General features: G+C 68.9%; 46 protein-coding genes and 1 riboswitch (1 of these 47 cut by a window edge). Of the genes, 21 read left to right on the top strand and 25 right to left on the bottom strand.

Going from position 1 to position 54,003, the window contains the following annotated elements; translation table 11 throughout:
* Positions 1-384: 384 nt before the first annotated feature.
* On the bottom strand, positions 385-1,095 hold the full coding sequence (locus tag ACFUEJ_RS14295; protein WP_078114053.1) for a CPBP family intramembrane glutamic endopeptidase: 711 nt from the start codon (positions 1,093-1,095) through the stop codon (positions 385-387).
* A 70-nt stretch (positions 1,096-1,165) separates the two neighbouring features.
* Here ACFUEJ_RS14295 and ACFUEJ_RS14290 point away from each other — a divergent pair, with 70 nt between their 5' ends.
* Positions 1,166-2,134, top strand: coding sequence for an arsenic resistance protein (locus ACFUEJ_RS14290; RefSeq protein WP_226513419.1), 969 nt, complete (start codon positions 1,166-1,168; stop codon positions 2,132-2,134).
* Here the strand turns inward: ACFUEJ_RS14290 and ACFUEJ_RS14285 are convergent.
* The gene (locus tag ACFUEJ_RS14285; protein WP_055475422.1) at positions 2,109-2,843 is read right to left on the bottom strand and encodes a glucose 1-dehydrogenase; all 735 of its coding nucleotides are present in this window, start codon (positions 2,841-2,843) and stop codon (positions 2,109-2,111) included. The two genes, ACFUEJ_RS14290 and ACFUEJ_RS14285, sit on opposite strands and share 26 nt — an antisense overlap.
* Positions 2,844-2,978: 135 nt before the next feature.
* Between ACFUEJ_RS14285 and ACFUEJ_RS14280 the strand changes: the two genes are divergently transcribed.
* Positions 2,979-4,064 (top strand): diacylglycerol kinase, encoded by a 1,086-nt coding sequence (locus ACFUEJ_RS14280; protein WP_388030091.1) that lies wholly within the window; start codon positions 2,979-2,981, stop codon positions 4,062-4,064.
* Between the two features lie 100 nt (positions 4,065-4,164).
* On the opposite strand, the gene ACFUEJ_RS14275 is transcribed toward ACFUEJ_RS14280, so the two are convergent.
* Together ACFUEJ_RS14275 and ACFUEJ_RS14270 are read right to left on the bottom strand one after the other, a co-directional pair.
* Positions 4,165-4,815, bottom strand: a complete 651-nt coding sequence (locus ACFUEJ_RS14275; RefSeq protein ID WP_388030088.1) for a response regulator — start codon at positions 4,813-4,815, stop codon at positions 4,165-4,167.
* Positions 4,812-5,945, bottom strand: coding sequence for a sensor histidine kinase (locus ACFUEJ_RS14270; protein WP_388030085.1), 1,134 nt, complete (start codon positions 5,943-5,945; stop codon positions 4,812-4,814). Before ACFUEJ_RS14270 ends, ACFUEJ_RS14275 begins: the two co-directional genes overlap by 4 nt.
* Positions 5,946-6,105: 160 nt before the next feature.
* Here ACFUEJ_RS14270 and ACFUEJ_RS14265 point away from each other — a divergent pair, with 160 nt between their 5' ends.
* The 5 genes from ACFUEJ_RS14265 to ACFUEJ_RS14245 all read left to right on the top strand — a co-directional run bounded on the left by ACFUEJ_RS14265 (position 6,106) and on the right by ACFUEJ_RS14245 (position 11,246).
* The gene (locus ACFUEJ_RS14265; protein WP_388030082.1) at positions 6,106-7,020 is read left to right on the top strand and encodes an ABC transporter ATP-binding protein; all 915 of its coding nucleotides are present in this window, start codon (positions 6,106-6,108) and stop codon (positions 7,018-7,020) included.
* The gene (locus tag ACFUEJ_RS14260; protein WP_055475417.1) at positions 7,017-7,829 is read left to right on the top strand and encodes an ABC transporter permease; all 813 of its coding nucleotides are present in this window, start codon (positions 7,017-7,019) and stop codon (positions 7,827-7,829) included. The genes ACFUEJ_RS14265 and ACFUEJ_RS14260 overlap by 4 nt, the downstream gene beginning before the upstream one ends.
* Before the next feature lie 103 nt (positions 7,830-7,932).
* Positions 7,933-9,684, top strand: a complete 1,752-nt coding sequence (locus tag ACFUEJ_RS14255; RefSeq protein ID WP_388030078.1) for an alpha/beta hydrolase — start codon at positions 7,933-7,935, stop codon at positions 9,682-9,684.
* Positions 9,685-9,753: 69 nt separating this feature from the next.
* Entirely contained in the window at positions 9,754-10,692 is a 939-nt protein-coding gene (locus tag ACFUEJ_RS14250) for an AraC family transcriptional regulator (protein ID WP_226513424.1), read from the top strand.
* Entirely contained in the window at positions 10,692-11,246 is a 555-nt protein-coding gene (locus ACFUEJ_RS14245) for a dihydrofolate reductase family protein (RefSeq protein ID WP_388030075.1), read from the top strand. The genes ACFUEJ_RS14250 and ACFUEJ_RS14245 overlap by 1 nt, the downstream gene beginning before the upstream one ends.
* A gap of 33 nt (positions 11,247-11,279) precedes the next feature.
* Here the strand turns inward: ACFUEJ_RS14245 and ACFUEJ_RS14240 are convergent, their stop codons facing one another.
* Complete coding sequence (locus tag ACFUEJ_RS14240; RefSeq protein ID WP_055475413.1) at positions 11,280-11,939, bottom strand: PaaI family thioesterase; 660 nt, start codon at positions 11,937-11,939, stop codon at positions 11,280-11,282.
* Positions 11,940-12,049: 110 nt separating this feature from the next.
* Between ACFUEJ_RS14240 and ACFUEJ_RS14235 the strand changes: the two genes are divergently transcribed.
* Positions 12,050-12,892: a crotonase/enoyl-CoA hydratase family protein gene (locus tag ACFUEJ_RS14235; protein ID WP_065629864.1), complete on the top strand. Its 843-nt coding sequence runs from the start codon at positions 12,050-12,052 to the stop codon at positions 12,890-12,892.
* Positions 12,893-13,194: 302 nt separating this feature from the next.
* On the opposite strand, the gene ACFUEJ_RS14230 is transcribed toward ACFUEJ_RS14235, so the two are convergent.
* The gene (locus ACFUEJ_RS14230) at positions 13,195-14,190 is read right to left on the bottom strand and encodes an N-acetylglucosamine kinase (RefSeq protein WP_065629863.1); all 996 of its coding nucleotides are present in this window, start codon (positions 14,188-14,190) and stop codon (positions 13,195-13,197) included.
* Between the two features lie 100 nt (positions 14,191-14,290).
* On the opposite strand from ACFUEJ_RS14230, the gene ACFUEJ_RS14225 reads away from it, so the two are divergent.
* Positions 14,291-14,758, top strand: coding sequence for a nitroreductase family deazaflavin-dependent oxidoreductase (locus ACFUEJ_RS14225; RefSeq protein ID WP_065629862.1), 468 nt, complete (start codon positions 14,291-14,293; stop codon positions 14,756-14,758).
* Between the two features lie 25 nt (positions 14,759-14,783).
* On the opposite strand, the gene ACFUEJ_RS14220 is transcribed toward ACFUEJ_RS14225, so the two are convergent.
* The gene (locus tag ACFUEJ_RS14220; RefSeq protein WP_388030070.1) at positions 14,784-15,776 is read right to left on the bottom strand and encodes a hypothetical protein; all 993 of its coding nucleotides are present in this window, start codon (positions 15,774-15,776) and stop codon (positions 14,784-14,786) included.
* A 31-nt stretch (positions 15,777-15,807) separates the two neighbouring features.
* A complete protein-coding gene (gene htpG, locus ACFUEJ_RS14215; protein WP_065629860.1) occupies positions 15,808-17,820 on the bottom strand; it encodes a molecular chaperone HtpG in 2,013 nt (670 codons plus the stop codon).
* A gap of 173 nt (positions 17,821-17,993) precedes the next feature.
* Here htpG and ACFUEJ_RS14210 point away from each other — a divergent pair, with 173 nt between their 5' ends.
* A complete protein-coding gene (locus tag ACFUEJ_RS14210; RefSeq protein ID WP_058253209.1) occupies positions 17,994-18,749 on the top strand; it encodes a PIG-L family deacetylase in 756 nt (251 codons plus the stop codon).
* Here ACFUEJ_RS14210 and recD read toward each other — a convergent pair.
* Genes recD through ACFUEJ_RS14190 form a run of 4 tightly spaced genes read right to left on the bottom strand, consistent with a single transcriptional unit; the run spans position 18,746 to position 27,990 of the window.
* Positions 18,746-20,608: an exodeoxyribonuclease V subunit alpha gene (gene recD, locus ACFUEJ_RS14205; RefSeq protein WP_247449354.1), complete on the bottom strand. Its 1,863-nt coding sequence runs from the start codon at positions 20,606-20,608 to the stop codon at positions 18,746-18,748. The genes ACFUEJ_RS14210 and recD overlap by 4 nt on opposite strands.
* Complete coding sequence (locus ACFUEJ_RS14200) at positions 20,605-23,988, bottom strand: UvrD-helicase domain-containing protein (RefSeq protein ID WP_226513428.1); 3,384 nt, start codon at positions 23,986-23,988, stop codon at positions 20,605-20,607. The genes recD and ACFUEJ_RS14200 overlap by 4 nt, the downstream gene beginning before the upstream one ends.
* A complete protein-coding gene (recC, locus tag ACFUEJ_RS14195) occupies positions 23,985-27,443 on the bottom strand; it encodes an exodeoxyribonuclease V subunit gamma (RefSeq protein ID WP_388030066.1) in 3,459 nt (1,152 codons plus the stop codon). Before recC ends, ACFUEJ_RS14200 begins: the two co-directional genes overlap by 4 nt.
* 31 nt (positions 27,444-27,474) lie before the next feature.
* The gene (locus ACFUEJ_RS14190; RefSeq protein ID WP_159370924.1) at positions 27,475-27,990 is read right to left on the bottom strand and encodes a thioesterase family protein; all 516 of its coding nucleotides are present in this window, start codon (positions 27,988-27,990) and stop codon (positions 27,475-27,477) included.
* Between the two features lie 133 nt (positions 27,991-28,123).
* On the opposite strand from ACFUEJ_RS14190, the gene ACFUEJ_RS14185 reads away from it, so the two are divergent.
* Together ACFUEJ_RS14185 and ACFUEJ_RS14180 are read left to right on the top strand one after the other, a co-directional pair.
* Positions 28,124-28,729 (top strand): GNAT family N-acetyltransferase, encoded by a 606-nt coding sequence (locus ACFUEJ_RS14185; protein WP_159370925.1) that lies wholly within the window; start codon positions 28,124-28,126, stop codon positions 28,727-28,729.
* A 169-nt stretch (positions 28,730-28,898) separates the two neighbouring features.
* Positions 28,899-30,416 (top strand): NAD(P)/FAD-dependent oxidoreductase, encoded by a 1,518-nt coding sequence (locus tag ACFUEJ_RS14180; protein WP_159370926.1) that lies wholly within the window; start codon positions 28,899-28,901, stop codon positions 30,414-30,416.
* A 33-nt stretch (positions 30,417-30,449) separates the two neighbouring features.
* On the opposite strand, the gene ACFUEJ_RS14175 is transcribed toward ACFUEJ_RS14180, so the two are convergent.
* The 7 genes from ACFUEJ_RS14175 to ACFUEJ_RS14145 all read right to left on the bottom strand — a co-directional run bounded on the left by ACFUEJ_RS14175 (position 30,450) and on the right by ACFUEJ_RS14145 (position 35,634).
* The gene (locus tag ACFUEJ_RS14175) at positions 30,450-31,178 is read right to left on the bottom strand and encodes an urease accessory protein UreD (protein WP_388030063.1); all 729 of its coding nucleotides are present in this window, start codon (positions 31,176-31,178) and stop codon (positions 30,450-30,452) included.
* Between the two features lie 2 nt (positions 31,179-31,180).
* Positions 31,181-31,867 (bottom strand): urease accessory protein UreG, encoded by a 687-nt coding sequence (ureG, locus tag ACFUEJ_RS14170; protein ID WP_068972432.1) that lies wholly within the window; start codon positions 31,865-31,867, stop codon positions 31,181-31,183.
* 61 nt (positions 31,868-31,928) lie between these two features.
* Positions 31,929-32,594: an urease accessory protein UreF gene (locus ACFUEJ_RS14165; protein WP_068972433.1), complete on the bottom strand. Its 666-nt coding sequence runs from the start codon at positions 32,592-32,594 to the stop codon at positions 31,929-31,931.
* Positions 32,594-34,312: an urease subunit alpha gene (locus tag ACFUEJ_RS14160; protein WP_065629850.1), complete on the bottom strand. Its 1,719-nt coding sequence runs from the start codon at positions 34,310-34,312 to the stop codon at positions 32,594-32,596. The genes ACFUEJ_RS14165 and ACFUEJ_RS14160 overlap by 1 nt, the downstream gene beginning before the upstream one ends.
* Before the next feature lie 3 nt (positions 34,313-34,315).
* Positions 34,316-34,690 carry an urease subunit beta gene (locus ACFUEJ_RS14155; protein WP_058253198.1) on the bottom strand — a complete coding sequence of 125 codons (375 nt, stop codon included), beginning with the start codon at positions 34,688-34,690 and terminating at the stop codon, positions 34,316-34,318.
* 85 nt (positions 34,691-34,775) lie between these two features.
* Complete coding sequence (locus tag ACFUEJ_RS14150) at positions 34,776-35,078, bottom strand: urease subunit gamma (protein ID WP_058253197.1); 303 nt, start codon at positions 35,076-35,078, stop codon at positions 34,776-34,778.
* Between the two features lie 133 nt (positions 35,079-35,211).
* Complete coding sequence (locus tag ACFUEJ_RS14145) at positions 35,212-35,634, bottom strand: PaaI family thioesterase (protein WP_058253196.1); 423 nt, start codon at positions 35,632-35,634, stop codon at positions 35,212-35,214.
* A gap of 342 nt (positions 35,635-35,976) precedes the next feature.
* Between ACFUEJ_RS14145 and ACFUEJ_RS14140 the strand changes: the two genes are divergently transcribed.
* The 9 genes from ACFUEJ_RS14140 (at position 35,977) to ACFUEJ_RS14100 (ending at position 47,487) form a co-directional block, all read left to right on the top strand.
* The gene (locus ACFUEJ_RS14140; protein WP_058253195.1) at positions 35,977-36,375 is read left to right on the top strand and encodes a BlaI/MecI/CopY family transcriptional regulator; all 399 of its coding nucleotides are present in this window, start codon (positions 35,977-35,979) and stop codon (positions 36,373-36,375) included.
* A 44-nt stretch (positions 36,376-36,419) separates the two neighbouring features.
* Positions 36,420-37,373 (top strand): M56 family metallopeptidase, encoded by a 954-nt coding sequence (locus ACFUEJ_RS14135; RefSeq protein WP_058253194.1) that lies wholly within the window; start codon positions 36,420-36,422, stop codon positions 37,371-37,373.
* A gap of 86 nt (positions 37,374-37,459) precedes the next feature.
* Positions 37,460-38,917: an NADP-dependent phosphogluconate dehydrogenase gene (gndA, locus tag ACFUEJ_RS14130; protein ID WP_068972437.1), complete on the top strand. Its 1,458-nt coding sequence runs from the start codon at positions 37,460-37,462 to the stop codon at positions 38,915-38,917.
* 16 nt (positions 38,918-38,933) lie between these two features.
* Positions 38,934-40,367, top strand: a complete 1,434-nt coding sequence (locus tag ACFUEJ_RS14125; protein WP_165630000.1) for a GuaB1 family IMP dehydrogenase-related protein — start codon at positions 38,934-38,936, stop codon at positions 40,365-40,367.
* Position 40,368: 1 nt separating this feature from the next.
* Positions 40,369-41,838, top strand: a complete 1,470-nt coding sequence (locus ACFUEJ_RS14120; protein ID WP_247449365.1) for a hemolysin family protein — start codon at positions 40,369-40,371, stop codon at positions 41,836-41,838.
* Positions 41,828-42,904 carry a hemolysin family protein gene (locus ACFUEJ_RS14115; RefSeq protein WP_058253190.1) on the top strand — a complete coding sequence of 359 codons (1,077 nt, stop codon included), beginning with the start codon at positions 41,828-41,830 and terminating at the stop codon, positions 42,902-42,904. Before ACFUEJ_RS14120 ends, ACFUEJ_RS14115 begins: the two co-directional genes overlap by 11 nt.
* Positions 42,901-43,845 (top strand): 3-methyladenine DNA glycosylase, encoded by a 945-nt coding sequence (locus ACFUEJ_RS14110; RefSeq protein ID WP_388030051.1) that lies wholly within the window; start codon positions 42,901-42,903, stop codon positions 43,843-43,845. The genes ACFUEJ_RS14115 and ACFUEJ_RS14110 overlap by 4 nt, the downstream gene beginning before the upstream one ends.
* A gap of 36 nt (positions 43,846-43,881) precedes the next feature.
* Entirely contained in the window at positions 43,882-46,113 is a 2,232-nt protein-coding gene (locus ACFUEJ_RS14105) for a malate synthase G (RefSeq protein ID WP_165629998.1), read from the top strand.
* Positions 46,114-46,251: 138 nt separating this feature from the next.
* On the top strand, positions 46,252-47,487 hold the full coding sequence (locus ACFUEJ_RS14100; RefSeq protein ID WP_065629842.1) for a substrate-binding domain-containing protein: 1,236 nt from the start codon (positions 46,252-46,254) through the stop codon (positions 47,485-47,487).
* Between the two features lie 134 nt (positions 47,488-47,621).
* On the opposite strand, the gene gcvP is transcribed toward ACFUEJ_RS14100, so the two are convergent.
* From gcvP to gcvH, 6 genes are all read right to left on the bottom strand, one after another.
* Positions 47,622-50,573, bottom strand: coding sequence for an aminomethyl-transferring glycine dehydrogenase (gcvP, locus tag ACFUEJ_RS14095; RefSeq protein WP_388030047.1), 2,952 nt, complete (start codon positions 50,571-50,573; stop codon positions 47,622-47,624).
* 173 nt (positions 50,574-50,746) lie between these two features.
* Positions 50,747-50,850: riboswitch (glycine riboswitch) on the bottom strand.
* 29 nt (positions 50,851-50,879) lie between these two features.
* The gene (locus tag ACFUEJ_RS14090) at positions 50,880-51,524 is read right to left on the bottom strand and encodes a MerR family transcriptional regulator (protein ID WP_055475395.1); all 645 of its coding nucleotides are present in this window, start codon (positions 51,522-51,524) and stop codon (positions 50,880-50,882) included.
* Between the two features lie 295 nt (positions 51,525-51,819).
* Positions 51,820-52,332 carry a bifunctional nuclease family protein gene (locus ACFUEJ_RS14085; RefSeq protein WP_055475394.1) on the bottom strand — a complete coding sequence of 171 codons (513 nt, stop codon included), beginning with the start codon at positions 52,330-52,332 and terminating at the stop codon, positions 51,820-51,822.
* 174 nt (positions 52,333-52,506) lie between these two features.
* The gene (locus ACFUEJ_RS14080) at positions 52,507-53,193 is read right to left on the bottom strand and encodes a MerR family transcriptional regulator (protein WP_055475436.1); all 687 of its coding nucleotides are present in this window, start codon (positions 53,191-53,193) and stop codon (positions 52,507-52,509) included.
* 41 nt (positions 53,194-53,234) lie between these two features.
* Positions 53,235-53,687, bottom strand: coding sequence for a glycogen accumulation regulator GarA (gene garA, locus ACFUEJ_RS14075; RefSeq protein WP_055475393.1), 453 nt, complete (start codon positions 53,685-53,687; stop codon positions 53,235-53,237).
* A 315-nt stretch (positions 53,688-54,002) separates the two neighbouring features.
* Position 54,003 carries a 1-nt sliver of a glycine cleavage system protein GcvH gene (gcvH, locus tag ACFUEJ_RS14070; RefSeq protein WP_055475392.1) on the bottom strand. 404 nt of this gene lie beyond the right edge of the window, so a 1-nt sliver of its 405-nt coding sequence is all that appears in the window; the start codon falls outside the window, past its right edge; only part of the stop codon is in view: it crosses the right edge, with 1 base visible at position 54,003.

The following is a 54,003-nucleotide window of genomic DNA, read 5'->3' as shown; positions in this document are numbered from 1 at the left end:
CACCTACCCCGACACTGGCCCACCCAACACGCCTTCACCACCCTGTGGGCCGCGGCCAACACCACCTGACCTGACGTCGCCACCCGCCCACCCACGACCAAGGAACCCCAGTGAAAAGGCTGACACAGGTCAGCGAATACCACACGCCCACAACACAATCAGGCGATCACGCGCCCCAACCCCACCCCACCTGAACTCCTTCCACGGATCCAGGCTTAGGTGCGAGCGAAGCGAGCCACGAAGGGTGTAGCAACACGTCTCACCAGGCCCTTCGAGGCTCGTCGCTTGCGCTCCTCACACCTCAGGGAGCAGGGGTTATGAGCTTCTTTCGGATTAGGGAGCATGGTTCGTGGTGCTGCTGCGCGCATACCAGCGGTGTTCGATCTACGACACCTGCCAGGCCACCGCGGCACCGATCGCCCCGGTGGCGTTCAGTGCCCAGTGCAAGGCGATCGGTGCGAGGAGGCTCGTGGTGCGTTGCCGTAACCACCCGAGCACGAAACCCGCGGCCCCGGTTGCCACGACCGCGCCTGCGATGCCGGCGATCTGTGCAACCGTCCCGGCACCCAGTACGCCGCTCAGGCCTTCGTTGCCCGCGGTGAGACCGGTCGAGGACAGGATGTGCCACAAACCGAAGGCGATCGCACCGACGACCAGCGTCGTCAACGGGGCGAACAACCGGCCCAGAACCCCTTGCAGCACACCGCGGAACAAGACCTCCTCCGGGAGAACGGTCTGCAGCGGGATGATCACGAACGCCGCCAGGAGGGCCTCGGAGGTGTCGTCGTAGCGGTCGGACAGGAAGAACTCACGCGTCGCCGGGATCGCGACCGCTGTCGAGACCACCGCCGCGACCACGAGGACCGCGGCCACGGCGACCGGGATGCCGGCGCGCAGTTCCGCACGGCTCAGGCCGAGGTCCCGCCAGCCGAGGCCGGCGAGGCGGGCGATGCCCACGGCCACGACGGCGGCAACCGGGACGATCGCCACCGACAGCGGGCCGTCCGCGAGATGCGCACCGATGTTCACCGCGACGAGGAACACGATCACCACGACCAGTAGCGCGACGTCGGTGCGACGGGACGGGGTGATCACCCGGTCGAGTCTGCCGTACCGCGCCATGGCGGTGTCGGTGAACGCGGCCGCGGTGTCGCAGAATGATTCGGTGCCAAGACCCGCGACCGTCGTCGACCGCCTCGAACGTCACCAGGTCGCCCTCTACCTCGGCGCGATACTCGCCGGACTGTGTGCGGGACTGGCCGCACCCGGTCCCGCCGAGGGCCTCGAGTCGGCGATCACGCCGCTGCTCGCCGCGCTGCTCTATGTCACCTTTCTGCAGATCCGCCGGTCCGATCTCCTGGAATCGCTGCGTGACCGACGGTTCCTGGTCGCGGTGCTGTTCCTGAACTTCGTCGTGGCGCCTCTTGTGGTGGCCGTGTTGTCCTCAGCGCTGCCCGCCGACGACGCGATCCGTCTCGGCGCGCTACTGGTGCTGCTGTGTCCGTGCGTCGACTACGTCGTCGTGTTCGCCGGGCTCGGCGGCGGGGACGCCCGACGACTCCTTGCCGCGACGCCGCTGCTGCTCCTCGCCCAGATGCTGCTGACACCGCTGTATCTGGTGCTGCTGCTCGGTGACGGACGGTCGGTGATCGAGCCGGAGCCGTTCCTCTGGGCGTTCGCTGTCCTCATCCTCTGCCCGCTGGCACTGGCGTGGCTCACCCAGGCGTGGGCGGAACGATCCGAGGCGGGTCGTCGAGCCTTGGTCGGCGCCACGATGACGATGGTCCCGCTCATGGTGGCCGTACTCTTCGTCGCCGTGAGTTCCCAGGTACCTCTCGTCGGTTCGCGTTTTGCCGACATCGTCGGGGTGATCCCGGTCTACGCCGCGTTCCTCGCGATCATGGTGGCGGCCGGTGTCGCGGTGGCACACATGTTCCGCCTGGCCCCGGAGCCGTCGACGGCGGTCGTCTTCTCCGGAGCCACCCGCAACTCGCTCGTCGTCCTGCCACTCGCGCTGGCGCTGCCGGTCGGGGCGGAACTGGCCGCGGCGACGGTGATCACGCAGACACTCGTCGAACTGATCGGGATGGTCGTCCTGGTGTGGGCGTTCACTTGTGTGGCACGTCGGCGCTGAGGCCGCCGTCCATCACGAACTCGGCACCGGTCGCGTACGAGGACTCGTCGCTGGCCAGGAACACCACGAAGGTCGACACCTCGCGTGACTCCGCGGCCCGACCCATCGGCACGGTCACCATGTCGTCGGGGATCCCCTCGGTCATCGGCGTCCGGATGAGACCCGGGTGGATGGAGTTCACCCGCACGTTGTGCGGAGCCAGTTCGAGCGCAACCGATTTCGCCAGACCACGCACGCCCCACTTGCTCGCGACATAGCCGTGCGCCCAGGGACTTCCGCGCAGGCCCTCCACCGACGAGACGTTGATGATCGAGCCACCGCCGGCGTCGATCATCAGGTCCGCGACCGCCTGGATTCCGAGGAACGTGCCCGTCAGGTTCACGTCCAGGATCTGCTTCCACTTGTCCAGCCGGAACTTCTGGATCGTCGAACCGTTCACGATGCCGGCATTGTTCACCAGGACGTTGACCTTGCCGAACTCGTCTACCGCGGTGGACACCGTCGTCTGCCAGTCCTCGGGCGAGGTGACATCGAGGTGGACGTAGCGCGCCGCGTCCCCCAGTTCGGCGGCCAGCGCCTTGCCCTCATCGTCGAGGATGTCGCCGATCACCACCTTCGCCCCCTCGGCCACGAGGGCCCGGGCGTGCTCGGCGCCCATGCCCCGCGAACCACCGGTGATCACTGCAACCTTGTCGTCTACGCGTCCCATGGGCGGCAACGCTACCGCGACGAGCGCGAAAATAGAACAGGTTCCACCGAAAAATGGTCTACTGAACAGACAAACGTCCGGACAGGTGTACACCACGCCCCACCGGCGCCGATCGAACACAAGGAGTTCCACGCCATGTCCTTCCGGGTAGCTCTCGTCGGAACCGGCAACGTCGGCCGGTTGTGCCTCACCCAGCTGATCGAGGACCCGCGGTTCGAACTCGTGGCCGTCTGCGTGTCCACCCCTGAAAAAGTCGGTGTCGACGCCGCGACGCTCGCCGGGCTGGAGACACCCACCGGAGTCCTGGCGGTGGGCGACCTCGACGAGGTGATCGCGACGAAGCCGGATTGTGTCGTGTACTGCGCCATGGGTGACACACGTCCCGTCGAGGCCTTCGACGATGTGGTGCGCATCCTCGCCGCCGGGATCGACGTCGTCGGGTCCTCCCCGAACACGCTCCAGTACCCCTGGGACGTGATGCCCGCGAAGGCGATCGCCAAGATCGACGAGACCACCGCGGGCAGCGGCGCCAGCCTGTTCGTGACCGGGGTCGATCCCGGTTTCGCCAACGACCTCATCCCGTTCGTCTTCGCAGGCACCTGCCAGCACATCGAGCAGGTGCGCTGCATGGAGATCGCCGACTACGCGACCTATGACGGGGCGACCGTCATGTTCGACGTCATGGGCTTCGGCAAACCGCTCGACGAGACCCCCATGCTGTTCCTGCCGGGGGTACTGGGGTTGGCATGGGGAACGACGATCCGGCAACTGGCCGCCGGTCTCGGCGTCACCGTCGACGACATCGAGGAGATCTCCGAAAGCGAGCCTGCGCCGGAGGATTTCGACATCGCGGCCGGTCACATCGCTGCGGGCACCCGCGCGGCCGTGCGTTTCGAGATCATCGGCAAGGTGGCCGGCGAACCCGTGATCGTCATCGAGCACGTGACGCGGCTTCGAGGTGACCTGCGGCCGGACTGGGCGCAGCCGGCTCAGCCCGGCGGGTGCTACCGCGTCGAGATCACCGGCGAACCGTCGTACACCGTCGACATCATGCCGACGAGCCGCAAGGGTGACCACAACCACGCCGCCATCGTCGCCGCGGCCGGCCGGATCGTGAACGCCATCCCCGCGGTGGTCGACGGGCCCGCGGGACTTCGCACCACACTCGACCTTCCGCTGGTGACGGGCCCGGGGGTTTCGACAAGCTCAACCGGCAGGTAGGCGGCTCCGCGCCCACGGAATTCGCAAACCCACCCCTTTTCCGTAAACGCACCACGCTCGGACCGGGTGGGTTCACGGAACAAGGGTGGGTATGCCGACGTCACACCATCCCGGCGTCGTGCATGAGGATCGCGACCTGGACCCGGTTGCCCGCGTCGAGTTTGGTGAAGATGTGCGAAATGTGCGCCTTGACCGTCGCAAGACTCATGTAGAGCCGTTCGGCGATCTCGGCGTTCGACGCCCCGCGGGCGAGCTCTACGGCCACATCACGCTCGCGTGCGGTGAGTCGGTCGACACGTTCGACCGCGGATGACGTCCGGTGACCGCCGCTGGTGACGACCTGCTTGATCAATGCGGCGGTCACCGAGGGACTCAGGGCCGGTCGACCGTCGAGCACCTGGTGGATGGCCGCGACGATCTCGTCGGGTGGCGTGTCCTTGAGCAGGAATCCGTCGGCACCCATCGCGAGCGCGCGGACGACGTAGTCGTCGGCGTCGAAGGTCGTGAGCACGATGATCGCGGGTGGCGAGGCCAGTGCCTTGAAGCGGCCGGTGGCCGCGATCCCGTCGAGCCCCGGCATCCGCAGATCCATGAGGACGAGATCCACGGGCGCCGTGGCATGGGTGTCGAGGGCCTCCTGCCCGTTGCCCGCCTCCGCGACGATGTCGAGGCCGGCATCACCGCCGAGGAGGAGCCGGAGTCCGGAACGGACGAGGGGGTCGTCATCGACGATCATGATGCGGGCGGTCATGACTGCCACGGTAACCAGACGTGCAACAGGAACCGTTTGTCGTCGCTCACGGTCACCGACTGCCTGCCGCCGTGCAACCCGACCCGCTCGGCCAGGCCGACGAGGCCGAATCCTGATGTGGGAACACCTGAACCCGCCGTCAGCGGTAGCGGATTCTCGACGAGCAGATCCACACCGTGCTCGGGTCCGCCCCGGATGTGCATGGTCACCGGCGCGCTCGGCGCATGACGCCGCGCATTGGTCAAGGCTTCCTGCACACACCGATACAGCGTGCGTGAGATCGCCGGGCCCAGCGAATTCACATCGATGTCGCATCGGCTGTCCACACGCATCCCCAGCCGGAGCGCCTCCTCGATCAGCGCGGCCAGGTCCGGAACCCCTTGCGGTTCCTCGGGCGCGGCGTCGCCGGGCCCCTCCCGCAGAACCCCGAGCACCTCCCGCAGCTCGGTCAACGCCAGGTGCGAGGTCTCCTGGATGGTCTGCGCCGTCTCGCGGATCTGCTCTCCGGACAGGTCCGAACGGTAGGCCAATGCGCCCGCGTACATGCTCATCGCCGAGATCCGATGCGCGAGGATGTCGTGCATCTCGCGTGCGATCCGCGCCCGTTCGAGCGAACGCGCCTGCATCACCTTCGCCTGCTGTTCGGCCTCGGAGGCCAGCGCGCGCGCCTGCCAGCTGGCGAGAAGCTCACGCCGCGACCCGATGTAGAGACCCCACGCGACCATCGCCGCCGTCGCGACCACCGTGACCGAGTAACTGACGATGACGGGATCGTTCGCCTCGGTCGGAGTGGCGAAGAAGGCGAGGGCGATGATCCCCGCGACAACGGACAACACCGCCTGCGGGATGATCTCGCGCCACCGACGCCGGGTCGACAGGGACACCATGGCGAGAATGCCCGGTCCGAGAGACGACGACGACACGATGGTCACGATGTTCGTGAACGTCGTGACCGGTACGGGATGGCTTCGGCGCCACCAGATGACGATGTAGGAGAGCACCCCGAGTGCGAGGTCGGCGACGAACCACCACCGGGCCTCGTCCCACAGGTACGACGCACGGGTGGCGAAGGTGCCGGCCGAGACGCAGAGCATCACCGCGAGCCGCCACAATCGGCCGGCCCACGTCATCGGTGGTTGGTACTGCTCAGGACGCACAACCGTCACCGTAGTCGGGCGCCGGTGGTGCCCGCGCCCTCCCGATGGGTGTCGACCCCTACGACTTTCGGTCGATACGACGCTGTCCGGAGGTCCGATGTGCGCGCCATCCGGGAACGACACGATGGACGACATGATCACAGTGAAGAATCTGACGAAGCGCTACGGCGACTACGTCGCAGTCGACGACGTGTCCTTCACCTGCCGCCCCGGGCAGGTGACCGGATTCCTGGGCCCCAACGGCGCCGGGAAGTCGACGACGATGCGGATCATCGCCGGGCTGACGCCGCCGACGTCGGGGGTGGCGCAACTCTACGGCGTCGACTACCGGTCCATCCCGAATCCCGGCACGCAGGTCGGCATCCTCCTGGACGCCTCGGCTCAGCACGCCGGCCGGACGGGCGCGGAGGTCCTGCGACTGTCGGCGATGACCATGGGCATCGGCCACGACCGCGTCGACGAGATGCTCGAGCTGGTCAGCCTCACCCCGGAGGAGGCAGGGCGACGAGTGCGCAACTACTCCCTCGGCATGCGCCAGCGTCTCGGTATCGCCGCAGCCCTGCTCGGGGACCCGAAGATCCTGATCCTCGACGAACCGGCCAACGGACTGGACCCGGCGGGCATCCACTGGATGCGAACCCTGCTGCGCGGGTACGCCGATCGCGGTGGCACGGTGCTGCTGTCGTCGCACCTGTTGCACGAGATCGAGATCGTCGCCGACGACATCGTCGTGATCGGCAACGGCCGGATCGTGGCCCAGGGCACCAAAGACGAACTGCTCGCCGGCGCCGGGACACGCGTCCGATCACTCGACGACGCGACCCTCGGCGAGGCGCTGAACGCAGCCGGGATCACCGTGGGCCGCAACGCCTCCGGCGGACTCGATGTCGACGCCGACCCCGTCGACGTGGGCCGCGCCGCGGCCGCCGTCGGCGTCGTCCTCACCGAGCTGCGGCCCGCGGACGGCGCCCAGCTCGAGGCGATGTTCCTGCAGCTGACCGCGGACACCCAGCGTGAACACACCACACTCGAAGGAGCAGCTCGATGACCCTCGCCGACTTCGGCACCCCCGTGCCGCACACCGACGTGATCGACGTCGAGCGCCCCGGAATCCCGTTCTCCCGACTCGTCCGCGTCGAACTGCGCAAGCTCGTCGACACGCGTGCGGGTTTCTGGCTGACCGCCTCGATCGGAGTCATCGCGGCGATCGTCGTGATCGCGATGCTCATCGCGAACCGCAACAGCCCCGAGAACCTCAACCTCGGACAGTTCTTCGGGATGATGAACATCCCGACCGCCATCATCCTGCCCATCCTCGCGATCCTGCTCGTGACCGGGGAATGGAGCCAACGCACCGCGCTGACGACATTCACCCTCGAACCCCGACGGCAGCGCGTCGTCGGAGCGAAGCTGGTGGCGGCGCTCCTCACCGCCGTCGCGGCGGTCGCGGTCGCGCTCATCCTCGGCGTCATCGGCAACGGGATCGCCGGTCTGGCGTTCCCCGATCCCGCCGGCTCCTGGGACCTCACGCTCGCCGGGTTCGTGAATTCGTTTGTCTCGCAGACCTTCGGCTTGCTGCTCGGTTTCGGCTTCGCCGCCCTGATCCTGAACACCCCGGGCGCGATTGTCGCCTACTTCGCGCTGCCCACCGCTCTGACCGTGGTCAGCCAGCTGGTCCCGTGGTTCAAGGACAATCTCGGCCAGTGGGTGGACACCGGCCTGACGAACGTGCCCTTTCAAGAGGGCGACTGGGCGACCGGGGGCGAATGGGCGAGGATGCTCGTCTCGGCAGTGATCTGGATCGGACTGCCCCTGGCGTTCGGGGTGCTACGGATTCTGCGGTCCGAGGTCAAGTAACGGATGCCGCTGGATGGCACCACGGTCACGGTCGCCGTAAGCGCCGCTGCCACACCGCGATCGGTGTTACGGTTTTCGGGTTCTCGAGAAAAGAGGAACCCACGTGTCGTCGACCACGCCCACCTCGCAACCACCTGCCGCTCCGGAACCGGACGAAGCACCGGTTCCGGAGCAGTCCGGCGCCACCAGCCCGGCAGAAGGACAGAAGCCGTCGTGGTGGCGGCGGCGGCTCCACCGGTATTCCTGCGTCGGGTTGACGGTCGCGCTCGTCTTCCTGTGGCTGTCGGTGACGCCGTCGCTCCTGCCGCGCGGGCCGCTGTTCCAAGGCATCGTGAGCGGGGCCTCGGCCGCGGTCGGGTACGGCCTCGGTGTGCTGGTGTCCTGGCTGATCCGTTACATGATCTCCCGGGAGGAACCCTGGCCCGCGCCGATGCGCCGACTCTGGGCGGCGCTGGGCCTGGCCGCGATCGCGGGCACCGTCGTCATGCTGGTCGCGTTCCAGCGGTGGCAGGACCAGGTCCGGACGATGATGGGCGTCGACCTCCTGTCTTGGACGGCCTACCCGCAGATCCTGCTCATCGCCGTGGTGGTCTTCGCCCTGCTGATGACCATCGGGCAGGCGTGGGGCGACGGGGTGAAGTGGCTCGTCCGGAAACTCAATCGCGTGGCGCCGCCGCGTATCTCGGCCTTCGCCGCGGCGACCATCGCGATCATCATCACGGTGCTGGTCCTCAACGGCGTCGTCGCCAACTACGGTATGCAGGCGCTGAACTCGTCGTTCGCCGCGGTCAACGACGAGACGACCGCGGACTCCAGTCCGCCGACCACCCCGCAGCGCTCGGGCGGTCCGGGCTCGCTGGTGACCTGGGATTCGCTCGGGCGTCAAGGCCGGATCTTCATCTCGGTGTCGCCCACCGTGGAAGAGCTGAGCGCGTTCAACGGGTCCCCCGCCATGGAACCGATCCGCGCCTACGTCGGGCTCGGCTCGGGTACAGATCTGCGTGCCAATGCCGAACTCGCCGCAGAGGAACTCGTCCGCGCCGGCGGGTTGCAGCGCAAACTCATCGCGGTCGCCTCCACCACCGGCACCGGGTGGATCAACCAGGCGACGGTGGACTCGCTCGAGTACATGTACAACGGCGACACGGCGACGGTGAGCATGCAGTACTCGTACCTGCCGAGTTGGTTGTCGTTCCTCGTCGACAAGGAACGCGCGCGGCAGGCCGGGCAGGCGCTCTTCGAGGCGGTCTCGGAACGGGTGCGCGAGGTACCTGAGGCCCAACGCCCCAAGCTCGTCGTCTTCGGCGAGAGCCTCGGCTCGTTCGCGGCCGAGTCGGCGTTCGGGACCATCCCGGCGCTGAGCGCGCGCACCGACGGTGCGTTGTTCAGCGGACCGACCTTCAACAACAAACTGTGGGTGGACACGACCGGGTCACGCGACGACGGGACGCCGGAAGTGTTGCCCACCTACGACGACGGACGACAGGTCCGATTCATCGCCGACGCACCCGACCTCGACAAGCCGACCACCGAGTGGACGTCGCCGTCGGGTCGCGCGGTGTATCTGCAGCACGCCTCCGATCCGATCTCGTGGTGGAACCCGCGACTGATCCTCCGCGAGCCGGACTGGCTCGAGGAGGAACCCGGACGCGACGTGCTGTCGGCGATGCGGTGGATCCCGTTCGTGACCTTCTTGCAGGTCAGCGCCGACATGGCGGTGTCAGTCGGAGTCCCCGACGGCCACGGACACAACTACATGTCCGCGATCCCGGCAGCCTGGGCCAAGATCCTGCAGCCGCCGGGCTGGACCGAGGCCGAGACCGAACGTCTGATCCCTCTGCTGACGAGGGACTGATCGGCACCGCCGCCCGGTGGAGCAATTTCGGTCGGGCGGGAACGGCTTTCGCGGTTCCATACTCAGAGGGTGACCTCTACCGACCGTGACCGTCTCCGGCAGCTTCTCGACGCGGTGCTGTCCGAGGACAACACCTCGCTCGACGACATGGCCTCGGGCGCCTACGCGTCGCCGTTCCACTTCACCCGGCAGGTCCGGCGCGGTGCCGGCGAGGCACCGGTGGCCCTGCGGCGCCGCGTCCTCCTCGAACGTGCGGCGTGGCTCCTCCAGCGGGGACAGTCGGTGACCGACGTGGCCTTCGAGTCCGGGTACTCGTCCGTCGACGGCTTCTCGCGTGCCTTCAGCCGCGCCTTCGGACACAGTCCCGGCCGCATGGGTGCGGTGGGAGAGCACAGCCACTGGCTGCCGGCGCCGAACGGCATCCACTTCCACTCGCCCACTGCGCTGTACGTCGACAGCGGCTCACCCACGACCGAGGATGCGGGCAACGTGGTGATGCTCATGATTCGCCACGACCTCGACGACATCGAGGCGCTCCTCGACGCCGCGAAGGGGCTCGACGCCGCGTCGTGGACCGCGCCGCGTCTCGCGGGTAACCAGCTGCTGTCCTGGAGTGGACCGGAAGAGTCTCTCGCAGAGGTCATTTCCCATCTCGTCGGCGACAAACTCCCCTGGTTGTCGACGATCGAGGGAGCCGACCTGCCGCCGGCCGCACCGACCCAACTGACCGACCTCATCGAGTTGCATCGCGACATTGCACCGCGCTGGCTCGCCCTGATCCGTGACATCGACCGACGCGGCGCGTGGCAGGACCGCGTGATCGACGCCTTGTGCGACCCACCCGAATCGTTCCTGCTCTCCCAGATCGTCGCGCACGTGTTGACGTTCTCCGCACATCGTCGGCTCGTCGCCCGCTGGATGCTGCGGGACTCCGGCGTCGACGTCACCGCCCCGACTCTCGATCCCGACCCGATCATGTGGCACCGCAGACACTCCGGAGGATTCTGATGGCATTCCGCTACTACACGGCAACGACCCTCGACGGCTTCCTCGCCGACGACCGGGACAACCTCGACTGGCTGCTCAGCCAACCGCTCGAGGAGGGCGGGCCGATGAACTACGACGACTTCTTCCGGCAGGTCGGTGTCGCCGTGATGGGCGCGACGACCTACCGGTGGATCCTCGACCACGAGGTCTCCGACGGGAAGCCGTGGCCATACGACATACCGACGTTCGTCTTCACCCATCAGTCACTGACGCCGGTGTCGGACACCATCTCGGTGGTCGCCGGGAGCCCCGCAGACCTCCGTGACCGTCTGGTCGACGCAGCGGGCGACCGCCACGTCTGGGTCGTGGGCGGCGGCGACCTCGCCGCGCAGTTCGCCGAAGCCGGAATGCTCGACGACGTCATCGTGTCGATCGCGCCCGTCACCTTGGGGTCGGGCCGACCACTCTTCCCGCGCGCCTACGACTTCGAGTTGCAGGACTTCGCACGCAACGGCGCGTTCCTGTGTGCGCGCTACTCACCCGTAGGGCCGCGATCGACTCCCGCGAGGGTCTGACCGGTCGTCGGGCGACGGGCCGGCCCGCGGCGTTCAGCCCTCGCCGACCGAGTTCCGCATGGCGTCGGGCACCTCACCGCGAGCCCACCGCGGCAGGATGAAGATGCCCTCGGACTCGGCCGTGAGCTGGCCGTCGACCGAGATCGTCCCTGTGACGAACGTCTTCACACCCTCGACCCGATCGACGCGCGCCTCGCCGCGGATCACCCCGAGCGGCGTACCGCGCCGATACCGGACGGTGAGGGTGCCGGTCATCCCGGGCACACCCTGGAACTCCGCGGTCGAACCCAGCAGCTGGTCGAAGACGAGCGCGAGCACGCCGCCGTGGACGAGTCCGGCCGGACCCTCGTACTGGGGACCGAGTGCGACCTCGAGCCAGCTGTACTCGGATTCGTGATGGAGCTCGACCGGCGGTGCGATCGGGTTCCGCCGCCCCAGAACGGCATTGCCCCAGGACCGTTTGGTGCCGTCGGAGTTGAATCGGATGCCGAACGGGCCCGGCAGCTGGTCCTTCCGGAGGATCTCGGTGGCGGCGGCGATGAGCCGCCTCGCCTCCGCGATGTCTGTCTCACCGACCTCGGTGCGCACCGTCGCATCGATCAAGTCCCGGACGCTGCCCGCGATCGCGGACGCGAGTTCGGTCCGGTGCGCGAGTTCCTCCGGGTCGATGTCCTCCTGGATGTATCCGCTCATGTGCCCATCTAACAGGGTCGACGCACCGCTCTCGGCCCGACCGGTCGCCGTCGGTTGCCGTCGGCGGATCCGGACACCGCCGGTTCTGACCGCCGAGTAGGCTCCCTCGCATGACAGACCACGCCTGGAACGACCGCGCCTGGACCGCGTTCGACATCACCGTCTCCGACCACATCGCCGAGGTCACCCTCATCGGCCCGGGCAAGGGCAATGCCATGGGACCGGACTTCTGGCAGGAACTCCCAGAGCTGTTCGGGCACCTCGACACCGATCCGGAAGTGCGCGCGGTGGTGCTGACGGGGTCGGGCAAGAACTTCTCCTACGGCCTCGACCTCGTCGCGATGGGCGGGACGCTGTCGGCCGTCCTCGCCGGGGACGCCAAAGCCGCGCCGCGCACCGAATTCCTCGACTCGCTGCGCACACTCCAGGCCGGCATCACCGCGGTCGCCGACTGTCGCAAGCCGGTCGTCGCGGCCGTGTCCGGCTGGTGCATCGGTGGCGGCGTGGACCTGATCTGCGCGGCCGATGTGCGCTACGCCAGCGCCGACGCCAAGTTCAGCGTGCGTGAGGTGAAGGTCGGGATGGTCGCCGACGTGGGCACACTCGCGCGCCTGCCGTTCATCATCGGCGACGGTCACATGCGGGAGCTGGCGCTGACCGGCAAGGACATCGACGCCGCCCGCGCCGAGAAGATCGGTCTGGTCAACGACGTCGCCGACGATCAGACCGCCGTGCTCGAGCTCGCCCGCTCGACCGCCCGCGAGATCGCCGACAACCCGCCGCTCGTGGTCCACGGCATCAAGTCCGTTCTCGACCATTCGCGCAGCGCCGCCGTCCACGACAGCCTCCGCTACGTCGCCGCGTGGAACTCCGCGTTCCTGCCCAGCGAGGACCTCACCGAGGCCATCACCGCCGTCTTCGAGAAGCGCAAACCCGAGTTCAAGGGCCGCTGAGTCGCCCTGAGCTTCGAGGCTCGTCGACCTCAACGCGCTCCGTGGTCGCTTGCTCCGCCCGGCGGCTTGCGCTCCTCGCACCTCAGTACCTGCGGCCTGGCGGCCGTCGTGGACTACGAAAGAACACGCGTGGGCTTCCACATCTCTGCTCCCTGAGGTGCGAGCGAAGCGAGCCACGAAGGGCTCCGCAACCTGCCTCACCAGGCCCTTCGTGGCTCGTCGCTGGCGCTCCTCGCACCTCAGGGAGCAATGGTCATGTCGTTCCTTTGGATTAGGGAGCAATGGGGGCCGCTTCTTTCGGCTCAGGGAGCAGAGGTCCCACGGTAGACGTGCTCGGCCAGCGGGTGTGCGGCGTCGAGATCGGTGAGGAGTCGGACGCCGTCGAAGGGCGGGCCGTGCGGCGGTTCCACGGACACCTCCGGGGCTCGGCGAGAGATGGTGTCGACGAACCGGTTTCGGAGTCGATCACTGGCCGACATCACACCGCCGACCCAGCTCACGCGTGCTGGCTCGCCGGGCCCGCGGCCGCTGCGGTCGAGCGCGGTCATCGCCGACGTCGCCAGTTCGTCGGCGGCGTCGTCGATGACCTGTTGGGCCGCCGCATCCCCGGCCTCCGATGCGGCGTCGACCGCCCGGGCGAACGCGGCGATGCGTGCGACGCGGTCGGGGTCGGCCTGCACCGACATGTACAACTCGGCCAGCGGACCGAATTCCTCCTCGGTGGCCACGCGGAGTGCCGTCTCGGGCCCCCGGCCGTCGAAGGCGCGCAGTGCCGCGGTGATGCCCGACCGCCCGATCCAGTAGGCACTACCGGCGTCGCCGAAGAGGTATCCCCAGCCGTCGACCCGGCGGACACCGCCCCGGCCGACCCCGAGGGTGACCACGCCCGTCCCGACCGCGGTGACCGCGCCGAACTCGTGACGATTCGCGGCCAGATACGCGGTCACCGAATCATGGGCGAGGGCAACGGAGTCGACGCCTGCGTCGGCGAGCGCGGCGAGGAGATCGATTGGGCGGGAGGCGCCGGGGGTCAGTCCGGACACGCCGGCCGCGACCACCGACGGGCCGGGCGACCCGTCGGGACCCGACCTCACCATCGCCGTTCGAAGGATGTCCCGCACGGTTGCGGCGATCTGCTCCACGACCGGTCGGTCGGTACGGATCGGGGGCGCGTCGTGGTCGGAACCACCGTCGGGCGTCTCGATCCGCACGCGGGTGCCGGTCTGGCCGCCGTCGATCAAGATGTGCGTCACGCTGTCACCGGTCGTCACGGACCGCAACGCTACCTCGGTGCCCATCCGCCCGGAGGGCATCGAACCGTCACGGCGTCGGCGGAGACTCGACACGGGTCCGGGGAGTCGACGTCGATTCGCCGAATCCCCGTGACACACTGGGCGCATGACGGTGCGGCGCGGACTCGCGGTGAAGATCGGGTCGATCTCCTGGATGCCTCGCTTCCTCCCGCAGATCGTCAGGTGCGACAGCGTTCTTCAATCTGTGTCGGGACAGCGGCTGAGCCTGCTCGACATCGGTGATCTGCCGAACATCACGATCCGGGTCCCGGGCCGCAAGAGTGGTGCGATCCGGACGACGCAACTCCTGGCCGTCCCGGACGGGTCGGACTGGTTGATCGCAGGCTCCTACTTCGGCGGTCCCAAGATGCCGGCGTGGGTCTTCAACCTCCGCGCTGCCGACGAGATCGAGATCATCGTCCACGGTGAGGTGTCGGAGGCGGTGCCCACCGAACTGGTCGACGCCGAGCGGGACGCGGCCTGGCAGACGCTGCGGGCGGTGTGGCCGAACTTCGATCTGTACGAGAAGCGCACCGACCGCCGCATCCCGGTGTTCCGGCTGCGACCGCGCTGACCCGACCTGGTCGGAACTCGGTGGGTCAGCCGTCGGTGACGAACTCGGGACTGCTCTCGGTGAGGTCGACATGGCCCACGAGGTACTGCTCGTCGACGGTCTCCACCCGGGGGCCGTCCGCGTCGTACTCGGGGGTGTAGGACACCCGCCAGCGCACCGGGCCGACGACGTCGACGACACCCAGACCCGACCCGTCCCGGCTGCTGTCCCCACTCGCATCCGAAACCGGAACACGGAGCAGATAGCGCAGCCCGGACAGGTCTTTCGGAGCCGTCCACCGCACACTGCCGTCCACCGCGGAGCGGTACAACCGTTGGGTACAGCCCGCGACCTGGCGCCCCGCATCGGCCTGGGTCGACGCCGCACACGCGGTCAGGTGCGCCGACACCGAATCGCTGACGGCTCCGGCGCCGGTGGCGCTCAGTTCGCCGACGACGCGGACGGACATGGGTCCTCTCGGCGTGGTCGGAGGATCGTCGTCTGCGACGCGCGCGACGAAGTCGGTGTCGCGGGAGCCCCAGCGGTGCGGTCCGGGGAACACGTGCACCGTGTCCCCTTCCTCGACCTCGCCGCCGAAGAACGTCGGTTGCACAACCCGTAGCGACTCGATCCGGACCGCGATCGCGCCGTCGACGACGGCCCAGCCGTCGGCGACCCGTACGGTCCGGATCTCGGTGTCGATGACCCGGGCACCCATCCGGTATCTCGCCCGGACGTTCTCCTCCGGCGCACCGTCGGCAGCAGACCGGACCTCGATGTCGCCCAGCGGCGCCGCGGAGCGTTGAGCCCGCAGGACGTTGTCGGACAGAAACCGGGTGTCGGGGCGCGGATCGATGACACCCAGAGCCGCGTCGGCGTCGGCATCGGCGAGCGCGTCGAGATAGGTCTGCACCGCCTCGGACGGGGTGGCCGCCCGCTCGTCCTCGCGGGCCAGCCCGACGACGAGCGCGGCGACCAGCACCACCGCCAGGACAACCGCCACGCCGCCGAAGACGACGATCCGTCTTCGGCGGCTCACGTGCGGCGTACCCGTGGTCTGGACAGACCGATCAGGACTCCGAACCGGCCGACGGTCCGCTCGCCGCGAACGATTCGGTCAGCCGACCGGCCAACAGCTTCGCGAACTCGGCCGGGTCGTCGAGCTCACCGCCCTCGGCGATCACGGCCATGCCGTACAGCAGCTTCGCCGTCGGCACCAGTTGTTCGTGATCCCCGGCTCCGTAGGCCTTGTTCAGCGCGGCGACGAGCGGGTGATCAGGGTTGAGCTCCAGTGCCCGCTTGGACTTGGGGAATTCCTGACCGGACGCCCGGTAGAGCTTCTCCAGCTGCGGAGACATCGAGAACGTGTCACCGACCAGGCACGCCGGCGACTCGGTGAGGCGCGACGAGAGTCGCGTCTCACTCACGTCGTCGGAGAGGGTGCTCGTGAGCCACCCCAGCAGGTCGGCGTAGGTCTTGTTCTGCTCCTCCTTGGCGGAATCGTCGGCGTCCTCGTCGTCACCGTCGAGGTCGACGGCGCCCTTGGCGATCGACTGGAACGACTTGCCGTCGAACTCCGCACCCGCCGAGACCCACATCTCGTCGACGGGATCGGACAGGACGAGAACCTCGATTCCCTTGGCGCGGAACGCTTCCATGTGCGGCGAGTTCACGATCTGCTGACGCGATTCGCCGGTCATGTAGTAGATCGTGTCCTGACCGCTCTTCATCCGGCCGATGTAGTCGGCGAGTGTGGTCAGTTCGTCCTCGGAGTGGGTGGTCGCGAACGACGAGGCCTTGAGGAGCGCCTCGCGGTTGTCCGGATCGTTGACCAGACCTTCCTTGAACACCCGGCCGAAGGCATCCCAGAACGTGCGGTAGTCGTCGGGCCGGCCGGCGCGCATCTCGGTGACCGTCGAGATCACCTTCTTGGTGAGCCGGCGACGGATCGCGCGGATCTGGCGGTCCTGTTGCAGGATCTCGCGGGACACGTTCAGCGACAGGTCGGCCGCGTCGACGACACCCTTGACGAAGCGCAGGTACTCCGGCATCAGTTCGGCGCAGTCGTCCATGATGAAGACGCGCTTGACGTACAGGTGGATGCCGACCTTGCTGTCGCGCATGAACAGGTCGAACGGTGGCTGCGTCGGGATGAACAGCAGCGCCTGGTACTCGAAGGTGCCCTCGGCCTGCAGCGTGATGGTCTCCAGCGGCGCATCCCAGGCGTGGGAGACGTGCCGGTAGAACTCCTGGTACTCCTCGTCGGTCACCTCCGAGCGCGACTTGGCCCAGAGCGCCTTCATCGAGTTGATCGTCTCGGCCTCGACGACCGTCTTCGTCTCCGGCGCTTTCTTCTCGTCCGCGTCGTCGGCGTCGGAGGCCTCGGTGTCGGGGGTCTCCACCGGAACGGTCTTCTCGACGTCCATCCGGATCGGCCACGCGATGAAGTCCGAGTACCGCTTCACGAGCTGGCGAAGCTTGGTCGGATCCGAATAGTCGTAGAGGTGATCCTCGGTGTCGACGGGCTTGAGCGCCAACGTGACCGAGGTGCCCTGCGGGGCGTCGGGGACGTCGTCGATCGTGTAGGTTCCGTCGCCGGTCGACTCCCAGCGGGTGCCGGTGCTCTCCCCCGCCTTACGGGTCACCAACGTGACCTTGTCGGCGACCATGAACGTCGAGTAGAAGCCGATGCCGAACTGACCGATCAGTTCCTCGGCCGCAGCGTCGGACACCCCGTTCGCGCGAGCCTCCGCGAGCGACCGGCGCAACTCGGCCGTGCCCGAACGGGCCAGCGTGCCGATCAGGCCGACGACCTCGTCGCGGGTCATGCCGATGCCGTTGTCGGCCACGACGAGGGTCCGGGCCTCGGCATCGGGGTCGAGCGTGATGTGGAGGTCGGAGGTGTCGACGTCGAGGTCTTTGTCGAGCAGGGACTCCAGCCGCAGCTTGTCCAGTGCGTCGGACGCGTTGGAGATCAGCTCGCGCAGGAAGCTGTCCTTGTTGGAGTAGATCGAGTGGACCATGAGATCCAGCAGCTGCCGGGTCTCGGCCTGGAACTCGTGGACTTCGGGCTGAGCGCTCATCGCAGACCTCCATGTTCTGTTCTCGTGCACCGGACGGACGAACATCTCCGCGCCGGTGCGACACGTGTGACGGACACCGACTTTACCGAGCGGTGGTGTGGCTACCCTGGGTCGGGGACCGACTACCCCGCACGACATCCGTGCCGTGCGGGAACGATCAGGAAGCCAGGTGGATGGGCACACCCCGACTGCTGTTGGTGCACGCGCACCCCGACGACGAATCACTGTGGACCGGTGGACTCATCGCGCGTCACACCGACGCCGGCGGCGAGGTCGACCTCGTGATGTGCACCTGGACCGACGGCACCGTCCGGCACCGCGAACTCGCCGACGCGGTCGACATCCTCGGCATGCCGCGACCACCGATCATGCTCGGCTATGCCGACGACCGGCGACCAGAATCCGCACCCGATGCGCAGCGGCTGTGCGAGGCGTCGTTCGACGAACAGGTCCGTGCGCTCACCCACCACATCCGGGCACTGCAACCCGACATCGTCATCACCTACGACCCGCTGGGTATCTACGGTCACCCCGACCACGTCCACGCGCACCGGCTCGCGTGCGCGGCGGCCGACGCGGCGGCGTCGACGAAGCTCTATCACCGCGCCGGGCCGGCGTGGCGCGTGCGTTCGCTGTACTTCGCCACCATCCCGGAGTGGATGATGGACATCCTCGCGGAGAGCCTGTTCGCGGACATCCCCCGGGAGCAGCTACCCGGCACCCCGGAGTCCGAGATCGACGTGGTCGTCGATGTGTCGGATCTCGCGGCCCGCAAGAGGGCGGCCGTCACCGCCCACCGTTCCGAGATCGATCGCAGCCGGGCCATCTCCGGCTTCATGTCGCTGCCCGACGACATCCAGGAGAAGCTGCTCGGCGTCGAGTGCTATCAGCGCCGCGACCTCGTCCCCGGTGGTTGCGACCTGATCTAGGAGCGGTCGAACGGCGTCACCGCCGATCGCAGACCGCTGGCGCGCTGCACGCGGCGGTCGACCGCCGCGGCCAGCACCTCGGGTGTCCCGACGATCCGCACGTGGTCGCGGGCGCGGGTGATGGCGGTGTACAGCAACTCCCGGGTGAGCAATTCTGAGCCCGTGGGCGGGAGGATCACCGTGACCTGCCGGAACTGGCTGCCCTGGCTGCGGTGGATGGTCATCGCGTGGACCGACACGACGTCGGCGAGCTGCGTCGGGTGCAGGAGTCGCACCGATCCGCCGCGACGGAAGGCGACCCGGACGCCGTCGGCCCCCTGCGTCCGGCCCTCGGGATCGGCGATCACCACGCCCGTGTCGCCGTTGAACGTCGCCGTCTGGCGGTCGTTGGCGGTGACCAGGATGGGCTGTCCCGCATACCATCCGGCTAGCTCGGCGCCGGCGGTGCCCAGCCACTCGGTGATCCTGGCCGACCAGCCACGGACACCCCATGACCCCTCCCGGTGCGCGCACAGCACCCGGTGGGCGTCGAGCGCGTCGAGCGCCCCGTCGGCATCGGCACGACGGGCCGCTGCCCGCAGCGCCCGGCCCCATTCGATGAGATCGGCACGGACGGCATCGAGGTCGTCGGGCGCCACGAGTTCGACGTTCGGGACGTCGTCCGCGGCGACCAGTCTCAGGACTTCGTCTGCGTCACCGGCGTTCACGGCCGCCGCGACCCGCGAGATGCCGCCGCCGAAACGGAATTGGCGCCGCAGGGTGATGACGCCACCGGCGAGATGATCGGTGTCCTCGGGTTCCAGTTCATGATCGGCATCCCCGCCCACCGCCTCGAGCGCGGCCTGTGATACCGCCGTCATGGTTCCCGACTCTCCTTGCACTCCAGCGACATCCGCCCGTTCGACGAGATCCGCGAGCACCGCTCCGGCCTCGACCGACGCGAGCTGATGCGGGTCACCGACGAAGATCACCCGTGCATCCGGCCGGACTGCGTCGAGCAGACGGCTCATCGCGGTCATCGACAGCATCGAGGTCTCGTCGACGACGATGACGTCGTGCGGCAGTGTCCGCCCGCGGCCGTACCTCGGGTTGGCACCCGGGCGCCAGCCGAGCAACGAGTGGAGCGTGACGGCGTGCGCCGTGACGGGAACCGTCGACTCCGCTTCCACCGAGGCCTGCAGCTGAGCCGCCGCCCGGCCCGTCGGCGCGCACAGTCCGATACGGAGGCCGGGTCCCTGCAGGGCGTCCAGCACCGCGAGAATGCGTGCGACCGTGTAGGTCTTGCCGGTGCCGGGACCGCCCGCCAGGACGGTGGTCCAGCGGGTCGCGGCGACCGCTGCCGCCAGCTTCTGCAGGTGCCCGTCCTCGGGCGAGGTGTAGACGGCGGCTATCGCAGCGCGCAGCGCATCGGCTTCGACCACGGGTGTCGTCTGTGCGCGGCGGGCCAGCGTCTCGCGGATCGTCTGTTCCTGCCGAAAGTACTTCTGGAGGTACACCAGCGGCCCATCGATGGACCGTCTCACCACCAACGGACGCAACGGACCCGCCTCGCTGCCCGCGACGAGCGGGCTCTCGAGCAGTGCGTCGAGCACCGCATCGGACGACGGGATGGTGAGGTCGGCGGTGTCGTCGCCGGCCAGCTCGCCCAAACGGTCCAGCGCGAGGCACGTCGAACCGAGCCGCACCGCACGGACCGCCAGCGCGGCGCCGAGACGCGCGGTCTCGGACACCGGCTCGGCGCACATCGTCACGAGACGGTCGGTGATGTGCACGTCCGCGGCGGCGAGGACTCCGGCCTCGTTCCATTCGGCGAGCACACCGGTGGCCCACTCCACCACCTGGACGTCGGACACGGTCATCGGGACGCTCCCGCCAGTGCATCGGACAATGCGAGGATCAGGTCTGCGGGCAGATCCCACTCGAACACGCCGCAACCGGGCGGCGTGCCCGGCCCGGCCATCCCGCGCACGAAGTGGTACTGCACCGGGCCGAGATGCCGGACCGGATCGTAGCCGACGACGCGCCAGCGCAGATACCTGTGCAGCGCAACCGAATACAGCATCGCCTGCAGCGGATAGTGGGCGGCGATCATCTCGCCTGCCATGGCCTCGGTGTCGAAGTCCTCGACGACCAGGTCCCCCGCCCGGATGCGGTTGGTCTTGTAGTCGACGACCACGTAGCGGCCGTCCGGGGTGCGCAGCACCGAGTCGATGCTGCCCGTCAGGAAGCCGCGCAGTTCACGATCGGGGAGCTCGCGGAGGTGATCGACGTAGTCACGCAACGGATCGTCGTCGGGCAGATACCGGTCCAGCAGTTCGGCGAACACCCCCGGCGTCGCCCCACGGGCGCCGGGGGCGCGATCCGGCGGCCCCAGTGGGAGCTCGAAGTCGAGCTCGGCGAGGCGATCTCCCGGCTCGACGCCCCAGAGATCGCCGAAACCGAGTGGCGTGGTGAGGACGCCGACGAGCGCGGCGACCAGTACGTCGGCGTCGATGTCGGCCGGCAGGACCCCGAGTGCGCGCGAACACAATTCGCGCACGTGGGTTTCGATGTCGGGCTCCGAGGTGTCGACGTATTCGAGGACCTCGTGCACCAGGGTGCCGAACGCCGCCCCGTAGGGCAGCCCGTTCATAAGCGACGGCGTTCCCGCTCGGCGCCCCTCGGCGGGCGGCTCGTCGAGCTCGATCGGGTCGGCGACCGGCTCGTCACCGAGGATGTCGTCGGCCGGTTCGCTGCCGGTGGTGACGACAGAACCGGCGGGCCCCCCGGGTGCGCCGTGCGCGACGTCGGCGACGATGGCCGAGTACGACGTGCGACGCCATTCCTGATCGATGGCGCGCCGGAACCGCGCGACCCCGAGGGTCGCCGTCTCGACATCGGCGTGCGGCGGGGCCGCCACCGCACCGGCCTCGATCCGGCCGGCGGGCTCGACCGAGATCGCGGCATCGCGCCCGGTCAGGGTGCGCAGGACGCCGACGCACGTGGCGTCGTCGTCGGGTATGGGGACGTCGGGGGCGACCGACCACACCGATTCGCCGGTCTCGGAAGGGATTCGGGTCGCGGTGTCGCGCCCGAAGATCAGCCGGTGCAGCGGCCCGCTCGTGGTGTTCATCGACGGCGCCCACCACGCCACGACCTGCGATTGCGCCCGCGTCAGCGCGACGTAGAGCAGCCGGAGGTCTTCGCCGGCCGTCTCCTCGGCGTACCGCTTGCGCCGCGCCGCGCGGCCGGGCGCCTGCCCGCCACCGACATCGAGACGCCGGGTACCCGACTCGTCGTGGTAGGTGATGTTGCCGCGGTCGCCGATCCACGTCCCGTCCCAGCCGTAGGGCACGTAGACGATCGGGAACTGCAGGCCCTTGCTGGCATGCACGGTCATGATCTGGACGGCCTGGGTGTCGCGGTCGAGTCGTCGACTCTGGTCTTCGTATCGCTGGCGCGCGGACGTGTCGGCGATCCGCTCGGCCAGCCACTCGACGAGGCCGCTGACTCCCGCCGAGGTCTCGACCACGTGCTTGTTGCAGAGCGCGGACACCTGCAGGAGATCGGTGAGGATGCGTTCACCGTTCTCGGTGGCCAGGACGCGCGCGGCGACACCGTGCGAGTCGAGCAGGCGCTGCGCCATCGCGGCGAACCCGCCCTGCACGAACACCCGTCCCAGCGATGCCAATTCGGCCCCGAGCTCGGCGACCTCGGGTTCGCCTGCGGTGGCCACCTTCTCGATCGACCAGCCGAGCAGGGTCGTGAGCGCCGCCAACCGCACGCGGTCCGCGCGGGAGGGTTGTTCGACGGCACGCATCACCCACAGCCAGTGCTGGGCCGCGGTCGTGGAGAACACGTTGACCCCCGACCCGATCACCGAGTTGATGCCGCGCTCGGCGAGCTCCCGCTGGAGCGGCTCGATGGTGCTGTTGAGTCGCACCAGGATCGCGATGTCGCCGGGATTCACCGGGCGGGAGGTTCCGTCGACCTCGAGCCGAGCGCCCTGGGCGAGGGTCTGCGCGATGTCGTCGGCGACATCGACCGCGATCCGGTCGCGGACGTCCTTCACCGCGGGCAGGTTGTAGGCGTTACGGGACGTGAAGTCGGTGCGCAGGAACGCGCGGATGCGTAGCGGCGGACGACCGTCGAGCCGGCTGCCCGGGTGTGCCGCCGAGACCGGATGCACCACGATGCCCGGATGTCCCAGCGCCGCTTCGCCGTACAGATGTCCGAGGGCGTCGACGAGCGCGCCGTCGGATCGCCGGTTCACGTCGAGCGCCTGCAAGGTGTCGGCCGAGGACACCGCGGCGAGGTAGCTCAGGACCTCGGCACCGCGGAACCCGTAGATCGACTGTTTGGGGTCGCCGACGAGGATGAGTCGGCGATGGCCGTGGAAACACCGGCGCAGGATGTCCCACTGCAACGGGTCCGTGTCCTGGAACTCGTCGACCAGGACCACGGTGAAGGTGTTGCGGATACGTTCGCACGCGCGCTCGCCGACCACCGGGTCGGTCACGATGCGTTGCAGGATGGCCTGCAGGTCGTCGTAGGTCCGTACGCGCGCATCACGTTTGCGCGCCTCGACGATGCGGCGGACCGCGGACGCGAAACTTACCCGACGGGCGGCCACCGCATCGCCACCCGGCCCGTCGGTCGACTCGGAGGTGTCCGGCGCCAGTGCGACCGACGCCTGGCGTACCGCGTCGCGGGCGATCGACCGCGCCTCGGTGAAGTCGAATTCCGGTGTGTCGCTTGCCCAGAAGCCGCGCAGGTAGAGGTCCAGCGCCACCTCTTCGGTGAGTTCGTCGACCTCTTCGACGATCGAGTAGACCAGTTCACGCTCACCCAGGAACCCCAGCGCCTCCAGCATGCGGTTGCAGAACGTGTGGGTGGTCGCGATCGTCGACGCGTCGAAGTCGCTCAGAGCGCGGGCGAGATTGCGACGACGGGTGGCGACCTCGTCCGGTGCTCCCTGCGCCAGCATCTGCAGCAGCGCGTCGTGGCCGGGGGCGGCACCGGGACGGTCGAGCCCGTCGAGCAACTCGCGCACACGGTCTCGCATGCGTTCGCGCAGCTCGGCGGTCGCGGCCCGGCTGAAGGTCACCAGCAGCATCTCCGAAATCGGGACACCCTCGGCGATGTGCCGTGCCGCGAGTCCGACGATGGCGTAGGTCTTCCCGGTTCCGGCGCTCGCCTCCAGGACCGTGGTGTGATCCGGCAGGTCGGCGGTGACGTCGAAGGTGGCCGGCCGTCTCACGTGCCCTCCCGGTGCTGATCGAGTGGCACCCACACGGTTCGGGCCAGCCCGGCGAACAACGGTTCGTCGTCGGCCATGCGCAGTTCGACACCGCCGACGGTGCGGTGGTCGGGTGTCGCGCCGTCGAGGAGGTCGTCGAAATCGATCTCGGCCAGCACGTCCCCGCCGAATGCGAGCTTCACATATGGGTCGTGCGCGGCACCGAATCTGTCGTCGAAGTTCCGGCGGGCGTTGGCGAGCGAGAACGTGCTGCGCCGGCCGGGCCCGTCGTTCTCGACGAACGTGTACGCGGGTTCCAGCGGCAGCGGCAGCGGACGACGAAGACCCTCGTCACGTAGCCGGACGAGGTCGTGGAGCAACGGAACCGGATCCTCGGGGCGCCGGAGTGTGATGGTGGTGGTCCCGCCGCCTCGCGGGGCCCGCCCGATCAGGACCGCCGAGTCCACCGACCGCGCCGCGGCATTGCCCTGGGTCGCGGCGGCGGCCACCGCGAGAAGCGTGATCCAGCCGCTGAGTTGCTGTTTGGCCTTGAGCTTGGAGTACGTCGGCCGCACCAACGCGGCCGGCCCGGTGTCGCCGAACACGTCACCGACCGTTCCGTGCACCCGGCGGCCGTCGGGTAGTCGGACCAGGACGTCGAGGGTCGTGGGAGTCCCTGTGCGCAACGGCTCGACGACGCCGTACAGCCGCGTGACCGTCCGCGAGATCGCGCGGAGCTCGCGGGTGCCGAAGGCGAACGGCGGCAGCGTGCCGCGCCGGAGCTCGGCCGCCTCGCACTCCCCGATGGACACCCCGGTCAGCATCCGGGAGAGGAATCGGTCGCCGATCCCCCACTTGTCCAGTGGTTCCAGTTCGACATCGAGCTGGTCGTCGTGTGGCCGGTCGTCGTCGGGGATGCGGGCACCGAGGCGCTGGCGGACGAACGCCACGATCGGGTCCACGTGGAAGTCGATGAGGGTCGCGAGGTCGATGTCCTCGGTGTCGGGGTTCCGTTCCGGCGCGGGCAGCACCTCGGCAGCGGCGACCACCACGCGCCGCGTCGGCTCGCGTAAGGCCTCGGCTCCGCGAAGCATCGACGCGTCGTGGCTGAACGGCCCCGCGATTCCCGGCACGCCACCGGGGGTGAAGTTCCGCGCGTCGAACCCGTGCAGCGAATGCCGGCGAACGGGACTCACGCCGGTCAGACCGGTGAGCGTGTCGACCAGTTCGCTCACGACCACAGCGGGCGGGATCCGCCGGCCGGAGACGGGGTCGGCGCCACTGTAGAAGACGAGGAGGGCATCTTGCGCGGCGCAGATCGCGTCGAGGAAACACTGCCGGTCCTCGTCCCGCGGATTGCGTTCGCCCACCAGCGGATCGACGCCGAGTACGTCATCCCCGTCGATACGCTGGACACGCGGGAACACCTCGGCGTCGATCCCGAGCAGCACGATCACCCGGTGCGGCACCGAGCGCATCGGCACCATCGTGCACACCGTCAGTTCTCCGGTGCGGAAGTTCGAGCGCGTCGGCCGGCCGGCGACCAGCGCCGACAGGAGGTCCCGCACGTCCGCCAGACGCAGCACCTCCTCCGGCTCGACCGGTCGGGTGTCCCCGAAGGCCTCGCTGAGCATTCGGATGGCCTGTGCGCGTTGCCAATCCTCGGCGGGCTCGGTCGCCGTCAGCGACGAGACGGCGTCGATGAGCGTCTCCGCCCATCGGTGCGCGGGAGCGGCTTCCCGCAGTTCGGCCAGCACCCGACCGAGTCGGTCGAGGAACTCGTCGAACCTACCGACGAGATCGATGCCGGTGCTCTCCACTCCGGCGAGCGGCAGTGCGGTACCGAGCCATTCGTCGTCGGCCTCCTCGGCGACGACGCCGAGGGCGATGCGGTCCAGGCCGGCGTCGAAGGTGCCCTGGCGGAACCGTTCGAGACCGTAGCGGGCGCGTTCGGCGACGCCTATCCCCCACCGGACGTTGCTGTGCGCCAGCCATTCCCGGATCAGATCCAGGTCGTCGTCGGTCATCGCGAACCGGGTTCGTACCGGCGGGGCGCCGAGGAGGTCGACGACGTCACCGGCGGTCACCCGGCCCGCGGCCAGCTCCACGACTCCGACGATCACGTCGAGGATCGGGTTCACATGGCGAATTCCACGGTCGGCGAGCCGAACTCGCAGGTCGAACGCCGGATGCGGCAGTCCCGCTTGTCCGAATGCGCCACGGATCAGGGGTGCGAAGGTCTCGACGTCCGGGCACATGATGAGGACATCGCGCGGCTGCAGCTCGGGATCGGCGGCGAACAGATGCAGCAACCGATCCCGCAGGACCTCGATCTGCCGCTCGGGCCCGTGACACGCGTGCACCTCTACGGACGGGTCCGCGGAGACGGTCGGGTCCGACGTGTCGGTCTGGTCCGACGTGTCGGTGAGGCCGGGCGCGGGAGCCAGGTCGTCGCGGATCCCCGACTGGACGACGTGCAGCGCGGTGTCGCCCAGCACCGACTCCCGCGGCACATGGTGCAGGTCCCGATCGACGATCGGAGCGAGCCGCAACTGGAGTTCCTGCAGATCACGGGAGAGACCGGCGAGCAGGGGGTTTCGCAGTTCGGGGAGCTCGCACTCCCCGCGTCGAGGTGGGACCCTATTGCCGGAGTCGGGGTCGACGAGGGCACCGAGTTCCGCCCACAGCCGTGGACTCGGGTGGGGCACGAACAGGTGGACGTCGTGGTGGACGGCCGCGGCCGCGGCGATCTGACGGAACGACTCGGTGATCCGCGTCGGCCCGAAGACCGACAGTCGTTCCGGCAATCCCCCCGCCGCGGGGTCGGTGCGCAGCCGATCGCAGACCGCGGCGAGATCCTCCGCGGGATGCGGCCGGCCGATCTCGGCGCGGACCGCGCGCCAGAACCCGGGCTGCCACGCCAGGTCGTCCCGCAGGGGGCGGCCGGCACCGTCGAGATCGTGGCCGGCGGCCCAGTCGGCGATCAGCGACGGACGCGACCGCCCGTACCGGTCGAACAACTCGGCCAGATGGCGTGCGGTGGCGTAGCGGCGCCCGACCCGGGGCGAGGAGGTGTCGCCCGCGCCGATGTGCCGCGCGATCACGTCGAGCGCGGGGTCGTCGACGCGGTCGTCGAGGACACGCAGCACCGGCCACGTCAGCTCGGCCGCGCGCCACGGATCGTCCGGCGCCGTCAGCGAACCCGAGGTGTTCAGACGCGTATCACCGAGCACCGCCGCGACGATGGCGTCAGCCAGACGGGACGGCCCGGTGAAGTCGATGTTGGCCGCGATTCCGTCGTCGCCCGCCCCCGCCCCCAGGCGCCGGGCCAGATGCTGGGCGAGCCACCGCTCGACTCCCGCGGCGGGAACCGACACGATCTCCGGGCGCATCGGGTCGCCCAGCGGGTGCGCGAGGACCTCGGCCAGCGCATCGGCCAGCGTGTCGGTGCGTTCGGCGCGGTGCAGGATGAGCATCGGACGGCTGTGACTCCGGGGCCCGGCCCGGTCAGCCCGCGGCGTTCGACCGGGGCGTGTGGAAACGCACCGGCTCGCCGAGGCGCGCGGTCAGCAGCGGCCGGGCGTCGTCGGGAATCGGGGTGGGCCGGCCGGTGTCCGGGTCGACGACGACCATCGTGGTCTCGGCCGTGGCGCACAGCGTCCCGGACTGGTCGATCAGGCGCAGCGCCATGACGAACGACGACCGGCCCACGCGTCCGATGCAGGTGCGCACGTGCACCGGGTCGAGCGAGTAGTGCACGGGAGCGGAGAACTCGATGTCCTGACGCGCGACGAGGAACGAGAACTTCCTCGGCCGGTCGGGCATCCATTCATAGAACGAACGCACCCGGCTCTCCTCGAAGATCCGGGAGATCTGCACGTTGTTGATGTGGTTGTTGATGTCCATGTCGCCCCAGCGCAGCGCGACCGGGATGTCGAGGACGTAGTCCGGTCCGGCGGAACCGGCTGCGGTTGCCTCGGGATCGAGGGCATCTGGATCGGGGGCATCTCGGTGGGGGGCCACGGCGCGATCTTAGTGCGGGACACGCGTACGACGAACTGCAGGAGTCACAGCCGACCAGACCGTAGACTCACTCGCCGGGGCAGGACGTCAGGCGAATCGGTGCGCGCACCCCCGCGCGCGGTGAGGGGCTCGGGTGAACATCGACACGGCACGGGCTCGGCTGCGCCCGGTGTCCGCCGTCGATGTCGACGAGCTCGTCCACCTCGACAGCGATCCCGAGGTCATGCGGTACGTGAGCGGCGGTGCCGCGACACCGCGCGCCGTGATCGAGGACTGGGTGGTCCCCCGCGCCGAGACCGCACACCGCAGACACGGCACCGGCACCTGGATCCTGTGCGACCCCGCCACCGCCGCCTTCCTCGGCTGGATCTCGCTGCGCACACCACGGCACAGCAACCGTGCCGAACTCGAACTGAGCTATCGCCTCCGGCGCACGGTGTGGGGCCGCGGCCTGGCGACCGAGGCGGCGTTCGCCCTCGTCGCGTTCGCGTTCGACCACCTCGGCACCGAGCGCGTGTTCGCGAGCACGGTCGCCCGCAACGCGTCGTCGCGCCGCGTGATGGAGAAGCTCGGGATGACGCTCTGCGCCATCCACCTCTGCGACGACGCCGCGGACTCGGCCGAGCTGCTGACCATCCACCCGGACCGCGACCGGTCCGAGGTCGAATACGAGCTCCTACGGGCCGACTGGCAGGAGCGCTCGCAACGATGGTCATCGGCCGGGGGTCTCAGCGCGTGAGCGCAACACCCCTCTGGCCGCGCCCAACGGATCATCATTGACTACCGTTGAGAACATGCACGGTCGTACTCCGGCCCCGGCGCTACACGGCCCCCTCGGGTAGCACCCCATTCGGTCCGCCGAAGTCCGCACGACCGTCGCCCAACGACCTGGAAGGAGATGTCTGGAGATGAGCAGCCCCGCCGTCCAGGCCCCCGCTGGAGCAGCCACGACCCGTCGGAAAGTGGTCATCATCGGTTCGGGCTTCGGCGGATTGTTCGCCGCCCAGCGACTGGCCAAGGCCGATGTCGATGTCACGCTGATCGCCAAGACCACCCACCACCTGTTCCAACCGATGCTCTACCAGGTGGCGACCGGCATCGTCGCCGAGGGCGAGATCGCACCGGCCACCCGCGTGGTCCTGCGCAAGCAGAAGAACACCGCGGTGCTCATGGGTGATGTGTACGACATCGACCTCGAGGCCAAGACCGTCACCTCCCGCCTGCTCGAGCGCATCACGGTCACCCCGTACGACGACCTCATCGTCGCCGCCGGCGCCGATCAGTCCTACTTCGGCAACGACCACTTCGCCGAGTACGCACCCGGTATGAAGACCATCGACCACGCACTCGAACTGCGCGGCCGCATCCTCGGCGCCTTCGAACAGGCCGAGCTGTCCCACGACCCCGCCGAACGCGCCAAGCTGCTGACCTTCGTGGTCGTCGGCGCCGGCCCGACCGGTGTCGAGCTCGCCGGTCAGATCGCCGAGATGAGCGACAAGACCCTCAAGGGCGCGTTCCGCAACATCGACCCGACCGAGGCCCGGGTGATCCTGCTCGACGCCGCGCCGGCCGTCCTGCCGCCGTTCGGGCCCAAGCTCGGCGGCAAGGCCGCGGCCCGGCTCGAGCGCATGGGCGTCGAGATCCAGCTGAACGCCATGGTCGTCGACGTCGACTACGACGGCCTGGTCGTCAAGGAGAAGGACGGCACCACGCGCCGCATCGAGTCGCAGTGCAAGGTGTGGTCGGCGGGCGTGCAGGCCAGCCCGCTCGGGCAGCAGCTCGCCGAGCAGTCCGGCGTCGAACTCGACCGCGCCGGCCGGGTGAAGGTCCTGCCCGACCTCACCATCCCCGGCCATCCCGAGGTCTTCGTCGTCGGCGACATGATGGCCGTCGACGGTGTCCCGGGCGTCGCGCAGGGCGCGATCCAGGGCGGCCGCTACGCCGCCGACGCGATCAAGGCGGAGATGAAGGGCCAGACGTCCGACCAGCGCAAGCCGTTCAGCTACTACGACAAGGGTTCGATGGCGACCATCTCGCGGTACTCCGCGGTGATGCAGGTCCCGATCCCGGGCATCAAGAAGACCTTCGAGACCGAGGGCTACTTCGCCTGGCTGGGCTGGCTCGCCCTTCACCTGGTGTACCTGGTCGGGTTCCGCAACCGGTTGAACACCCTGATCAACTGGTTCTTCGCCTTCACCACGCGCGGCCGTTCGCAGCTCGCGGTGACCGAGCAGCAGGTCTACGCGCGCACCGCGATCGGCCAGTTGTCGGCGCTCGAGAAGGCCGGCGAGACCTCCGATGCCGAACCGGCGAAGACCGATGCCGGAACAGTCGACTCCGCGTCGACCGCTCCCGGGGCGACGGGCTCGGTCCCCACCGAGGGCAAGGACGCCGACGGCAAGGAATCCGAGGCCGAGGCCAGCTGACCCGCGGACGGCGGCCGGCCCGCCGGCGGTCGTCTACGGCACGACGGCCAGTGAGTCCATCTCCAGGCCGTCGGCCAGCCGCCGCGCGGTGCTGACCGAGGTCCCGAGCGCGGTGGTCAGACTGGCGCCGCCGGCCAGCTGCAGACGCGCGGCGAAATCGGTCCCGTGCACGTCGCCGGGCCGGTTGTCGGGGTACCGGAACACGCTGCTCGCCGCCCGGTGGCCCGCGGCCCCCGCGGGTGTGCCCCGACCGAGCGAGAGCCGATGGGCCAGCACCACTTGATCGTCGACCTCGACGCGCAGACCCCCGGTCCAGGCACCCATCCGGTCGCGGTCTACCAGCGTGGCGTCCGTCATGCTCGCCGCCCGGCCGATCTGGACGTGCTCGTGTAGATCGAGGGTCGCGCCGGCGGCGAGTCGTGCCGTGATGTCCGAGCGGTGGACCGCGCCACCGGCGACGACCGTCGGCTGCGGGTCGATGCGCAGGCGACCACCGTCGCCGACGGCGATCTCCCACCGAGCCGACGAGTCCGGACGGTCGCGGGCCGGCAGCGCGATCGTCGCCGCGACGCTGCCGAGGCGCAACTGCGCACCCCGTTCGACCTCGATGCGCACCACGATCTCGTCACCACCGAGCGGCGTGGCGGCGGTGCCGATCAGCTGAACGTGGCCCGGCGCGGTCACCCGCACGCCCAGTCCCCCGACCGCCCGATGACGCACGCCACGCTCGACGGTGGCGACGATGTCGACCTCGGTGCGCATCGTCACCCGGCGGCGACCGGGGCCGCCAGTTGGGCCCGGACCCAGGCCAGCACGTCCGTCGCGGCCGGGTCCTCGGTCAGCGAGATCATGGCGGTCTGCCGGCCCTCGCGGACCTTCGCCGCGTCGCGCCGCATGACGTCGAGGTCGGCGTTGACGCGCTCGGCCAGATCGATCTTGTTGATCACCAACAGGTCCGAGAACGTGACGCCGGGTCCGCCCTTGCGGGGCACCTTGTCCCCGCCCGCGACGTCGATGACGAAGATCTGCACGTCGATCAGACCTGTCGAGAATGTCGCGGTGAGATTGTCGCCGCCCGATTCCACGAGGATCAGATCCAGCGGTGGGTTCGCCTCGACGAGATCGTCGATGGCGTCGAGGTTGGCGGTGATGTCGTCCCGGATGGCGGTGTGCGGACATCCGCCGGTCTGGACGGCGGTGATCCGTTCGTCGGGCAGAACAGCGTTGCGGCGCAGGAAGTCGGCGTCCTCGGTCGTGTAGATGTCGTTTGTCAACACGGCGACCGACAACTCGTCCCGGAGCTGTCGGCACAGTGCGGCCACCAGCGCGGTCTTGCCCGATCCGACCGGGCCACCGACACCGATGCGCAGCGCCTCGCCGGGCTCGCGCTTGCGGCGCGGCCGGTTGTGGTCGTGGGTGTGCGGCTGCCCGTCGATGAGATGCGGGGGCATGGGAACTCCTCTCGGTTCGCGACGGCGACTTCGCCGGGTCACGGGATGGGTGGCGCGATGGTCAGGACATGAACAGCGGCATCGGTTGCCGCTCATGGCGTTCGGCGAAGATGTCGAGCACCGGATCGGACAGGTCCGCCAGGCCGACCGCGGCCTCGGCGGCGACGCGTTCGCACTCGGGACCGAGTTCGGCGATCATGATCGACACGTCGGCCGGGTCGAGTGCGAGCAGGCGCTGGCCGGCAGTCGCCGACCCGCTCATCGTGGTGTACACGAGGATCAGGGCCGTGTGGAAACCCGACAGCGAGGACACCGCGCCGATCGACCCGCTGATGACGGGGAGATGCGTCGACGGCCGGTGGGCCGACCAATCGACGTCCGGCCACATCCGCCGCGCCAGCCGCACCATCCCGCGGCCCTGCGCCAGCGATGCCTTCCGTGCGGCCGCCGACGGCGTGCGCGCATCCGTTTCGCGTTGCGCGCGGGGCACGTCGAGTGCGCCGTCGGCCACGGCCGCCGCCACCGATGCCGCGACGAGACCGCTCGTGGTCACCCGGCGGTACAGGAAGGAAGCGAGATCGCCTGCGGTGCGAATGAATCCGTCGGTGATCGCCTGCTCGACGCCACCGGAGTGGACGTGCCCGCCCACCGGTAGACGCGAATCCGCCAGGGCCAGCATCATCGCCAGCGGCGCGGAGGCGCCCGGGTTCGTGTCGTCGGGTCGCATCAGAACAGGAAATACCGTTGCGCCATCGGGAGTTCGGCGACGGGCTCGGACTCCCACACCTCACCGTCGACCCGCACCGTGAACGTGTCGGGGTCGACCTCGATCGTCGGGCAGGCGTCGTTGTTGACCATGTCGGCCTTCCCGACGCCGCGGGTGTTCTTGACCGGGACGAACCTGCGGTCGACCCCGATGCGCCCGGCGAGATCGGCGTCGGCACCCGGGGCGACGAAGCTGACCGACGTCGCGGCCGCGAGTTTCGGTGCGGCACCGAACATCGGGCGCGGGAAGACCGGTTGCGGCGTGGGGATCGAGGCGTTGGCGTCGCCCATCGCCGCCCACGCGATGGCGCCGCCCTTGATGACCAGATCGGGGCGGATCCCGAAGAACGCCGGGTCCCACAGCACGAGGTCGGCGAGCTTACCGACCTCGACGGATCCGATCTCGTCGTCGAAGCCATGCGCACGCGCCGGACAGATCGTGTACTTCGCGATGTAGCGACGTGCGCGATTGTTGTCCGCCCGACCGTCGCCGGGGAGCGAACCGCGTTTGCGCTTCATCACGTGCGCCGTCTGCCACGTCCGGAGCACGACTTCGCCGATCCGGCCCATCGCCTGCGAGTCCGAGCCGATCATCGAGATGGCGCCCAGGTCGTGCAGGAGGTCTTCGGCCGCGATCGTGGACGGCCGGATCCGGCTCTCGGCGAAGGCGAGGTCCTCCGGCACGGTGGGGTTGAGATGGTGGCAGACCATCAACATGTCGAGATGCTCGTCGAGTGTGTTGACCGTGTGCGGGCGCGTCGGATTCGTCGACGACGGAAGCACATTCGGGTAGGCCGCGACCGTGATGATGTCCGGCGCGTGACCACCGCCCGCGCCCTCGGTGTGGTAGGCGTGGATGCCGCGGCCGGCGATCGCGCCGAGGGTCGTCTCCACGAACCCGGCCTCGTTCAGGGTGTCGGAGTGCAGGGCGACCTGCACGCCGGTCTCATCGGCCACCCGCAGGCAGGCGTCGATGGCCGCGGGCGTACTGCCCCAGTCCTCGTGCAGCTTGAAACCCGAAGCGCCCGCGCGGATCTGCTCGTGCATCGACTCGGCGCTGACGGTGTTGCCCTTGCCGAGGAGCGCGATGTTCATCGGCCAGTGATCGGTTGCGGCGAGGATCGAGGCCAGATGCCACGCGCCGGGTGTCACGGTGGTGGCCTTGCTGCCCTCGGCCGGACCCGTACCGCCGCCGATCACGGTGGTGATCCCGTTGCCCAACGCCTCGTCCATGATCTGCGGACAGATGAAGTGCACATGGCAGTCGATCGCGCCGGCGGTGACGATCTTGCCGTTGCCGGCGATGATCTCGGTCGACGGCCCGATGACCAGGTCCGGATGCACCCCGTCCATGGTGTCGGGATTACCCGCCTTGCCCATCGCGACGATGCGACCGTCCCGAATTCCCAGGTCGGCCTTGATGATTCCCCAGTGATCGAGGACCACGACACCGGTGATGACGGTGTCGGGGGCGCCGTCGGCGCGGGTCGCCCGACTCTGTCCCATCGACTCGCGGATCACCTTGCCACCGCCGAAGACGGCCTCGTCTCCGGCGCGACCCGGTCCGCCCGACAGGTCCTCGGTGACCTCGATGAGCAGATCGGTGTCGGCGAGGCGGATCAGATCGCCCGTGGTCGGGCCGAACAGCTGTGCGTACCGGTCACGTCCCAGGATGGCCATGCGTCACTCACTCTCGTCGGTACGGACGGCGTCGACCGGTCCGCAGGCACCGGGGGGCTCCAAGGAGATCCCGTACACCTCGCGGGTTCCGCCGAGCGGGACCAGACCGACGGTCATCTCGATGCCGGGCTCGAAACGCACCGCGGTCCCGGCCGGGATATCGAGGCGGCGGCCGTGTGCGCGAGCGCGGTCGAAGACGAGTGCGGCGTTCGACTGCGGGAAGTGGACGTGACTGCCGACCTGCACCGGACGATCGCCGGAGTTGACGACCCGGAGTTCGACGGCGTCGGCACCCGCGTTGAGCTCGATGGTCCCGTCAGCGGCGATGACCTCACCCGGCACGAGTGTCGATCGCGGGCCGGGATGCGTACCCGACATTTCGGTCTCCTCTGGACTGCTGCTGTTCGATGGACGGGCGCGGGGCGCCACGATCCACCTCGGACGGTGCCCCGATCGCGGGGCGTCAGGCGATGGGGTCGTGCACGGTCACCAGCTTGGTGCCGTCGGGGAACGTCGCCTCCACCTGGACGTCGTGCAGCATCTCCGGCACCCCGTCCATGACGTCGTCGCGCCGGAGCACCTCGCGGCCGGATGTCATCAGCTCGGCCACCGACCGGCCGTCGCGGGCGCCCTCCAGGACGTGATCGGTGATCAGCGCGACCGACTCCGGGTGGTTGAGCTTGAGGCCGCGCCCCTGCCGCCGCCGGGCCAGCTCGGCCGCGTAGGAGATCAACAGCCGTTCTTGTTCATGCGGCGACAGTCGCACCGGGAGCGCTCCTCGAGAGTGTTCGGCCGGACGGTCTGTTCGGTGGGTCCGGCCGGGCAGTAGGAGTCATCCTGCCATGCCGACACGGGGTCGGCGCGCCGAGTGGCGATGGGGTGACGCGGGCCTCAACGGCCTATGTGACCTCGATGTTCTGCAGCCGCACCTGCGACTTGGCCAGCATCTTTCCGTCCTGGTCGACCATGTCGACAGCCCACAGCTGCTGGCGACGGCCCCGGTGGATCGGGGTCGACGTCGCGGTGACCGTGCCGGCGCGGACGGACCGGAGGAAGTCGGTGTTGTTGTTCACCCCGACGGCGGTGCCGCCGATCCCGGAATCCTGCAGCCAGAGGAAACCGCTCATGCTGGCGACACTCTCACCGACCGCGCAATAGACGCCGCCGTGCACGATGCCGAACGGCTGATGATGACGCTCGGTGATCTCCATCGTGGCCACGATCCGGTCCGGCCCGGCCTCGACGACCTCGAGTCCCAGGACCCCGTCGAGCCCTTTGCCGAATGAATCCCGGAGAACATCGTCCGCACTGTCAGCAGTCATGACGTCAACAGTCGCATGTCGGTCGGATCGTGGCGACAGCAGTCCGGGACTCGGCGGGGAACCGGGCTCGACCGCCGATCGTTTGCCCCCCGAGGATCCCAGAAGGCCCCGCATCCCTGGGAGATGCGGGGCCTTCCGTGCCGTGGACCGGGGGTCTCTGCAGCCCTCAGGACTCTCGCGCGGTCCGACGTGACACTTAATGTAGGCTAGCCTTACCAACCTGTCAAGCGTTCGGGAAAAGGCCACGTCAGGAGCGTGGTGACCGACATCGGCGTCGCTCAGCACACCGACACGCAACAACTGGGTATCCACCGGACCTACAAACGGAGGCACAGCAGTAAAATGCGAAAGATGAATGGCCTGGGCGACCTCGAACGCGCTGTGATGGACACGTTGTGGGAGAGTTCGACCCCGCAGACCGTGCGGCAGGTACACGCCGCACTGTCCCGGGACCGCTCCCTTGCGTACACGACCGTCATGACGGTCCTGCAGCGACTGGCGAAGAAGAACCTGGTGACGCAGATCCGCGACGACCGGGCCCACAAGTACGTCCCCACCCATCCCCGCGAGGACCTGGTCGCCAGCCTCATGGTCGACGCGCTCAGCGAGGCCGCCGCTCCCGGCTCCCGACATGCGGCCCTGGTGTCCTTCGTCGGTCGCGTGGGCGCCGACGAGGCGGCCGCCCTCCGTTCCGCACTCGATGAACTCGAAGCCGCCCGCGGAACGAGCGACACCGGCTAGATTCGCGGCACCACCACTCGCAGCCCACCCTGAGGAATCACCAGATGACCGCCTTGCTCTTCGGCATCGTCAGCCTGGTGCTCGCCGGACCCGTACCCGAGGCACTGTCCCGGGCCCGCTGGCCGATCCGAGCACCACGCGCGGCGATGACGCTGTGGCAGGCCATTGCCCTGGCCGCCGTGCTGTCGGCGTTCAGCTGTGGCCTGGCGATCGCGGCGAACATCCTCGTGATCGGTCCCGACGGCACCCCGACGACCCACCCGGTCCGTGAGATCGAACGCCTCGGCTGGCCGCTGTGGCTCCTCTGCGTCGGGGTCTTCGTGCTCACCCTGCTCGTCGGCGCGCGGCTGTTCTACACCGTGATCCGCGTCGGCCTGCGCACCCGCGCCCGGCGCAAGGCGCACCGTCAGCTCATCGACATCCTCGACCGTTGCGACCGGACCGACGACGCCGACGATCCGCTCTACGCCCGCGACGTCCGGATGATCGACGTCGAACAACCCCTCGCCTACTGCCTGCCCGGGCTGCGTCAGCGCGTCGTGGTCAGCGAAGGCGTGGTGCATCGGCTCACCCGTGACGAACTCGTCGCGGTGATCGCCCACGAACGCGCGCACCTCCGCGCCCGCCACGACCTCGTCCTCGAGGCCTTCATCGCGTTGCACGAGGCGTTCCCCCGCTTCGTCCGCAGCAGCTCGGCGCTCGGCGCCGCGGAACTGCTCGTCGAGGCACTGGCCGACGACCAGGCCGTCCGCGCGACCACCCCGACGACACTGGGTCGCGCACTGGTCGCGTGCGCCGACGCGGTGGCTCCCCGCGGGGCGATGGCGGTCGGCGGGCCGACCACCCTGACCCGCGTCCACCGGCTCCGCGACGACCGTCCCGCACGCGTTCTCGCGGCCGGCGCCTACATCGCCGCCGCCGCGATCCTGGTCCTGCCGACCCTCGCGGTCGCGATCCCGTGGCTGACCGAGCTCAACCGACTCATGTCGGCGTTCTGACGACTCCTGTCCCCCGGCGGTATCGGACCGCCGTCACACGTGGAGGCAGATCGCCGCTTCGGACACAGAGGCAATAGGCTGTCCGCATGAACAATGTCGACGCATCGTCCTCCTCCGCGAAGGCCCAGATCGGTGTCACCGGCCTGGCCGTCATGGGTTCGAACATCGCACGCAACTTCGCCCGTCACGGGTATACGGTCGCGCTGCACAACCGCAGCATCGCCAAGACCGACGCGCTGCTCGAAAACCACGGCGGCGACGGCAACTTCATCCGCACCGAGACGGTGGCCGAGTTCGTGGCCGCACTCGAGCGTCCGCGCCGGGTCCTCATCATGGTGAAGGCGGGCGACGCGACCGACGCGGTCATCGAGGAACTCGCCGACGCGATGGAGCCGGGCGACATCATCATCGACGGCGGCAACGCCCTCTACACCGACACCATCCGGCGCGAGGCCGCGATGTCGGCCCGCGGACTCAACTTCGTCGGCGCGGGCATCTCCGGCGGCGAAGAGGGCGCGCTCAACGGCCCGTCGATCATGCCGGGCGGACCCGCCGAGTCCTACGAGTCGCTCGGGCCCCTCCTCGAGTCGATCGCCGCCCAGGTCGACGGCGAGCCGTGCTGCACCCACATCGGGCCCGACGGCAGCGGCCACTTCGTCAAGATGGTGCACAACGGCATCGAGTACGCCGACATGCAGCTCATCGGCGAGGCCTACGACCTCATGCGCAAGGCCCTGGACATGCCGGTCTCGGAGATCGCCGACGTCTTCCGCGACTGGAACACCACCGAACTCGAGAGCTACCTGATCGAGATCACCGCGGAGGTCCTCAGCCAGGTCGACGACGAGACCGGCAAGCCGCTGGTCGACGTCATCGTCGACGCCGCGGGTCAGAAGGGCACCGGCCGCTGGACCGTGAAGTCCGCACTCGACCTGGGCATCCCGACGACCGGGATCGCCGAAGCCGTGTTCGCCCGCGCCCTGTCGAGCGCCACCGATCAGCGCGTCGCCGCGCGCGGCCTGTCGTCGGGCAACCTCGGCTCGGCCCCCGCCGACCGCGAGAGCTTCGTCAACGACATCAAGACGGCCCTATACGCCTCCAAGGTCGTCGCCTACGCCCAGGGCTTCGATCAGATCGCCGCCGGCAGCGCCGAGTACGGCTGGGATGTCGACCGCGGAGCACTGGCCACCATCTGGCGCGGCGGCTGCATCATCCGGGCACAGTTCCTCAACCGCATCCGTGAGGCCTACCACGACGACCCCGCCCTTCCGAGCCTGCTTCTCGCGCCGTACTTCCGCGAAGCCGTCGAGGTCGGCATCGACAGTTGGCGCCGGGTGGTTTCGACCGCGACGCTGCTCGGTATACCCGTGCCGGCCTTTTCGTCGTCGCTGTCGTACTACGACGGTCTGCGCGCCGAACGGCTGCCGGCCGCGCTGACCCAGGGTCTGCGCGACTTCTTCGGTGCGCACACCTACCAGCGCATCGACAAGGAGGGCACGTTCCACACACTGTGGAGCGGCGACCGCTCCGAAGTGACCGAATAGGAGCCTGCGAACCCCAGTGCGATTCATCGAAGGCCACCGGCCGACACATGATCTGACCTACGACGATCTGTTCATCGTCCCCGGCAGGTCGGATGTCAGTTCCCGATTCGACGTCGACCTGTCGACGTCGGACGGCAGCGGTACCACGATCCCGCTGGTCGTGGCGAACATGACGGCGGTGGCGGGCAAGCGCATGGCCGAGACGGTGGCCCGCCGCGGTGGGCTCGTGGTCCTCCCCCAGGACCTGCCCATCGAGGCGGCCGCCGCGTCCATCGCCTTCGTGAAGTCACGGCACCTGGTGGCCGACACACCCGTCACCCTCGACCCGGACGCGTCGGTCACCGATGCGGTCGCGTTGATCCCGAAGCGTTCCCACGGCGCGGCCGTCGTGGTCGAAGATGGCCGGCCGGTGGGTGTCGTGACCGAGAGACGGTGCCGCGACGTCGACCGGTTCGCCCGGGTCCGCGAGATCGCCGACCCCGACATCGTGACGCTGCCCGTCGACACCCCGCCCCGCGAGGTCTTCGACGCGCTGGGTGACCTGCACCTGGGCCTGGCCGTGCTCGTCGAACCCGACGGCCGGCTCGCCGGGGTGCTCAACCGCGTCGGTGCCCTGCGGCATGCGATCTACACGCCGAACCTCGACTCCGCCGGCGCCCTGCGGATCGCGGCGGCCGTCGGCATCAACGGCGACGTCGTGGGCAAGGCTCGCGCGTTGGTCGCCGCGGGAGCGGATCTACTGGTGATCGACACCGCGCACGGCCATCAGGAGAAGATGCTCACCGCGCTGTCCGCGGTCGCCGACGCCGACCTCGGCGTCCCGATCGCGGCCGGCAATGTCGTGTCGGCCGAGGGCACGCTCGACCTCATCGACGCCGGCGCGTCGATCATCAAGGTCGGTGTCGGGCCGGGCGCGATGTGCACCACCCGCATGATGACCGGCGTCGGGCGTCCCCAGTTCTCGGCGGTCGCCGAATGCGCCGCGGTCGCCGCGGGACACGGTGCAGCGGTCTGGGCCGACGGCGGTGTCCGACACCCGCGCGATGTCGCGCTCGCACTGGCGGCCGGGGCGTCGAACGTGATGGTCGGCTCGTGGTTCGCCGGGACCCACGAGTCACCGGGCGACCTGCTCGTGGACGAGCGGGGTCCGTACAAGGTGAGTTTCGGCATGGCCTCGAAGCGGGCGGTCGCGGCCCGGTCGAGCGGCGACAGCACCTACGACCGAGCACGCAAGAGCTTGTTCGAAGAGGGCATCTCGAGTTCACGGATCCGCCTGGACCCGGAGCGGCCCGGCGTCGAGGACGTCATCGACCACATCTGTGCGGGCGTCCGCAGCACGGCCACGTACACCGGCGCCCGCAACCTGCGCGAACTCCACGACAAGGTGGTGTTGGGCATCCAGTCGCCCGCCGGCTTCGACGAAGGACGGCCCCTGCCGGGCGGGTGGTGACGTGGAGATCCTGCTCCTGGTCGCGAGTCTCGTCGGATTCATCGCGCTGACGCTCGGGACGGCGCTGTTCGTGGCGGCCGAGTTCTCCCTCACCGCGTTGGAGCGGTCGACGATCACCGCCGACGTGGCCGATCGCGCGGACCGTCGTTCTCGGATGGTCCAACGCGCGCACTCCACCCTGTCGTTCCAGCTGTCGGGCGCGCAGCTGGGCATCACGATCACGACCCTCATCACCGGCTACATCGCCGAACCGGTCCTCGCCCGGATCCTCCAGCCGCCGCTGACCGCACTCGGCGTCGGCGAGTCGGTGGCCTCGGCGACCTCGCTCATCCTCGCGCTGGTGATCGCGACCTCCCTGTCGATGGTGCTCGGCGAGCTCATCCCGAAGAACCTCGCGATCGCCAAGCCGCTCGCGGTGGCGCGGGCCACCGCCGGCCCGATGACCGTGTTCTCCGCGGTCTTCCGCTGGGCGATCAACGGATTGAACGGCACGGCGAACTGGATCGTCCGCCGACTCGGCATCGAACCGACCGATGAGCTGGCCTCCGCGCGGTCGCCCCAGGAACTCGTCTCGCTCGTCCGTAACTCGGCACGTCGCGGTGCCCTCGACCAGCAGACGGCGACCCTCGTCGACCGCTCGCTGCGCTTCGGCGAACTGACCGCCGAGGACCTGATGACCCCCCGCGTGACCATCGATTGTCTCGACCGCGCCGACTCCGTCCGCGATCTCGTCATGGCGTCGTCGCGCACCGGGCATTCCCGTTTCCCGGTCGTCATCGACGGCGACCTCGACGACCTCGTCGGGGTCGTGCACATCAAACAGGCCTTCACCGTTCCGCCCGAGCGACAGGCCACCACCTCGGTCACCTCGATCGCCCGGCCGGTGCCACGTGTGCCGGCCAGCCTCGACGGTGACGCGCTGATGGAACGCATCCGCGCCGACGGGATGGAGCTGTGCGTCGTGATCGACGAATACGGCGGGACCGCCGGCATCGTCACCACCGAAGACCTCATCGAGGAGATCCTCGGCGACGTCACCGACGAACACGACGACGAACGCGCCGACGTCGCGGTCGACGGCAACGGTTACGTCTGTGCCGGACTGCTGCGCATCGACGAGCTGTACGACGCCGTCGGCTACCACGCCCCCGAAGGGCCCTACGACACGCTGGGTGGACTCGTCATGTACTGCCTGGGCCGCATTCCCACCGTCGACGACGAGGTGGACCTCCCACGACGCTCGGCCGTCGGCGAGACCGACGACGACACCGCCCAGTCGCCCGACCGCGGCTCGGACGTCACCTGGCGTGCGACCGTCACCCAGATGGACGGACGCCGGGTCGACGTGGTCGCGATCCGGCCGGCTCCCGCGGATCAGGTCCGGCCGGCTCACGCGGATCGAGACCTCTCCGCCGCTTCCGAACGAAACGGCGAACCGTCGAACATCCAGGGGGACCCGCATGGGCGGTGATCTGTGGGCGGTCGGGCTGACCGTCGTCCTCCTGGCCGGCAACGCGTTCTTCGTGGGTGCCGAGTTCTCCCTGATCTCGGCTCGACGCGACCGCCTCGAAGCCCTCGCCGAGAGCGGCAAGAGCCGCGCGAGGACCGTCATCCACGCCGGCGAACGGCTGTCGCTGATGCTGGCCGGTGCGCAGCTCGGCATCACGATCTGCTCGATCCTGCTCGGCCGGGTCGGCGAGCCCGCGGTCGCGCATCTCATCGAGGCGCCGCTGCACCTGGCGCACGTTCCCGATGCCCTTCTCCACCCGATCTCGTTCGCCATCGCGCTGTCGCTGGTCGTGGTGCTGCACATCCTGCTGGGTGAGATGGTGCCGAAGAACATCGCGCTGGCCGGCCCGGAGTCGTCCGCGATGCTCCTCGTGCCGGCACATCTGCTCTTCATCCGTCTGGTCCGGCCGTTGATCGCGTTCTACAACTGGCTGGCGAACATCTCCCTGCGGCTCCTCCGGGTGGAACCGAAGGACGAACTCGAGTCAACGGTGTCACTGGGCGAGCTGGCCGAGATGGTCGGCGAGTCCAAGCAGGAAGGCCTCATCGACGCCGAGGAGCACGAACGACTGACCCGCGCCCTGCAGTCCATCGGCCGCACGGTGTCGGAGGTGATGATCCCGCTGGACCAGATGCGCAGTGTCGGTGTGCAGGTGTCCGGTTCCGGCGGCATCGGACCGACCCTGGGTGCGGTGGAGAAAGCGGTCGGCGAGACGGGGTTCTCCCGGTTCCCCGTCCGCGGACCCGACGGCACCTTCACCGGCTATCTGCACCTCAAGGACGTACTCGACGAGATCCTCGACGAGCACGTCGGACCGGACACCATCATCGGCGTCGACAAGATCCGGCCGCTGCCGGTCATCGATTCGACGACGCCCCTCGACGAGGCCACGGGAGTGCTGCGACGGACCAGTTCGCATCTGGGCGCGGTGGTCGACGACAGCGGCCGCACCATCGGCATCGTCCCGCTCGCCGATCTGGTGGAGGAGTTCGTCGGCAACGTCCGCGACGAGACACACCGGGTGTGACCACGATGACCGCGCAGCTGGAACATCCGGATCACGGCCTGACGGCGCAGGTCCTGGACGCCGACGAGTGGCGGGCACGCCGCGACGCCCATCGGCAGGCGGTGGACGAGCTGATCGGCCCCTACCTCGACGCCCGGCGTCGCGGCGCCCGTCACCCGGTGATCGACTTCTTGTTCACCTACTACTCGTCACGTCCGGCGCACGTGCTGCGCTGGCATCCCGGGTTCGGTGTGACGATCGAGGACGGCGACGAGTTCCTCGGCCTGCGTGGCTACGAGCGGACCGCCGCCGGTGTGAGCGTCGGCGACCCCTATCTCCGGCACCGTGGCGAAGCGCTCGCCGCCGCCGTGGACATGCTCGGCGCCACCGCCCGACGACCCGCTCGGCTCGGTTGTTTCGGCCTGCACGAGTGGGCGATGGTCTACCGCACCCACGACACCCGGCACGACCTGCCGCTGCGATTGGGGTCCGCGGGCACCGACGCGGTCGTCGAGTCCATGCCGCTGCGGTGCACCCACTTCGACGCCTTCCGGTTCTTCACCGACCCGGCGCGTCCGCGCAACGACACCACGCTGAGCCGTGTGTCGCAGATCGCGCACGAACAGCCGGGTTGCCTGCACGCGACGATGGACCTCTACCGGTACTGCTTCACCCTCGCGCCGCTCGTGCCGTCGAACCTGACGCTCGACTGCTTCGCGCTGGCACTCCGAGCCCGCGACCTCGACATGCGCGCCAGTCCCTACGATCTCAGCGACCTCGGTTACGAGCCGGTCCGCATCGAGACAGCCGCCGGCAGGGCCGACTACGTGCGCGAGCAGTCGGCGATCGCCGAACGGGGAATGACCCTGCGGGCGCGGTTGCTCACCATCTGTACGGAACTCGCGGACCTCGCGACCGTACCCGGCGGGAGGCGCCTGCCGTCCGCCTTTACCGACGAGTAGCATGTATGCGTCGTCATTCGCTCGAGAAAGGCTGCCATGTCTGACCGGATCACCGTCAACGGGTTGCAGGTCGCTACCGTCCTGCACGACTTCATCAACAACGAGGCGTTGCCCGGTACCGGTGTAGATGCGGACGCCTTCTGGGCCGGTGCGGCCTCGGTCATCGCCGATCTCGTCCCGCGCAACCGCGAACTGCTCGCCGTCCGCGACGACCTGCAGACCAAGCTCGACGCCTGGCACCGAGATCACAAGGGTGCCGATCTCACCCCCGGCACCGCCGATTTCGACTCCTACAAGTCGTTCCTGACCGAGATCGGCTACCTCGCGGAGGTCCCCGCCGACTTCCAGGTCAGCACGTCGAACGTCGACCGCGAGATCGCCGACACCGCGGGTCCGCAGCTCGTGGTCCCGATCCTGAACGCGCGCTTCGCGCTGAACGCCTCGAACGCCCGATGGGGTTCGCTGTACGACGCGCTCTACGGCACCGACGCGATCTCCGAGGCCGACGGCGCGGAGAAGGGTTCGTCGTACAACAAGGTGCGCGGTGACAAGGTCATCGCCTACGCCAAGGACTTCCTCGACCAGGCGGTGCCGCTCGAACAGTGCAGCTACACCGATGTGCGGGCGTTCGCCGTCACCGACGGCGCGCTGCAGGTGAGGCTCGACGGCGACAAGACCTCCACCCTGGCTGACCCGACCGCGTTCGTCGGCTACCGCGGCGACGCGGCTTCGCCGACCTCGATCCTGCTGCGCAACAACGGTCTTCACCTCGACATCGAGATCGATCCGTCCTCGCCCATCGGTTCCACCGACCCGGCCGGCATCAAGGACGTCGTCGTCGAATCCGCGATCACCACGATCATGGACTTCGAGGACTCGGTCGCTGCGGTCGACGCCGAGGACAAGGTCGTCGGGTACCGGAACTGGCTGGGCCTCAACAAGGGCGACCTGTCCGAAGATGTCACCAAGGGCGGCAAGACCTTCACGCGCGTGCTCAACGGCAACCGCGAGTACACCGCGCCGGACGGAACCACCTTCGACCTGCACGGGCGTTCGCTGCTGTTCGTCCGCAACGTGGGCCACCTGATGACCAACGACGCGATTCTCGACGCCGACGGCAACGAGGTCCCCGAGGGCATCCTCGACGGTCTGATCACCTCGCTGATCGGCATTCACGGTTTGAGCGGCGCCGGGAGCGAAGCGAGCGGGCCGAATGGATCGCAAGCAGAGGGTCTACAGAACTCGCGGACCGGATCGGTCTACATCGTGAAGCCGAAGATGCACGGCCCCGACGAGGTCGCCTTCACTGTCGAACTGTTCGGCCGTGTGGAGAAGGTCCTCGGCCTGCCCGAGAACACGCTCAAGGTCGGGATCATGGACGAGGAGCGCCGCACGACGGTGAACCTGAAGGCCTGCATCAAGGCAGCCGAGCAGCGCGTGGTGTTCATCAACACCGGCTTCCTCGACCGCACCGGCGACGAGATCCACACGTCCATGGAGGCCGGGCCGATGGTCCGCAAGGCCGAGATGAAGCAGCAGACCTGGATCGGCGCGTACGAGAACTTCAATGTCGACACCGGCCTGCACGCGGGCCTGCAGCACAAGGCGCAGATCGGCAAGGGCATGTGGGCCATGCCCGACCTGATGGCCGACATGCTCGAGCAGAAGATCGGGCACCCGAAGGCCGGCGCCACGACCGCGTGGGTCCCCTCGCCGACGGCTGCGACACTGCACGCGCTGCACTACCACCTCGTCGACGTCTTCGAGCGCCAGGACGAGATCGCCAAGCGCGATCCCGCCCAGGTCGAGGACGTCCTCACCATCCCGCTCGCGCCGAAGACGGACTGGTCCGACGAGGAGAAGCAGCAGGAACTCGACAACAACTGCCAGTCCATCCTGGGTTACGTGGTGCGATGGATCGACCAGGGTGTCGGCTGCTCCAAGGTCCCCGACATCCACGACGTCGCTCTCATGGAAGACCGTGCGACGCTTCGGATCTCGAGCCAGCTGCTGGCGAACTGGCTGCGCCACGGCATCGTGGCGGAGTCCGATGTCGTCGCATCCCTTGAGCGGATGGCCCCGGTCGTCGACCGGCAGAACGCCGGTGACCCGACCTACCGTCCGCTGGCGCCGGACTTCGACTCCAACATCGCCTTCCAGGCGGCCAAGGAGTTGATCCTCGAGGGCACGACGCAGCCGAGCGGCTACACCGAGCCGATCCTGCACCGCCGCCGCCGCGAGTACAAGGCGGCCAACCCGGCCGGCTGAGCACCGGGTTCCACGTAGGCGATACGACCGTGCCGAACCGCCGAGGATCGGCACGGCGTATCGTCGTACCCTGCACTGCGCACCGGCTCGCCACGGCCGACCGGGCGAGGGACGCACTGAGCAGGGAGGGCATCGGCGTTGGCACATCACCGGAGTAGCGGCGGGGAGAGCATCCGAAGCCGCGGCGTGAGCCGAGGTGTCGTCGCCGCACTCTTGTCAATCCTGCTCGTCGCGGCCGTCGTCGTCACCTGGCAGGACCTCGGCGATCAGATCGATCGCCAGGCCGAGGAGGCAGCCGCGCAGTGCGTCGAGGGTCGTGAGTCGGTGCCGATCGTCGCCGATCCCGACATCGCGCCGGGGCTGGCCGCCGTCGCCCGCAACTTCGGCGAGACGAACCCCGTCGTACGCGACAAGTGCGTCACCGTCGACGTTCGGCCGGGCGACGCGAAGATCACCCTCGACGGTCTGTCGGGGTCGTGGGACACCGAGTCCATGGGCGCGTACCCGGCCGCCTGGGTGCCGCAGTCGTCGGTGTGGTCGGCAGATCTGGCGGCGGCGAAACCCGATGCGATCGAGGGCAACACCCGATCACTGGTCTCGACGCCGGTCGTGCTGGCGGTGTCCCCCGAGCTCAACAGCTCCCTGGCCGGCCGTCTCGACTGGTCCCAGATCCCCACCCTGCAACGCCGCGACAACTCCCTCGCCGACTTCGGACTCGAAGGTTGGGGATCGTTGCGCATGGCGATGCCGATCGGCGCACAGTCCGACGCCAGCGCGCTGGCCGCCCAGGCGGTCGCGACGCGCGTCACCCGGACCACCGGACCGCTGGCCACCGCCGACGCCGAGTCGCCGCGGGTCAGTTCCAGTGTCCGCGCCATGCTGGAGGGCGCGCCGCTTTCCCCGGACGGGACACCCCAGGGCGCGGCAACAGCCATCGCCGACGCACCGGACGCGGCCCGAGCGGAGATCCACGTCGTGCCCATCACCGAACAACGCCTGTTCCAGATGACCCGCGACGACGACCGCGCACGCCTGGCCGAGCTGATCCCGTCGGGTCCGACGCCGATCGCCGACTACCCCGTCATCCGGATGTCGGGTCCCGAGGTCACCGAATCGGCAGCCGATGCCGTCGCCGAGTTCATCCAGTTCGCCTCGGAGCCCGAGCAGTTGCAGTTGCTCACCGAGCTCGGTTTCCGCGGCGACGCCCCGATGCCCTCCCCGACCCCGACCGTGACGTTCCCGCGCACGCCGAATCCGATGCCGACGCCCGAGAACGGCGCGATCGTCGCCATCAATCGGCTCGTCTACGGGCCGGCCAGCGTTCCGGCGAGCTCCACGCCGCCCTCGGTGCCGTCGGGAAGCGCGGGGGGTTAGAGCTCGCGAGGACGGGTCGCTTCGACACGGCTCGTCGCTACGCTCCTCACCTGCTCAACGAGCGGTAGAGAGGTTCGTCGCTGCGCTCCTCACCTGCTCAACGAACAGGTGAGGAGCTTAAGACGATGAAGAAGTCAGCTGCTGTAGGCCTCGATCGGCGGGCAGCTGCACACCAGGTTGCGGTCGCCGTACACCCCGTCGATCCGCCGGACGGCCGGCCACACCGTCGCCCGGCCGCCGGCGGACGGCAGTCCCTGCGGGTAGACGGCGACTTCCCGCGAGTACGGGTGGTCCCACTCGCCGACGAGCGACTCGGCCGTGTGCGGGGCGCCGCGGAGCGGATTGTCCTCGGCGGGCCACTCCCCTCGTCCGACGAGTTCGATCTCGCCGCGGATGGCGATCATCGCATCGCAGAACGCGTCGATCTCGTCGAGGTTCTCGCTCTCGGTGGGCTCGACCATCAGCGTGCCGGCCACCGGGAAACTCATGGTCGGTGCGTGAAAACCGTAGTCGGCGAGTCGTTTTGCCACGTCGTCGACGGTGACGCCGGTGGCCTTGGTGATGGCCCGGAGGTCGAGGATGCACTCGTGGGCGACGAAGCCGTCCTCGCCGGTGTAGAGCACCGGATAGTGCTCACCGAGCCGCTTGGCGACATAGTTGGCGGCGGTGATCGCCGTGAGCGTCGCCCGCCGGAGACCGTCCGCGCCCATCATCGCGATGTAGGCATAGGTGATCGGCAGGATCGCCGCCGAGCCATACGGGGCCGCGGCGATCGTGGCCGACCCGGGCAGCTCGTCGGCGAGCGGGTGTCCGGGGAGGAACGGGGCCAGATGCTCCCGGACCGCGACGGGTCCGACGCCGGGCCCGCCGCCGCCGTGCGGGATGCAGAACGTCTTGTGCAGGTTGAGATGGCTGACGTCACCGCCGAAATGACCCGGCCGTGCGACACCGACGAGCGCGTTGAGGTTGGCGCCGTCCACGTAGACCTGGCCGCCGGCGTCGTGCACGGCGCCGCAGACGTCGCGGACGTCGTGCTCGAAGACGCCGTGCGTCGACGGGTACGTGATCATGATCGCCGCGACCCGGCCTTCGTTCGCCGCGATCTTGGCGCGCAGATCGTCGAGGTCGACGTCGCCGTTCTCGCGGCACCCGACCACCACGACGCGCATCCCGGCCATCACCGCCGACGCGGCATTCGTGCCGTGGGCGCTCGACGGGATGAGGCAGACATCCCGGTCGACGTCACCGCGGCTGAGGTGGTATCCGCGGATCGCGAGCAGTCCCGCGAACTCCCCCTGTGAACCCGCGTTGGGCTGGAGGCTGACGCGGTCGTAACCGGTGACCGCCACGAGCCAGCCCTCGAGCGTGGTGATCAGCTCGCGGATGCCCGCGGTGTCGTCGACCGGGGCGAAGGGGTGCAGCTGGGCGAAGCCGGGCCACGTGATGGGTTCCATCTCGGTGGTGGCGTTGAGTTTCATCGTGCACGACCCGAGCGGGATCATGCTGCGGTCGAGCGCGATGTCCTTGTCCGACAGGGCCCGCAGGTAGCGCAGCATCGCGGTCTCGGTGCGGTACCGGTTGAACGCCGGATGGGTCAGGTACTCGCTGGTGCGATTCTCGATCGGCTGCGCGAGTGCCCGCGGGGTGACGCCGGCGACGTCGAAGGCCCGCAGGACGGCATCGATGTCGGCGTCGGTCGTCGTCTCGTCACAGGCGATGCCGATGGTGTCGGCGTCGACGCGTCGCAGGTTGATCCCGTCGTGGCGGGCGCGGGCGAGGATCGTGTCGGCCTGACCGGGTGCGTGCACCTCGACGGTGTCGAAGAAGTTCGCGTGCGCCACCGAGAACCCGCCCGCGGCGATCGAGTCGGCGATCCGGGCCGCTGCGTCGTGGGTGCGTCGTGCGATGGCTCGCAGGCCGTCCGCCCCGTGGTACGAGGCGTACATGGCGGCCATCACCGCCAGCAGCACTTGCGCGGTGCAGATGTTGCTCGTGGCCTTCTCCCGGCGGATGTGCTGTTCGCGGGTCTGCAGCGCGAGCCGGTAGGCCAGGTTGCCGTCGGCATCCTTGGAGATACCGACGAGCCGCCCGGGAAGCTGTCGGGCGTGCATCGACCCGACGGCGAGGTAACCCGCGTGCGGTCCGCCGAAGCCCATCGGCACACCGAAGCGTTGCGTCGTGCCGAAGCAGACGTCGGCTCCCTGCTCGCCGGGCGGCGTGACCAGTGTCATCGCCAGGAGATCGGCACCGGCCGCGACGAGAGCGCCGCGCTCGTGCGCGGCGTCGACGATCGCGGTGGCGTCGACGATGCGACCCGATGCGCCGGGCACCTGAAGGATCACGCCGAAGAAGTCGCCGTCCGGCAGTCCGCATCCGGGCAGATCGGGGTGCAACGAGGCCTCGACGACCTCGATGCCCAGGGGCTCGGCGCGCGTGTCGAGGACGGCACGCGTCTGCGGGAACAGGTCCGCGTCGACGATCACGCGGTTCGACTTCGACTTGCCCGCGCGACGCATCAGCGTCATCGCCTCGGCGGCCGCGGTGGCCTCGTCGAGCATGGAGGCATTGGCCACCTCCATGCCGGTGAGGTCGGCGACCATGGTCTGGAAGTTCAGCAGCGCCTCGAGACGTCCCTGGCTGATCTCGGGCTGATATGGCGTGTACGCGGTGTACCAGGCGGGGTTCTCCAGCACGTTGCGCAGGATGACGCCGGGCGTGTGGGTTCCGTAGTAGCCGAGCCCGATCATCGACCGGGCCACGGTGTTACGGGCTGCGAGGTCACCGAGTTGTGCGAGGACCGCACTCTCGCTCAGCGGTGCGGGCAGCGCCCCCAGGACGTCGGAATCGAGTTCGTCGGCGATGACTGCGGGTATGACACGGTGCGCCAGATCATCGAGGGAAGCCGCGCCGATCGCCTCGAGCATCCGGCGGGTCTCGTCGGCGTCCGGACCGACATGACGGTCGACGAAGGCGGCCGACAGATGGGGAGCGGCCGGAGTGGGATCCGGGCCGGAACCTTCTGGGCCGGATCCTTCTGGGCTGGATCCTTCTGGGGCGTCGGACGGGGTCGCTTCAGTGGTGGACACGGTGGCGGGCAACCTCTCGCAGGCGCCGGTACACGGACCGGCTGCTGACCCTCCCCCTCTGTCATGTCTTCGGCCACAGCCGATGTGACGCCTGAGAGATTCGGCGCCGCGCAACTCTGCGCGATCGCCTTTCACCGTGGGCGGACGACGGATCGTCACTTTCCAGAGACGTCGTCACCACCGCGGTCCTGGGTGCCTGAGAGTTTGACGGAGAGGTGTTGCTCCTTCGGCGGCCGCCGGCGATGAGTATCCGACGGCGCTCTCCCGCAGCGTAGCGACGCGGGGCCAGTCTACGCGGAGTCTCGACTACCCGGTGCGACGGGCGCGGTTCTTGCGCCGCGCGGCCAGTTCGTCCTCGGGTGCGGTCTCACTGACACCGCCGTCGGCCCGCTCGCCGGGGAAGTCGGCGATGGTGCCGGTGAGTTCGCGCATCGCGCCGCTGACGGCGATGCCGAACACGCCCTGCCCGCCTTGCAGGAGGTCGACGACCTCCTCGGCCGAGGTGCACTCGTACACGGTCGTACCGTCCGAGAACAGGGTGATCTTCGCGAGGTCCTCGACACCGCGCTGACGGAGGTGGTCGACGGCGACGCGGATGTTCTGCAGGGAGATCCCGGTGTCGAGCAGACGCTTGACGATCTTGAGGACGAGGATGTCCTTGAACGAGTACAGGCGCTGGCTTCCGGAACCCGCCGCTCCGCGGATCGACGGGACGACCAGCGATGTGCGGGCCCAGTAGTCGAGCTGGCGGTAGGTGATCCCGGCGATCTGGCACGCACTCGGCACGCGGTAACCGACGAGTTCGTCGGGCACGGTGTCGTCCGGGAACAGACCTGGGGCGATCTCGCCGAGGCTGCCCTGGGTCGGGACGGCGTCTGGACGCTCGCCCACCGGACGATCGGGTGACTGGTCGCTCGACGTCGTTTCGCTGTCGACCGGACGATCGCCCACTTCTGACTCCCTCGCAAAGCTCGGATCGGACGCCGCACCACGGTGCCTGACGTCCACGTCCACAGTACGCGGTCCAGGCTGTTTCCGGTCGGCCGATCATCTTCATCGGCCCGTGTCCGGTGCTCGATGTCGCTGATGACGCTATGCGGCGGAGGACGGTGGATCAACGCGACTCGCCACGACACTCAACCTCAACTTGAGATCAAGACAAATGGTGATCGGGCGGTGTCGATTCCGTGATCTGAGTTTCGGTTCCGGTCGGCGAACACGTTCCTCGACGGATTCCACGAACCGGTCAGGCGCCGCTTGCCTTGAAGTCGTCCGGGGACACGTTGTCGAGGAACTCCTTGAACTTCTCGACCTCGTCCTCTTTGACCTCTTCGGGCTGCACCTCGGCGGACTCGTCGGAATCCTCGTCCGGGATCAGCAACCCCGCCTCGGCGAGAACCTCTTCGTCGGCGATGATCGGCACCTCGGCACGCATCGCGACCGCGATCGAATCCGACGGCCGCGCCGACACCCGCAGATCGCCGGTGAAGATCATCTCGGCGTAGAAGGTGCCCTCCTGCATGTCGACGATCCGGACCTCGACGAGGGTCTGCCCGAACTCCTTGATGAGGTTCACGATCAAATCGTGGGTCAGCGGACGAGGAGGCTCGATCCCCTTCTGCCGCAGCGCAATCGACGCAGCTTCACTCTGCCCGATCCAGATCGGCAGGTAGCGTTCGCCCTCGACCTCGCGCAGCAACAACACCGGCTGACTCTGCGGGGGTTCGACCCTGATGCCCACCACACGCATCTCGCTCATCTCGCACCTCCCAGACGCCTTGTACGGCGCTCGATTCAGTGACCTCGACGCTACACCGACCGAGCGGACAGCGGCGGCCGACTCGCGGCACCCCAGCGGATCCCCCCAGCGGGCGCCCTCGGCGGATCGTCGCTGTTCAGTCCGGTGCGGCGGCCGCACGCGCGCACCGCGATCTCAGTCCAGCGCACCCTTGACGGCCGCCTTGACCAACTGCGTGTGCAGCGTCACCGACAGGGCCGCGATCTCGCGCACGAGTTCCTCGGCACGGTCGCGCGCACCGGTGCCCTTGCCCTTGGCGATCGGGTTGGCGATCTGGGCGACGAGGCCCGCCTCGCGATCCGCGGACACCTTGAATGCCCGGAGATGACGCGTCTCCAGGCCGTAACTGGCCAGGGCCGCGGCCGCCTCGACGAGCCGTACGGCGTCCTCGTCGAAGAACCCGGCGGGCCCGGCGGTCAACAGGCCGTTGCGCTGGAGTTCGGTGACGAACGCCGAATCCACCCCGGTGCGTTCGATCAGCGACTCCCGGGAGACGCGTCCGGCGCGCGCACCGAAGTCGGTGGCCGGCGCCACGGTCCCGCGGGCCGCGGACAGCACGCGCGTTCCGCCGGGACCGAAACCGCCGTTGCCGTTGTCGATCGCGTCGAGCTGTTCCTTGATCACCTTCAGCGGGAGATACCGGTCCCGCTGCGCGGTCAGCACGAACCGCAGCCGTTCGCAGTCGGCCTGACTGAACCGCCGATACCCCGACGGAGCCCGCTCCGGGGTCACCAGACCCTCCGACTCCAAGAATCGGATCTTCGAGATCGTGATGTCCGGGAAGTCATCACGCAATTGGGCGAGGACCGTGCCGATCGACATCGATCCTTCGCCGCGGGGGGCCGTGGACGCCGTCACGGGTGTCAGGCGTCTGCTTCGTCGCGGGGACCGCTGAGGAACACCAGACGGAACTTGCCGATCTGAACCTCGTCGCCATTGCTCAGCGACGCGGTGTCGACCGGCTCGCGGTTGACGTACGTGCCGTTGAGGCTGCCCACGTCGACGACCTGAAAGTCGTTGTCGCCGAGACGGAACTCGGCGTGACGACGGCTGACGGTCACGTCGTCGAGGAAGATGTCGCTGTCGGGGTGCCGGCCGGCCGAGGTCGTCGGCTGATCGAGGAGGAACCGCGACCCCGCATTGGGTCCTCGCTTCACGACAAGCAGCGCGGTCCCGGGAGCGAGTCGTTCGACCCCCGTGTCGGCCGGCTCACTCGAGGTGCTGGTCCCGGCATCGAGTTCATTGATGAACTCCTCCCGGAACACCGATGTGGTCTCCACCGGCGCCTCGAAGTCCCTGTCGTTTTCGCTCACCACTTCTCCTTCGTCGTCGTCAGTGCCGACCGCACAGTCGCCAACCTCGTTCTCGGAACCGCCGGCATCGCCTGGGACGGTGCCCGTCGGCTCTCGCCACGATGGCCGGTCGAATCTACATGACTTGTGCGGCCGGGTAGTTCTCGGCGCGAGATCGTGAGCATCGGTGTCACGTCGCGCCTCGTTCCCACTGCCGTAACCGTACCGGTCCTGCCGATCCCACCGGCGCGCGAGTCGACTCCGGCATCGACGATCATATCGTTCCGGAGGCGATCAGCCGGGTCGATCGGGGCACCGGCCGTTCACGGCCGGGAGAACT

The sequence above is a fragment of the Gordonia sp. NPDC057258 genome (assembly GCF_042668985.1).
Taxonomy (GTDB): domain Bacteria; phylum Actinomycetota; class Actinomycetes; order Mycobacteriales; family Mycobacteriaceae; genus Gordonia; species Gordonia hongkongensis.
Note: the sequence above shows the minus strand (reverse complement) of the source record. Positions and strands in the feature narration are given on the sequence as shown.

Bases quoted from the DNA above. Each gene is read 5' to 3' on its own strand.
- ACFUEJ_RS14285 (WP_055475422.1), bottom strand. From the start codon at position 2,843: ATGGGACGCGTAGACGACAAGGTTGCAGTGATCACCGGTGGTTCGCGG.
- ACFUEJ_RS14280 (WP_388030091.1), top strand. From the start codon at position 2,979: ATGTCCTTCCGGGTAGCTCTCGTCGGAACCGGCAACGTCGGCCGGTTG.
- ACFUEJ_RS14275 (WP_388030088.1), bottom strand. From the start codon at position 4,815: ATGACCGCCCGCATCATGATCGTCGATGACGACCCCCTCGTCCGTTCC.
- ACFUEJ_RS14270 (WP_388030085.1), bottom strand. From the start codon at position 5,945: ATGACGTGGGCCGGCCGATTGTGGCGGCTCGCGGTGATGCTCTGCGTC.
- ACFUEJ_RS14265 (WP_388030082.1), top strand. From the start codon at position 6,106: ATGATCACAGTGAAGAATCTGACGAAGCGCTACGGCGACTACGTCGCA.
- ACFUEJ_RS14260 (WP_055475417.1), top strand. From the start codon at position 7,017: ATGACCCTCGCCGACTTCGGCACCCCCGTGCCGCACACCGACGTGATC.
- ACFUEJ_RS14245 (WP_388030075.1), top strand. From the start codon at position 10,692: ATGGCATTCCGCTACTACACGGCAACGACCCTCGACGGCTTCCTCGCC.
- ACFUEJ_RS14240 (WP_055475413.1), bottom strand. From the start codon at position 11,939: ATGAGCGGATACATCCAGGAGGACATCGACCCGGAGGAACTCGCGCAC.
- ACFUEJ_RS14235 (WP_065629864.1), top strand. From the start codon at position 12,050: ATGACAGACCACGCCTGGAACGACCGCGCCTGGACCGCGTTCGACATC.
- ACFUEJ_RS14230 (WP_065629863.1), bottom strand. From the start codon at position 14,190: ATGGGCACCGAGGTAGCGTTGCGGTCCGTGACGACCGGTGACAGCGTG.
- ACFUEJ_RS14225 (WP_065629862.1), top strand. From the start codon at position 14,291: ATGACGGTGCGGCGCGGACTCGCGGTGAAGATCGGGTCGATCTCCTGG.
- htpG (WP_065629860.1), bottom strand. From the start codon at position 17,820: ATGAGCGCTCAGCCCGAAGTCCACGAGTTCCAGGCCGAGACCCGGCAG.
- ACFUEJ_RS14210 (WP_058253209.1), top strand. From the start codon at position 17,994: ATGGGCACACCCCGACTGCTGTTGGTGCACGCGCACCCCGACGACGAA.
- recD (WP_247449354.1), bottom strand. From the start codon at position 20,608: ATGACCGTGTCCGACGTCCAGGTGGTGGAGTGGGCCACCGGTGTGCTC.
- recC (WP_388030066.1), bottom strand. From the start codon at position 27,443: ATGCTCATCCTGCACCGCGCCGAACGCACCGACACGCTGGCCGATGCG.
- ACFUEJ_RS14180 (WP_159370926.1), top strand. From the start codon at position 28,899: ATGAGCAGCCCCGCCGTCCAGGCCCCCGCTGGAGCAGCCACGACCCGT.
- ACFUEJ_RS14175 (WP_388030063.1), bottom strand. From the start codon at position 31,178: ATGCGCACCGAGGTCGACATCGTCGCCACCGTCGAGCGTGGCGTGCGT.
- ureG (WP_068972432.1), bottom strand. From the start codon at position 31,867: ATGCCCCCGCATCTCATCGACGGGCAGCCGCACACCCACGACCACAAC.
- ACFUEJ_RS14165 (WP_068972433.1), bottom strand. From the start codon at position 32,594: ATGCGACCCGACGACACGAACCCGGGCGCCTCCGCGCCGCTGGCGATG.
- ACFUEJ_RS14160 (WP_065629850.1), bottom strand. From the start codon at position 34,312: ATGGCCATCCTGGGACGTGACCGGTACGCACAGCTGTTCGGCCCGACC.
- ACFUEJ_RS14155 (WP_058253198.1), bottom strand. From the start codon at position 34,690: ATGTCGGGTACGCATCCCGGCCCGCGATCGACACTCGTGCCGGGTGAG.
- ACFUEJ_RS14145 (WP_058253196.1), bottom strand. From the start codon at position 35,634: ATGACTGCTGACAGTGCGGACGATGTTCTCCGGGATTCATTCGGCAAA.
- ACFUEJ_RS14140 (WP_058253195.1), top strand. From the start codon at position 35,977: ATGCGAAAGATGAATGGCCTGGGCGACCTCGAACGCGCTGTGATGGAC.
- ACFUEJ_RS14135 (WP_058253194.1), top strand. From the start codon at position 36,420: ATGACCGCCTTGCTCTTCGGCATCGTCAGCCTGGTGCTCGCCGGACCC.
- gndA (WP_068972437.1), top strand. From the start codon at position 37,460: ATGAACAATGTCGACGCATCGTCCTCCTCCGCGAAGGCCCAGATCGGT.
- ACFUEJ_RS14115 (WP_058253190.1), top strand. From the start codon at position 41,828: ATGGGCGGTGATCTGTGGGCGGTCGGGCTGACCGTCGTCCTCCTGGCC.
- ACFUEJ_RS14105 (WP_165629998.1), top strand. From the start codon at position 43,882: ATGTCTGACCGGATCACCGTCAACGGGTTGCAGGTCGCTACCGTCCTG.
- ACFUEJ_RS14085 (WP_055475394.1), bottom strand. From the start codon at position 52,332: ATGAGCGAGATGCGTGTGGTGGGCATCAGGGTCGAACCCCCGCAGAGT.
- ACFUEJ_RS14080 (WP_055475436.1), bottom strand. From the start codon at position 53,193: ATGTCGATCGGCACGGTCCTCGCCCAATTGCGTGATGACTTCCCGGAC.